We start from the raw sequence: 50,341 nt of genomic DNA on the forward strand, positions 1-50,341 counted from the left end.
CATTCGCGCGGCGCCCGGCCCAACGGCTGCTGCGGCATCTTTGATGCAGCTTCAGCGGGCGGGAGCGCTCCAAACAGAAACGGCGCGACCCTCAGGCCGCGCCGTTTCCGTCCGTCACATTATTCCGTCAGCCACGGGCGCGGACGGTTTCCATCAAGGCCAGCAGGGCCGACATGTCGGGGCCGCGTTCCATGCCGGTCACGGCCTTGCGGAGCGGCATGAACAGGCCTTTGCCCTTGCGGCCCGTTGCCTCTTTCACCGCAGCCGTCCATTTCCCCCAGCTGTCAGCGTCATAGGGGCCTTCCGGCAGCAGCGCCATCGCCTCGGCAATGAACGCCTTGTCCTCCTCTGCCACCAGCGGCTCGGCACCGTCGCGGCACAGCTCCCACCAGCCAGCAAGATCCTTGAGCGTGGTGATGTTTTCCTTGGCCACATCCCAGAATGCGGCCTGCTTTTCCGCCGGAATATCCAGCGCATCCACATGGGTCTGCACCGCATCCAGCGGCAGCGACTGCAGATAGCGGGCCGTCAGCGGATAGAGATCCTCAACATCGAATTTGGTCGGTGCAGCGCCAAAGCGGTTGATATCGAAGCCGTCAATCAGCTCCGCCATTTCGCTGCGCAGCTCCACCGGATCGGAGGACCCCAGACGTGCCATCAGCGACAGCAGCGCCATCGGCTGCACACCGGCCTCACGCAGGTCGCGCAGGGCAAGTGTGCCCAGACGTTTAGACAGCGCCTCGCCCTGCGGACCGGTCAGCAGCGAATGGTGGGCAAAAGAGGGCACAGTGCCGCCCAGCGCCTCGATGATCTGGATCTGAGTGGCGGTGTTGGTCACATGATCCGAGCCGCGCACCACATGTGTGACGCCCATTTCAGTGTCATCGACCACCGAGGCCAGCGTATAGAGAAACTGGCCGTCGCCGCGGATCAGCACCGGGTCGGAGACAGAGGCCGCATCAATCGAGATGTCGCCCAGAATGCCATCGCTCCATTCAATGCGCTGATGATCCAGCTTGAACCGCCAGACGCCATCTCCGCGTTCGGCGCGCAGGGCGGTCTTTTCATCTTCGGACAGAGCCAGGGCGGCACGGTCATAGACCGGCGGCTTGCCCATGTTCAGCTGTTTCTTGCGCTTCAGGTCCAGTTCGGTCGGGGTCTCAAACGCCTCGTAGAAGCGGCCGATTTCACGCAAGCGGTCAGCCGCGGCGACATAGCGGTCGAGCCGCTCGGACTGGCGCTCCACCTTGTCCCAGGTCAGTCCCAGCCACTCCAGGTCCTGTTTGATGGCATCGACATATTCTTCCTTGGACCGCTCCGGGTCGGTGTCATCGATGCGCAGGATGAAGGTGCCGCCGGCCTTGCGGGCGATCAGGTAGTTCATCAGCGCGGTGCGCAGGTTGCCGACGTGGATATAGCCGGTCGGCGACGGGGCAAAACGGGTGGTGGTCATCTCGGATCTCCTGTTGCCTTGCCCCTTGTCACATAGGCCGCGGTTTGTCCAGTTTCACGAGGGTTAACGCGCCACTGGCGCGGGCCTGGCCTGTTGGCGGCACGGCCGTCCGCCGGACGCCGGGATACGAGTATTTATGGAAAGATGAAGCCGGGGTATTCAGGCTGCCCATCATTCAGACTGCACTGGCCAGATTGCATTCAGGTCTTTGAGACCTGCGCGGATCAATTCGCCCAGCACTTCCAGGTCAATGTCAGCGAGTTTGTTCACATAGAGGCAGCTTTTGCCAAGGCGGTGCTTGCCCAGACGGGACAGGATGGCGCTGTAATCCTGATAGCCCGGCATGATGTAAATCGAATGGCGCGCCCGGCGCGGCGCAAATCCGGTGGCGAGAAACGCGCCTTCGCGGCCGCTCGCATAGCGGTAGTGATAGCGGCCGTAGCCAATGATGGACGTTCCCCAGATTTGCGGCTGGAAGCCAGTTACGCGCCGAAACAGCCGGTCCAGCTCCTGCGCTTCAACCGATTTGCGCTCGGGCTCCACGCCGTGCAGAAACTCCGCAACGCTTGCACCGGTCGGAACTGTCTTGTTGCCGTTCATCCGCCTACCCTCCTGCCGTAAAGGTAGCGCGGCACCAACAGTCTGACAGTCCCGCGCAGCTTGCAGACCGATGGATCAATAGCCGGTTTGCGGACCAAAGCCGCCGCCATCCGTGAAGCGCGACAGCCGGAATGCATGCGGGTCCACAATCGGGGGGCTGCCGGTCACCAGATCGGCAGTCAGCTGCCCGGCTGCGGGGCCAATGCCAAAGCCGTGGCCAGAGAAACCCGTGGCAATGAACAGCCCCGGCAGGTTGTCGACCTGGGAAATCACCGGGATTGCGTCCGGCGTCACATCCATCAGCCCGGCCCAGCTTTGCACCACATCCGCGCCCTTTAGCACCGGAAAGGCCCTTTGCGCCGCAGCCCAGCCGCTGCGCAACGCTTTCTGCGAAGGCGCCGGATCCAGAACCCGGCACTGTTCAAACGCTGTGGTGTCCTGCGGCTGCCAGCGGCGCGCCTGTGCCGCCTCTTCTGCCCAGCGGCCAGAGATTCGGAACTGCAGCGCCCGCCATTCCTGACGCAGGCTGGGCAGGTATTTATGCCCCAGGCGGAAACTGTCGGGGACGATGTCCACCACATTCACCATCGCATCCGAAACAGTATAGCCGCCGTCTGCGCGTTTACGCAGACCAAGGTTTCCGCTGCGCACCGAGGTGTCGGGGCCGCCGTACACAGGCGAGCTGCGCAGCACCGTGTTCAGCACCTTCAACTGCGGCAAGTTCACGCCTGCATTGCCCAGGAACAGCCGCGACCAGGCACCACCAGCGGCAACAACGGCTGAGCAGGCCACCCGGCCGCGCTCTGTCATCACGCCACTGATACGACCCGCAGACATTTCAACACTGCGCACGGCACAATCCGTCATCACCCTGGCCCCTGCGGCACGGGCGGCAGAGGCGATGGCATGGGTTGCCAGCTGGGGTTCTGCCCGCCCGTCCAAAGGCGTGTGCAGCGCCGCACGCGCCGCGGTCTGATGACCGGGCATCAGCTGCGCCAGCCGTTCACCGCGGACCATCCGCGCGCCCTGCTCCCAACCGTCAAGATTGCGCAGCCAGCGTTCCAGCTGCGCTTCACGCTTGGCTGTTTCAGCCGTGTAGAGAATGCCTGTGCGGGCAAAGCCGGTTTCATGTTCGGTCCGCTCTGCCAGCCGCTCCCACAGACGCAAAGAAGCCGCCATCAGCGGAATTTCCCGCGGGTCGCGGCAGGCGAGGCGCACCCATCCCCAGTTGCGCGAGCTTTGTTCTCCGGCGATCTGCCCCTTTTCGCAGAGCAGCACCGAATGGCCGCGTTCGGCCAGTTCCAGCGCTGTGCTGGCACCGATAATGCCGCCGCCGATCACCACGGCGTCGACGGCCTTGGGCAAGGCCAGGTCAGATTGGAAATGTGGCAGCTTCGGTCCGGGCATGCGGGCATCTATGCCTGCAGCGCCACCGCCGGTCCAGCAAGCATGCGACAGCTCTTGCGCCGCATTGCGCCATTGTGATTTTTCAGCCGCAGACCAGTGTATCACCCGCGCAGGCTCGACGAAAAACACCCCATATGAGACGCGGAAAACCCTGCATCATCAGAAGGTTATCCGGACATCAGGACGGGTCTCGCCAGCGGTTCACGATCGGATAGCGGCGGTCCAACCAGAAGGCGCGCCGGGTCAGGCGAGCACCGGGGGCGGACTGGAAGCGTTTGTATTCGCTGATATAAACCAGATGCTCCACCCGCTTGGCCACAGCCCGGTCAAAACCGGCTGCGACGCAATCCGCGATAGAGCCGTCCTGATCCACCAGAATATCCAGAATTGCATCCAACTCGGGGTAATCCGGCAGGCTGTCGCTGTCCTTCTGATCCTCGCGCAGTTCGGCACTGGGCGGTTTGTCGATCACATTGGGGCGGATCACCTCTCCCTCTGGCCCCTTCATCCAAGGGCGGTGGTTGGCGTTGCGCCAGCGGCAGGTTTCAAAGACGCGGGTCTTGTAGAGATCCTTGATCGGGTTGTAGCCGCCGTTCATGTCGCCATAGATGGTGGCATAGCCGACCGCGACCTCGGACTTGTTGCCGGTGGTCAGCAGCATTTCCCCGAACTTGTTGGACATCGCCATCAGCAGCAGGCCGCGCAGGCGGGACTGGATGTTTTCCTCTGTCAGGCCGGATTCCATGCCGGCAAACAGTGGCGCCAGCGTATTGGTGATGGCCGCGCGGCTTTCGGAAATCGGCACATAGTCATAATGCACAGCCAGCGCCTGGGCGACAGCTTCGGCATCGTCCAGCGATTCCTGGCTGGTGTATTCGGAAGGCAGCATCACACAGCGGACGTTTTCTGCGCCCAGCGCGTCCACCGCGATGGCGGCTACGATTGCCGAATCAACCCCGCCGGAGAGCCCCAGAAGCACCTTCTTGAAGCCGGTCTTGCCCATGTAGTCGCGCAAGGATTCCACCATCACCCGGTAGTCCTGTTCCCACGCATCGGGCAGAGGCGCCTTTTCACCTTCGATGGCACGCCAGCCGTCGTCGGTGCGCTCCAGATCCAGATGCGCATACGACTCGTCGAACACCGGCATCTGCAGCGCCAATGCGCCGCCGGGGTTCAGCACAAAGGAGCCGCCGTCAAAAACCTGATCATCCTGCCCGCCCACCATGTTCAGGTAAATCACCGGCAGATGGGTTTCGACAGAGCGCGCCACCATGTGGTTGAAGCGCACGTCTATCTTGTCGCGGAAATAGGGCGAACCATTGGGGATCAGCAGAAACTCGGCGCCGGTTTCAGCCAGGGTTTCAGCCACATCCTCGTGCCAGCCGTCCTCGCAGATGGGGGAGCCGATACGGGTGTTGCCAACCGCATAAGGCCCGCCCAGGGGGCCTGCGTCAAAGATGCGGACCTCGTCAAACACGGTTTCGTTCGGCAGATGATGCTTGAGGCTGCGCGAGGCAATCTTGCCGCCTTTCAAAATCAGGTAAGCATTATAAAGCCGCCCGCCCTCGACCCAGGGGCTGCCAATCGCCAGCGCCGGGCCATCAGCGCAGTCCGACGCCAGTTTCTCCACCTCGGCAATAGCGGCAGTGTGGAAGGCCGGCTTCATCACCAGATCCTGGGTGTTGTAGCCGGTAATGAACATTTCCGGCAGCGCCACCAGATCAGCGCCGGCCTTGCGGCCCTCTTCCCAGGCGGCCTTTGCTTTGGCAGCGTTGCCTGCCAGGTCGCCCACAGCGGGGTTCAGCTGCGCCAGTGTCACGCGGAATTGGTCTGCCATGCTGCTTAGGCCCTTTGCAAAATTCCTCCTTCAGCCATTTATCAGATTGACCGCCAAGGAAAAGGGCAAGGGGCATGCAGACGGGAAAAGACATTGCGGCCCGTGTTGCGGTAGCTTAGTTTCCGGGCGAGCAACCCCATATGGCAGCAGCTTCGCAATTCCTGTTCAAACAGAGGTTTTCAATGGCCCGTTTCGGTACCGCAGTCGCGCTTTCCACCATCCTGGCTTTTGCCGCACCCGCGCTGGCGCAGGACGGCGAAGTCATCACCACCCAGGATGAAATCGGCGGCGTCTATGAGGGCACCTTCAAAGGCGGATTGCAGCATGGCACCGGCACCTACAGGCTGCCAAACGGGTATGAATACACCGGAGACTGGATCGAAGGGGAAGTCCGCGGCCAGGGCGTGGCGCGTTTCCCGGACGGATCTGTCTATGAAGGTGAGTTTGCTCAGGGCAAACCACATGGCCTGGGCAAGCTGACCCGCGCGGATGGCAGCACCTACGAAGGCGGCTGGCAGGACGGGCAGATCCACGGCGATGGCACATCGGTCTACGCCAGCGGCGTGCGCTATCAGGGCAGTTTCGCCGACGGCAAGCGGCACGGGCGGGGGGTTATGTCTTCTCCGGACGGCTATTCCTATGATGGCGGCTGGGCCGAAGGCCGTCAGGAAGGGCAAGCCAAAATCGCCTATGCCGACGGCACGGTCTACGAAGGCCAGGTTGCAGATGGGCAGCTGCAAGGGCAAGGGCGGCTCGAAACACCGGACGGGCTGATCTACGAAGGTGAGTGGGTTGCCAGCCAGATGCAGGGAACCGGCCGCCAGGTGCACCCGAATGGAGATGTCTACGAAGGGGAATTGCAGAACACCCGCCGCCATGGCCACGGCAAGATGACATACGCCAATGGTGGCGTTTATGTCGGCACCTTTGCCAATGATCAGCGCCACGGCACCGGCACCATCACCGAACGGGACGGCTACAGCTACACCGGCGAATGGGCCGAGGGGCAGATTGCCGGCAAGGGAAAGATGACCTACGCCGACGGATCGGTTTATGAAGGCGAGTTCCGGGACGATCTTGCTGAGGGGCAAGGAAAGATCGCCTATGCCGATGGCTCCACATATGAAGGCGACTGGATTGCCGGTGTGATCGACGGTCAAGGCACCGCCACCTACCCCAGCGGCCTTGTCTATAAAGGCGCGTTCAAGAATGCCAAAAACCACGGTTTCGGTGTGATGACCTATGCCGATGGCTACCGCTACGAGGGCGGCTGGAAGGACGCCCAGCGCCACGGCGACGCCACCGCGACCTATGCGGACGGGTCAGTCTACACCGGCCAGTTCGCCAACAATCAGCGACACGGGCAAGGCCGGTTTGTGATGCCCGACGGCTTCACCTACGAGGGCGCATGGCAAGAAGGCAAGATTTTCGGCGAGGGTGTAGCGACCTATCCCAATGGCGATGTCTATACGGGCAGTTTCGTCAACGGCAAACGGCAGGGGCCCGGCATGATGAAATACGCCAGCGGCGAGCAGACGGACGGCACCTGGGAAAACGGCGCACTTGTCAGCAGTGGCACCGCAGGCGCAGGCCAGACCGAGTAGACCGGACACGCTCCCGGTACGCCGCTGCGGCGTGTTTTTGGGGTCCGGCCGATGTGGCCGTGGCGCAAGCCGCATAGTGTTTATATCACACCAAGCCAACAGCCCCTATTCTTGCCGCCATTGCCGGACCGGCGGCTTTGGTGTAGCGATTTTGGTCTTTTTGCCGGTTTAGAGCCGCATCACAGCGTCAAACCTGTTTCAGAAACGTTCAGGGCCACATTACAAAGCCGCACAGAGGCTCCCATCCGTTTCCGGGCGTGCAGTGTTTCACGTGTGGCAAGGTAGGACCGACAGAGGCTGCGCCACCGGACCGTACATTGACCCGGGTCTTCTGCCGTAGGCGCAGACCCGATTTCCGGACAGTGCTGGAATGCCGGGGCTGCCCTCCCCTTTCAAATCCAATCAAAAAGCCTCCCCGGAAGTCCGGAGAGGCCCTGTTTGCTGTGTCAGCCTTGATCGGGCATGACCTAGTCAGCCGATTTGGTCCGGCAGACCTGGTCAGCCGAACTTTTTGATCTCACCTGATTTCAGGCGTGCCATGTAGCTGTTCAGCTCTTTCTTGACGACCGGCATCAGGAAGTAGAGCGCGATGATGTTGACCACCGCCATGGCAAAGATTGCCGCGTCGGAGAAATCGATCACCGGGCCGAGGTTTGCGGCTGCGCCGATCACCACGAAGATGCAGAAGATCACCTTGAACACCAGTTCCGTTGTCTGCCCTTCGCCGAACAGGAAGGTCCAGGCCTTGAGCCCGTAGTAGGACCAGCTGATCATGGTGGAGAAGGCGAACAGGATCACTGCCAGCGCCAGCACATACTGGAACCAGCCGAACGCCGAGGAGAAGGCTGCCGACGTCAGTGCCACGCCTTTGTTGCCGTCAACGGTCTGGATGGTGCTTGCGCCTTCATCCAGCAGGTACAGGCCGGTGGCCGGGTCCTGGATCAGCTGACCGGTGATGATGATCACCAGCGCGGTCATGGTGCAGATCACCACTGTGTCGATGAAAGGTTCCAGCAGCGACACAAAACCTTCGGTGATCGGCTCTTTGGTTTTCACCGCAGAGTGCGCGATTGCAGCCGAGCCAACACCTGCTTCGTTCGAGAAGGCAGCCCGCTTGAAGCCCTGGATGAGCGCGCCGACCATACCGCCGGCAACACCTGCGCCGGTGAAGGCACCTTCGAAGATCTGGCCAAAGGCCCAGCCGATCTTGTCCGCATTCATCGCCAGGATAACCAGCGCTGCTGCAACATAGACAACCCCCATGAAGGGAACGACTTTCTCGGTCACGCGGGCAATGGACTTGAGACCGCCGACGATCACCGCGAAGACCACCGCTGCAAACACCACGCCGGTGATCCAGCCCGGATAGTCGCCCACGACGCCAGAAATCTGCGCATGCGCCTGGTTGGCCTGGAACATGTTGCCGCCGCCAAAGGCACCAAGGATACAGAACACCGAGAACAGAACCGCCAGGAATTTGCCCATCGGCAGACCGCGTTCGGCAAAGCCCTTGGTCATATAGTACATCGGCCCGCCAGAGACATGACCGTCTGCGAACTCATTGCGGTATTTCACACCCAGGGTGCATTCGGTGAATTTCGACGCCATGCCCATCAGGCCGGCCAGGATCATCCAGAAGGTCGCGCCGGGGCCGCCGATGCCGACAGCCACCGCAACGCCCGCAATGTTGCCAAGGCCGACAGTGCCCGACAGCGCGGTTGCCAGCGCCTGAAAATGGCTGACCTCACCCGCGTCATTGGGGTCGGAGTAGTCGCCTTTGACCAGTGAAATCGAATGCGGAAAGGCGCGGAACTGGATCAGGCCGAAATAAACGGTGAACACGGTTGCCGCGACCACCAGCCAGGCCACGATCCAGGGAAAGCTGGTGCCGGGGAACGGGCTGAAGATCAGGTTGACGAACCAGCCGGTGGAGCTGGCAAACAGCTCATTGACGCGTTCATCGATGGATTGCGCCATCGCCGGGGCAGTTGCCGCCAGCAACAGCGGCGCAGACAAAGCTGCCGCCTTGATTGATTTCCTCATGACTGTCCTCTGATTTTCTTATGGAACGATGGTGACCGGAACCGGCGCCGCCTGTGCCAGGCTGCCCGCAACAGAGCCGAACAGGCGCGACGACAGGGCCGAATGGCCGGTGCGCCCGATGATCACATGGCTGGCTCCGCTCTGCTTGATCACATCACACAGGGTTTCTGCGATATGGCCGTATTTGAGTTCGGTTGAAACAGTGAGACCGCTATCTTCAAGGCTTTTGCGGACCGGTGCCAGAACAGCCTCTTCGGCGCGCTTCAGCTCTTCTCCGCGGCGCTTGTGCCGCTCGCCGATTTCCTCCGGGGTGAGGAAGGAATAGGGCGACCACTCCAACACATGCGCAATCACCAATTCTGCCCCTTGCGCTTTGGCAAGGCCGACAGCAAAAGCAAGCGCCGTTTTGGCCGCTTCACTGTCATCGTATCCAAGAACAATTTTATTCGACACTGTATCCTCCTGTCGACGGCGCCTGCCTAAGGTGCCGGATTCGGGCCGCTGCCGCCGGAAAAAGCTTTCCGTACAAGCACTTGTCGCGCCCATCTCCAAAAAATTCACAATGGACAATCCGCCGCATTGAAACTAATCGCAGGCCTTACTTATATTATATGCCTTTTTCAACATTGTCTCGAATTAAACGAATACCATCGCATACAACTCTATCACCGCAATCCCAGGCGGCATCGGGATCAAAATCCCTCTTTCCATTCCGCGGCACCTCTGTATAAATCCCTGCCATGAGCATTCGCGCAGATATCACCTTTGCAGACACCGCTTCCCGCGGTGCGGCTCTGCGCGCCCTACTGATCCTAGCCCGCCTCTGAGTGTGCCCTTCCGGCGCGCCCGCTCAGAGGATTGCCGCACGCGCGCCATCAAAGGCTTATGATGCCCTGAAGGGCCTAGGACAGAGACAAGAGATACCGACATGACAAACGCATCCCCGATTTCCGGCGACACATCCCGTGTATTGATTTTCGATACCACCCTGCGCGACGGCGAACAGAGCCCCGGCGCCACCATGACCCATGACGAGAAGCTGGAGATTGCCGGGCTTCTGGACGAAATGGGCGTGGATATCATCGAGGCCGGCTTCCCGATTGCCTCCGAAGGCGACTTTGCCGCCGTGTCCGAAATTGCAGAACGCTCGAAGAACTCGATGATCTGCGGCTTGGCGCGCGCCAATTTCAAGGACATCGACCGCTGCGCCGAAGCGGTGCGCAAGGCCGCGCAGCCGCGCATCCACACCTTTATCGGCACCTCGCCGCTGCACCGCGCCATCCCGAACCTGTCAATGGACGAGATGGCGGACAAGATCCACGAGACCGTCACCCACGCCCGCAACCTGGTGGACAACGTGCAATGGTCGCCGATGGATGCGACCCGGACCGAGTGGGACTACCTGTGCCGGGTGATCGAGATTGCAATCAAGGCGGGTGCAACCACCATCAACATCCCCGATACCGTGGGTTACACCGCTCCGATGGAATCCGCCGATCTGATCAAGCGGTTGATCGAAACCGTGCCGGGCGCGGATGAGGTGGTTTTTGCCACCCATTGCCACAATGATCTGGGCATGGCGACCGCCAACGCGCTGGCTGCGGTTGCGGGCGGTGCGCGCCAGATCGAATGCACCATCAACGGCCTTGGCGAACGCGCAGGCAACACCGCGCTGGAAGAGGTGGTGATGGCGCTGAAGACGCGCAATGACATCATGCCCTGGCACACCGGCATCGACACCACCAAAATCATGCATATCTCGCGCCGTGTCTCGACCGTCTCTGGTTTTGTGGTGCAGCCGAACAAGGCAATTGTCGGCAAGAACGCCTTTGCCCATGAAAGCGGCATCCATCAGGATGGAATGCTGAAAAACCGCGAGAACTTCGAGATCATGCGGCCCGAGGACATCGGCCTCTCCGGCACCTCGCTGCCGCTTGGCAAACACTCTGGCCGCGCGGCGCTGCGCGACAAGCTGGAGCATCTTGGCTATGAGGTGGGCGACAACCAGCTGAAAGACGTCTTTGTCCGTTTCAAGGAACTGGCGGACCGCAAGAAAGAGGTATTCGACGACGACCTGATTGCGCTGATGCGCACCGGCGCGGACGCCGAGAACGATTTTCTCAAGATCGTATCGATGAAAGTGGTCTGCGGCACCGGCGGTCCGGCCGAATCCACCGTCGAGATGGAGATCGACGGCAAAGACGTGACTGAGACCGCCGAGGGCGACGGGCCGGTGGATGCGACCTTTAAGGCGATCCGCAAAATCTACCCGAACACCGCGCGCTTGCAGCTGTATCAGGTGCATGCGGTGACCGAAGGCACCGACGCCCAGGCAACGGTTTCTGTACGTCTGGAAGAGGGCGGCAACATCGCCACCGGCGAAAGCGCCAACACCGATACGGTTGTGGCCTCGGCCAAGGCGTATGTGAATGCACTGAACCGCCTGATCGTGCGCCGCGGCCGGGTGGGCGAAGGTGCCGATGCCAAGGAAGTCTCCTACAAAGACCTGGCCTGAGCCATCCGGGCAATTGCATGATTAAGCGCTTGCAGTCGCTGCTGCAGGCGCTTTTTTGCTGTCAACAACTCCAAGAGTGGCAAGGGGTAACCTTGCATCAACCTTTAGTAGGCATTTTCCGGAAGAAATGTTCAGCAACGAACCACTGGAGAATCTAGTGAAAACTCCCTTCCCGGCGCAGCCGCGAACTGTATCCCCCACGCCGTTGGAGCAGGCAGAGTTCCTGAGGCAAACAAGGCAGTTTGCCGAGGCACTGGCACTTCTGCATCAGCTAGTTCAGGAAGATCCTTCAAATCCTGCACTGCTCCATGCCCTAGCTGACTGCTACAGCGAGTCAGGCCAGATGGACGCCGCCTTGCCGGTGCTGGATGAGATTTGCACCTCCTGGCCGGAGGATCTGAATGCTCGGGGCAAGGCCGGAATGATCAGGCTGTCGATGGGCGATACAGCGGCGGCCGCTGCAGCCTTCCGCAAGGTGCTGGAGCTGTCACCGATGTCTGCGGCTGCTTTGGTCGCCCTGAATCTCATTGAAATTTTTCCGGCTTCCAGCCCGGAGGCCCGCAAGCTCCAAGACCTTGCAAAAGCGCCGTCGCTTTCCCCGGGTGAAAAGGCCGCGATCTGCAACGCGCTCGGACAAATTGAGGATGCGAGCGGCAAGCCTGCAACCGCCATGCAGTATTTCGCCGAGGCCAAAGCCGCCACGCCGGGCGACTATCCGCAGGCCGAATATGACAAGATGCTGGCTGAGCAACGGCAAGCCTTCCACCCGGGCAGCACTGCCGAAGCCCGTATGGATGACGGCGCTCACCGTTTTGCCTTTGTCACTGGCCTCCCCCGCTCCGGCACCACACTGCTGGAGGCGATGCTCGGGCGGCATCCCGGCATCGGCAGCATCGGCGAAAACCCCGGCATCGGCCAAGCGGTGATCACCGCACGCCAATTGGTGCAGGACACCGTGCCGCTGACCAGCCACTGGAAATGGACCTGGCAAGCAAGCTCAGAGGAACTGACGGCATTGCGCAAGATGTTCCTGGAAACCAGTGTGCCGGAAAGCCTGCAGGACCACGCTGTTATCATCGACAAACAGCCGCAAAATTCCTTTAACCTGGGGTTTGCCAGAATAATGCTGCCGGACGCGAAGTTCATTTTCATGATGCGGCATCCACTGGACGTGGGGCTGTCGCTGTTTTCCAAGGATTTTGCAGAAGGCCAGGTGTTCTCGAAACGGCTGGAATGGATAGGCCACCAGATCCGCACTGTCTATGCGTCCATTGATGACTATCTGCCTAAGCTGGGAAGCCGTCTGCGGCTGCAGTCCTACCGGGCGCTGGTCGAACAGCCCGAACAGCAATTACGGGAAATCCTCGGCCATCTCGGCTTGGACTGGCACCCAGACTGCCTGAGCCCGGAACACTACACCGGCGCGGTGAACACCGCCTCCTTGGTGCAGGTTCGAAAAGGCATCAATACCAAGGGGCTCGGCAAGTGGAAACCTTACGAAGCCGAACTTGCGCCGCTCATTGACGCCTTAGGGGGCTGGAGCTGGATCCGCGAGTGGGAAGAGCGTGATGCCGCCCTGTCCTCGCCAGTTCAAGCAAGCGTTCTGAAGACCCTTGACAGGTCCGCTGCCTCAACCTCCATGCCGAAAGGCGCATTGACAATGAACATGCCTGATCCAACCATCCGGTGGGTCTCGCGGGCCGGCGGGAACAGCACTTCGCTGCTCAATACGCCTGGCAATTCAAGCGCTTCCAATGCACTCAGCATCGGCAAGTGAGCACCGTCCTTCAGGATCGGATACCATAGCGCGATGATACCCACGTTCCATTTCTTGTGCAGCTGACCGATGATGCCGGAAAGGCGGGCATAGTCTGTCTTGATTTCATAACTTGGGTCAATCAGCAGCAGGCCCCGGCGGGGCGTCGGCGGCGCCAGGGACATGGCCAGTTCGAACCCGTCCTGCTGATGCACCTTGGCTTTCCATGGCCGCAGCGCGGACCGCAAGGCCGCGTTTTCCTGCGGATGCAATTCGGCAAAGTGCAGGCTGTCCCCCGCCCGCAACAAGGACGCGGCAATCAGGGGGGAGCCGGGATAGGCCGCCGCCCCGTGCTGCCTGCGTGTTTCCGACAGCGCATGGTGCAGCGGATGATCCGCCGCCAGCCCCTGCCCTGCCAGCACCTTGGTGATGCCCTGCTCTGCCTCGCCGGTCTTTACAGCCTCGGGCGCATCGAGCTGATAAAGACCGCGGCCGGCGTGGGTCTCGATATAGCTGAGCGGTTTGTCCTTGCGCGTCAGATAGGCCAGCATCCAGGCCAGCAGTGCGTGCTTCTGAACGTCGGCCAGATTTCCGGCGTGATAGATGTGCTGATACGAGAGCATGCGCCCCCTCTAGCGGCTATTTTCAAAGGGCGGAAGGGGCAGCGTGCGGCGAATAAACGGAATCTCAATCCCGTTGCGCCACACTCTGCCATGACAAGATACCGCAGAATGCAGGTTCCTATGCCCTTCAGAATGAGCGCCTTTGCCCTGATCGTGACGTTTCTGGCTTTGCTGCTGTGCACGGCCGCCGCCGTCAGTGCGCAAGGCTATTCGCTGGTTGGCAACCAGTTCTTCCTGCAAAATGCCTCTGCCCCGATGCCAGGGTCTGCACTCGCCGCAGGCGCGGCTCCGCAGGCTGTTGCCAGCCAGCTGCCGGACACCTTGCCGGACGCCGATCAGGGCCGCGGTGCGGTGTCGCTCAACCCTGGTGCGGCCAGCCTGTTCAGGGGCCGCAGTGGCGGCGGCTTGTTTGCCCCGATCCTGACCGCCCCGCCCAGCGTCAAACGGCTGCTGGATCTGATCGCCAGCGCTGAGGCCGGGAAGGCCCAGTATGATGCCGTGCAATACGGGGCCACCCGCAAACCGCCGAAAAAGCCGACAAGCATGACAATCGCCGAGATCAACGCCTGGATTGACGCCACACCTGGCCAGCCCCATGCCATCGGCCGCTATCAGTTCATCCCCGCTACGCTGCGTCGGCTGGTCCGGCATCAGGGTGTGAAACCGCAGGCCCGCTTTACGCCGGAGCTGCAGGATCAGCTGGCGCATCAGCTGATTGAGGAAGCCGGCTATAGCGCCTTCCTGGCCAAAGAAATGCCGCGCAAGACCTTTATGCGCAACCTGGCCAAGATCTGGGCCGGGCTGCCGGTCTCAACCGGGAAATCCTATTACGAGGGTTATGCCGGCAACAGCGCAAGCCTGACCTGGGCACATTTCAAGGCCGAGATGCAGCGGATTTTCCCGGCCTGACCGGTGTTTTTTCGGCCCCTCGGGCAAACCGGACAGCTTGGTCGACAGCCCTGCACCGGAACAGCGCGTGAACGCGGCAGACTGACACCGCTGAATACTGGGCGGAAAGGCGCTGTTTCACCATAATACGCTCTTTCGCGGCCCTTCCGGGCCGCTTATAAGGTTGAGGACGGCGGCTCCTGCTGGGAGTCGCCCAAGGTATAATGGCAGCACTCACAGGATCCCTTCTATATGGCGTTTTTCGGAAACTTGGGCGGTCTGTTCTCCTCGGACATGGCCATCGACCTCGGCACTGCCAACACATTGGTTTATGTCAAGGGCCGCGGGGTGATCCTGTCCGAACCGTCCGTTGTCGCCTACCACGTCAAGGATGGCGTCAAGAAAGTTCTGGCCGTGGGGGAAGACGCCAAGCTGATGCTGGGCCGCACGCCCGGATCGATCGAGGCGATCCGCCCGATGCGCGAAGGGGTGATCGCCGACTTCGACACCGCCGAAGAGATGATCAAGCACTTCATCCGCAAAGTGCACAAACGTTCAACCTTCTCCAAGCCGAAGATCATCGTCTGTGTGCCCCATGGCGCCACGCCGGTTGAAAAACGTGCGATCCGCCAGTCGGTTCTGTCGGCAGGCGCCCGCCGCGCCGGGCTGATCGCGGAACCCATTGCAGCCGCAATCGGGGCAGGCATGCCGATCACCGACCCCACCGGCAACATGGTTGTCGACATCGGCGGCGGTACCACAGAAGTCGCGGTCCTGTCGCTGGGCGACATCGTCTACGCCCGCTCTGTCCGGGTTGGCGGCGACCGCATGGATGAGGCGATCATCAGCTACTTGCGCCGCCAGCAGAACCTTCTGGTGGGTGAAGCCACCGCCGAGCGTATCAAGACCTCCATCGGCACCGCCCGCATGCCCGACGACGGGCGCGGCCAGTCGATGCAGATCCGTGGCCGCGATCTGCTGAACGGCGTGCCGAAGGAAATCGAGATTTCCCAGGCCCAGGTGGCCGAGGCGCTGGCCGAACCGGTGCAGCAGATCTGCGAAGCGGTGATGACCGCACTGGAAACAACCCCGCCGGATCTGGCCGCCGATATCGTGGACCGTGGCGTCATGCTGACGGGCGGCGGCGCGCTGCTGGGCGATCTGGATCTTGCCCTGCGCGAGCAGACCGGCCTGGCTGTTTCCATCGCGGACGAGAGCCTGAACTGCGTGGCGCTTGGCACTGGCAAGGCGCTGGAATTCGAGAAACAGCTGGCCCACGCCATCGACTACGACAGCTAACAGCCCCTGCCCGCCAGAACGGCGCCGGCTGACAGGCTGGAGTGGCGGCTGGAAGGAGAGACGTGGCAAAGGACAAGTCACAGCGCGATGATTACACGGCCCCGCTGCGGCGCCTGCTGACAGCGGTGCTGTGCCTGTGTCTTGCTGCAATCTTTATCGTCTGGCGGATTGACAGCCCGCGGGTGGAGCGGTTCCGGGCTCAGGTGGTTGACGCTGTTGTCCCCAGCATGGACTGGGCGATGGTGCCGGTCACCGCAACAATCAACCTGTTTCGGGATTTCCAGAGCTATCAGCGGCTGGCAGAACAGAACCGCGAATTGCGCAGTGAACTGCGGCAGATGCGCGCCTGGAAAGAGGCGGCGCTGCAGCTGGAACAGGAAAACGCCCGCCTTCTGGATCTCAACAATGTGCGGCTGGATCCGCAGCTCACCTATATCACCGGGGTGGTAATGGCTGACAGCGGCTCGCCTTTTCGCCAGTCGGTGCTGCTGAACGTGGGCAGCCGCGACGGGGTGCATGACGGCTGGGCCGCCATGGACGGGATCGGACTGGTGGGGCGGATTTCCGGCACCGGCCACAACACAGCGCGGGTGATTCTGCTGACCGATGCCGCCAGCGCGGTGCCTGCCACCATCCAGCCCTCTGGCCAGACTGCGCTTGTGACCGGCGACAACAGCGCTGCACCGGTGTTGAGTTTTCTGGAGAATGCCGACCAGATCCGCCCCGGAGATCGGGTGATTTCTTCGGGCGATGGCTCGGTCTTTCCAGCAGGCCTGCTGATCGGACAGGTGGCCAAGGACCGGTCGGGCCGTATGCGCGTGCGACTGTCTGCGGACTATGGGCGGCTGGAATACCTGCGCGTGCTGCGCCATCATGGCACCGAGGTGATCCAGAACCCGGGCGGGCTGGTTGGCGCCGCCCCTGGCGATCCGCTGCCGCAGCCGCGCCCTGAAACCCTGGGCGAGGACAGCGCCGAAAGCACGGTCGAGGCGGGCAATGGCTAGCACCTCATCCGCCCGGATCTGGACCATGCGGGCTGCGTTTGCGGCCCTGGCGCTTGTGATCATGTTTTTCCACCTGCTGCCACTAGAGACTGAGCCACGATTCTGGGCGCCGCCTGACCTGTTGCTGGCGCTGGTCATGGCCTGGTCGCTGCGCCGCCCCGATTATATCCCGGCCTTGTCCATCGGGCTGGTGATGCTGCTGGCGGATCTGCTGTTTCATCGGCCACCGGGACTGCTGGCACTGCTGACAGTTCTGGGCTGCGCTTTCCTGAAAAACCGCGCAGCCCCCCACCGTGAGAACACCTTTGCCAGCGAATGGCTGGCCGTTGCCCTGGTGCTGACTGGCATTGCCACACTGAACCGGCTGGTCCTGACGCTGTTCGGAGTAGAGCAGGCGCAACTGAGCCTGACCGTGATCCAAATTGTGATGACCATTGCCGTCTATCCGCTGGCGGTTTGGGCCAGCCAGTCTATTCTTGGGGTGCGCAAATTGTCCCCTGCCGAGGCCGAAACCCTGGTGAGCCGCTGATGAAACGCAATACCAAGGATCTGGATGCCGCCCATGGCAAAATGACTCGCCGGGCCCTGTTCCTGGGCGGGCTGCAGCTGGCCTTTGCAGGCGGGCTGGCCGCACGGATGCGGTTTCTGCAGGTGGATCAGGCCGATGAATTCCGCCTGCTGGCAGAGGAAAACCGGATCAACATCCGATTGCTGCCGCCCGCGCGCGGACAGATTTTTGACCGCAACGGTCTGATCATTGCGCAGAACTCTCCCTCTTACCGGATCACGGTGGTGCCAGAGGACGCCGGCGATGTGGAAGCGGTCATTGCCAAGCTTTCAAACCTGGTGCCGCTGGACCCGGAGGATCTGGAGCGCGCCCGTGCCGAGATGCGCCGCTCCCCGCCGTTTCTGCCGATTACCCTGGCTGACCGGATCGGCTGGGAGGATATCTCCAAAGTGGCGGTGAATGCCCCTGCCCTGCCGGGTGTTACCCCCGAAGTCGGGCTGACGCGGATCTACCCGCAGCTTGGCGATTTTGCCCATGTCATCGGTTATGTCGGCCCTGTATCCGACTATGACCTGAGCAAAATGGCCGACCCGGAGCCAGTATTGATGATTCCGCGCTTTCAGATCGGCAAGGTCGGCTTTGAAGCCAAGCGCGAGGACGTATTGCGCGGCAAGGCAGGCGCCAAGCGGGTAGAGGTCAACGCCACTGGACGGGTGATGCGCGAGCTGGACCGACGCGAAGGGATTTCCGGCGCGGATATGCAGCTGACCATCGACTCCGGTCTGCAGAACTATGTTCAGGCCCGGCTGGGCAACGAAAGCGCCGCCGCGGTGGTGATCGACTGCGAGGACGGCGACATACGCGCGATCTGCTCCTCGCCCAGCTTTGATCCCAACCTGTTCGTGCGCGGTATCTCAGTGGCCGACTACCGCATGCTGACTGAGGACAAATTCCGCCCGCTGTCCAATAAGACGGTCCAGGGTACTTACCCGCCCGGCTCCACCTTCAAGATGATCACGGCGCTGGCGGCGCTGGAAAGCGGCGTGATCGGGCCGCAGGAAACCGTCTGGTGCCCCGGTCACCTGAAGGTCGGGGGACGGCGCTTTCACTGCTGGAAGCGTGCAGGCCACGGCCACGTGGATCTGAACACCTCGCTGAAACGGTCCTGCGACGTCTATTATTATGATGTGGCCATCAAGACCGGTATCGACAAGATTTCGGAAATGGCCAACCGGTTCGGGCTGGGAATCCGCCATGACTTGCCGATGTCCGCAGTGGCGCAGGGCATTACGCCGACCAAGGCTTGGAAAGCCAGCTCTTATGGCAAGGACTGGCTGATCGGCGACACCGCAAACTCCTCCATTGGTCAGGGCTATTTGCTGGCCTCCCCGCTACAGCTGGCGGTCATGACCGCACGGCTTGCCACCGGCCGCAGTGTGACTCCGCGACTGCTGAAATCTCTGGATGGTGCAGAACAGCCCAGCGGTGCCGGCGAACCGCTGGAGGTCAGCGAAAACAATCTCCGGATGGTGCGCAAGGGAATGTATTCGGTCAGCAACGACCGCCGCGGCACCGCCTACCGGTCCCGCATCATCGGCGACGGCATGCGGATGGCAGGCAAGACCGGCACTAGCCAGGTGCGCAACATCACAGCCGCAGAGCGCGCCGCAGGGGTGATCCGCAACGAGGACCTGCCCTGGGAGCGCCGCGACCACGCGCTGTTTGTCTGCTACGCGCCCTATGACAAGCCTAAATACGCGGTGGCAGTTGTGGTCGAACACGGCGGCGGCGGCTCCAAAGCGGCAGCGCCGGTGGCGCGTGACGTGCTTTTGCAAGCACTTTACGACGGCACCCCGCCGCTGGAAGCCTACCCCAAGGCCGACCGCAGCCGCATTAAGGCGCAGCAGGAACGGTTGGAGCGAGAGCGCGTCAAGCGTCCGCTGGGCAGCAGGAGCAGCCGGGCATGAGCTATCTTGAGTACCACGCGAAATCGACGCCCTCCGGCCTTGGCAAGGTGTTACACCTGAACTGGGGGCTGACACTGCTCCTGATAACCGTCTCCAGCGTCGGTTTCTTGATGCTTTATTCGGTTGCTGGCGGCTCTTTCAGCCCCTGGGTGGAACCGCAGGTCAAACGCTTTGCTTTGGGGCTGGGCGTGATGTTCGTGGTGGCCATGATCCCGATCTGGTTCTGGCGCAATGTCTCTGTGCTGGCCTATCTGGGATCGCTGGCCCTGCTTGTCGCCGTGGAACTGTTCGGCACCGTCGGCATGGGAGCGCAGCGCTGGATCGACATTGGCTTCATGCGGCTTCAGCCATCGGAAGTCACCAAGATCGCCCTGGTCATGCTGCTGGCAGCCTATTACGACTGGCTGCCGCCTGAAAAAATCTCGCGCCCCTTGTGGGTGCTGCTTCCAGTGGCATTGATCCTGATCCCCACCGCATTGGTTCTGAAACAGCCGGACCTAGGCACCTCGATCCTGCTGATGGCTGCTGGCGGCGGCGTGATGTTCCTGGCCGGCGTTCACTGGGCCTATTTCGTGGCAGTGATCGCAGCCGGCGTCGGACTGGTCAGCGCAGTATTCCAAAGCCGCGGCACCGACTGGCAGCTCTTGAAGGATTACCAGTTCCGCCGCATCGACACCTTTCTGGACCCGTCGCAGGACCCGCTTGGCGCAGGCTATCACATCACCCAGTCCAAGATCGCGCTCGGCTCTGGCGGCTGGTCCGGACGTGGTTTCATGCAAGGTACGCAATCGCGGCTGAACTTCCTGCCCGAAAAACACACCGACTTTATCTTTACCACTCTGGCCGAAGAATTCGGGTTTATCGGCGGGATTACCCTGTTGTTGATCTATATGCTGATCATCCTGTTCTGCATCGCCTCAGCGATTGCCGCTAAGGACCGGTTCTCTTCGCTGGTGATCATGGGCATTGCCATCACCTTCTTCCTGTTCTTTGCGGTGAATATGTCAATGGTAATGGGGCTGGCCCCGGTGGTGGGCGTGCCGCTGCCGATGGTGTCTTATGGCGGTTCCGCCATGCTGGTCCTGCTGGGGGCTTTCGGGATTGTGCAAAGTGCCCATATTCACCGCCCGCGCCAAGTCTCACGCTAGACCATCAGGGAGTTTCCATGACCGCCAATGTCCTGTTTGCAGGCCGCCCCGAAAGCTGGCCCCTCTATGCACCGCTGTTGAAGGCAGAGTTTGCCCGGCTGGGTGTGGACGCCAGTGTGCACACAGAAATTGCGCCGGCAAAGGTGGACTATATCGTCTATGCGCCCAGCGGACCGATCAGCGATTTCAGCCCCTTCACCCGGCTGAAGGCAGTGCTGAGCATGTGGGCAGGGGTCGAAAAGATCGTGCCGGCTGTACCTGCCGCAATACCGCTCACCCGGATGGTGGACAGCGGGCTGGAGCAGGGCATGACAGAATGGGTTGCTGGCCACACGCTGCGGTATCACCTGGGAATGGATGCCCATATCCTGGGGCAGAACGGGCACTGGGACCCCAAGGCGCCACCGCTGGCAAAGGATCGCTGCGTGACCGTGCTGGGCCTCGGTGCGCTTGGCACGGCCGCGGCCAAAACCCTGGCCGCGCTTGGCTTCCAGGTGGCCGGCTGGAGCCGGACACGGAAACACATTGATGGGGTCATCTGCCACTCCGGCGGGGACGGGCTGAAATCTGCTTTGGCACAGGCAGAGATCGTCATTCTGCTGCTGCCGGACACGCCTGCCACCGAAAACACCCTGAACGCTGAAACCCTGGCGATGTTGCCAAGGGGGGCCAGAATCATCAACCCGGGCCGGGGCCCGTTGATAGATGACGACGCGCTGCTTTCCGCCCTGAACAGCGGCCAGATCGGCCACGCAACGCTGGACGTGTTCCGGATCGAGCCGCTGCCGCCCGGACATCCCTATTGGACGCATCCAAATGTGACCGTGACACCTCACATCGCCTCGGAAACCCGCGAAAGCACGGCCGCCCAAGTGATTGCAGAAAACATCCGGCGCAGCGAGGCCGGTGAGCCGCTGTTACATCTCGTCGACCGAAGCCTCGGATACTAGGGGCTTCGCCCCTCGCGCCTGCGGCGCTCACCCCAGGGTATTGCCGACCAGAAAGAAGCGAAACGCATACTGCTTCTTTCTGGTCTGAAATACCCAATTCTGCGGTATCGCCTTGCGGCGTGTTTTCTATTTCGCGGCCAAGCCGCGGCCTTTCAACAAAGCCTCCACACCAGGCAGCCGCCCACGGAACGCTTTGTACAGCTCTGCCGGATCGGCGGAACCGCCGGTTGAGAGGATATGTGCCTCCAGTGCATTGGCGCGTTCAACGTCAAACGCACCGCCAGCCTCCTCAAAGGCGGCAAAGGCATCTGCATCCATTACCTCCGACCACATGTAGCTGTAATAGCCCGAGGAATAGCCGTCGCCGGCAAAGACATGGGCAAAATGCGGTGTCGCGTGGCGCATGATAATGGCCCGCGGCATGCCGATTGCCGAAAGCACTTCCGCCTGTTTAATCATCGGATCTGCCGGTGCCGCGCCATCGTGGAAGGCGAGATCCACAAGGGCCGAGGCAACATACTCTACAGTCTGGAAACCCATGTCAAAATTGGCCGCCCCCAGCACCTTCTTCAGCATCTCCTGCGGCATCGCTTCACCGGTTTCCGCATGAGTGGCAAATTCCTGCAGCACCTCTGGTACTTCCAGCCAGTGTTCATAAAGCTGGCTGGGCAGTTCCACAAAATCCCGCGCAACCGAGGTGCCGGAGATGCTATCATAGGTCACATTGGACAGCATCTGGTGCAGCGCGTGGCCGAATTCGTGGAACAGGGTGCGGGCGTCATCCCAGGACAGAAGCGCCGGTTCACCCTTGGCGAAATTGCAGACATTGATCACCACCGGCGCCTGCACGTCCGGAAACTTCGCCTGCTGCCGCATGGCCGAACACCAGGCGCCGGACCGTTTGGAGCCGCGGGCAAAGTAATCGCCGATGAAGACCGCCACATGGCTCCCGTTCCGGGTCACTTCCCAGGCGCGGCAATCAGGATGATATAGAGGCACATCCAGCGGTGCGAACTCCAGCCCGAACAGCCGGTTTGCACAGGCAAAACTCGCCTCGATCATCCGGTCCAGCTGCAGGTAGGGCTTCAGCGCGGCCTCATCCAGATCGTGTTCCGCCTTGCGGCGTTTTTCCGCATAGTAGCGCCAGTCCCAAGGTTCCAGATCACCATTGACGCCATCGTCCTGCATCATCGCGGTCAGTACAGCTGAGTCTTCACTGGCCCGGGATTTGGCGGCCTCCCAAACTTCCATCAGCAGCCCACGCACCGCTTCTGGAGTCTTGGCCATTTCTGTTTCCAGTTTGTAAGCGGCAAAGTTTTCATACCCCAGCAGCTGCGCGCGCTCTTCGCGCAGTTTCAGGATTTCTGCAGCGATGCCGCGGTTGTCGGTCGCACCGCCGTTAGCCCCGCGGGCGGCCCAGGCATGAAAGGCTTTTTCGCGCAAATCGCGGCGTGGCGAGAACTGCAGGAACGGTGTGATCAGCGAGCGGGACAGTGTGACCACCGGCCCCTCTTGCCCCTTTTCTTCCCCAGCTGCGCGAGCTGCATTGACCACAAACTCCGGCAAGCCTTCCAGATCTTGCTCGGAAAGCTCCATGAACCATTCCCGTTCATCCGCCAGCAGATTCTGGGTGAACTCTGTTCCCAAAGTGGCCAGACGGCCCTTGATCTCCTGCATGCGCGTATCGGCGTCACCTTCCAGCGCGGCACCGCCGCGAACAAAGCCGCGATGGGTCAGCATCAGCACTCGCTGCTGTTCCTCCGTCAGCTCAAGCACCTGCCGCTGTTCCCACACCGCCTTGATGCGGGCATAAAGCGCTTTGTTCGCTGTGATGGCGGAAAAATGCGCGGCCAGCTTCGGCGAGAACGCCCGCTGCAGCTCTTCCCGCTTGGGATTGCTGTCAGCCCCGGCCACGGTGAAGAACACGCCCAGAACCTGCTCCAGCTCGCGGCAGGGCGTTTCCAAGGCTTCGATCACATTGGCAAAGCTTGGCGGCTCAGCACTGCCGGCAATAGCATCAATCTGCGCGGTATGCGCCGCCAGCGCCTGTTCCAGTGCAGGCGCAAAATCATCATCGGAAATGCTGTTGAACGGGGCAATTTCAAACGGCGTATCCCAGTGGGACAAAAGCGGATTGGGCATATGCATGGTCTCCTTTGCATGTGACGCTAGCGGCAAAGAGAGGGGGCTGCAATTGGCCTTTCCCGGCGCCGGGACAACGGCTCAACCGCCTGCACCCTCGCCCACGGTCAACTCCGCCGGAATGATGCGGATGGGTACATCCGCCACATTGGCTGCCCGCGCAATGCGCCATTCGAAACGGCCCATCTTGCCGTCTGTATCGATCAACACCACCACCGGTTCCTTGCCAGTCACTTCTGCCGCAAACAGCGCCTGCTGGATGCTGTCCAGGCTGCTGCGCTTGTCCAGCCCGAACTCGATGACGCGGAGCGCATTCTCGCAGTCGGTGCGGATAGAGGCTGCGCCACCGGGATAAGTGAACACATGCACCTGTTCCGGCTGGCCGCCGAACAGGGCACCGCAAAGGAGCGCGATGTAGTAGGCTTCGTTCACCGGCGGAGGTCAGTTTTCTGCCGTGCCGCCGCAAACCGGGCAATCCTGGCGCCGGGACAAACGGATCTTGCGGGTTTCGCCGTAAAGCCCGTCATAGATCAGCATCTCTGCGCGCAGCACCGCACCAGCGCCGGTGATCTGCTTGACCGCCTCCACCGCCATCATTGACCCAACCACTCCGGGCAGCGGGCCGATCACTCCGGCCTCGGAACAGCTGGGCGCAAGACCAGTAGCGGGGGCCTCGGGGAAAATACACTGATAACATGGGCCACTCTCTGCCGGATGGAACACGCTCAGCTGGCCTTCCCACTGCGACAACGCGCCGGAGATCAACGGCTTGCCCTGCGCCACCGCAGTGCGGTTCGCCAGGTAACGGGTTTCGAAATTGTCGGAGCCGTCAAGGATCAGGTCATATTCCGCAAACAGCTCAGCTGCGGCCTCCTCCGTCAGGCGGCGGTTATAGGGGCGCACCTCTGCATAGGGGTTTTGCGCCTGCATGGCCGCCTGGGCCGAAAACACCTTGGGCTTGCCGATATCCTGGTCCCGGTGAATGACCTGGCGCTGCAGGTTGGCGTTGTCCACCGTATCATCGTCAATCACCCCGATGGTGCCTATGCCGGCGGCCGCCAGATACTGCAGGGCTGGGGCGCCAAGCCCGCCGGCTCCGATCACCAGCACCTTGGCCTTTTTCAGCTTCTTCTGCCCCGGCCCGCCCAGTTCCCGCAGAACGATATGGCGGGCATAGCGGTCAAGCTCGCTTTCTGTAAAGGTGCTGGCGGGCTGGCTCATTTCGGTTTCCTGGGGCTGGGCGCGGGACTTCAAGGCAGCCACGATACGCGCATAAAACCCGGCCACAAGGGCAAAGCCCGCAAGCATCAGCCAGGGCGCAACTGAACCGCCGGTGCCTTCGCGCAGCGGATGCCCGTCCGGCAAGGTCAGCTGCACCGCCAAAACAGCGGCAATCAAAACAGCCAGCAGAACAATACGCAAATTACGCGGCAGGCCCAGAAAACGACCACCCCACCAGATCAACGCGCCCAGAACCAGAACCCGCAGCATCAGCCCCGTCCGGTAGAGCCGAAACCACCGCCGCCGCGGCCGGTCTCGGTCAGCGCATCAGCAAGTTCAAAGCGGGCTTGCAGCACCGGGGCTGCCACCATCTGGGCAATGCGGTCACCATGACGGATCTCAAAGGGGTCGCTCCCGGCATTCAGCAGGATCACCCCCAAAGGCCCGCGGTAATCGCTGTCGATGGTTCCAGGCGTATTGGGCAGGGTGATCCCGTGTTTCAACGCCAGTCCGGACCGCGGGCGGATCTGCACTTCATATCCTGCTGGGATCTCTATGCGCAGGCCCGTCGGTACCAGCTTGCGCTCTCCCGGCTGCAGTACCAGCTGCCCACGATCCGGCAGATTGGCGCGTACATCCGCCCCAGCTGCACCGGCCGTTTCATAAGACGGCAGCGGCACATCCCGGTCCGCCCCCTCCTCATGGATCACACGGATCATGACCATCCCTGCCCCCCTTTCATCTTTCCCAAAATACTCAAATTCACCCGGCCAGCGCCGCTGCGATCCGATCTGCCAGTTTGCGGGCAACTTCATCCTTGCCCATCCGCGGCCATGCCTCGGCCCCTTCGGCGGAAATCAGCACGACTGCGTTCTCGCTGCCGCCCATGATCCCGGTTTCAGGCGAGACATCATTGGCGACAATCCAGTCGCAGCCCTTGCGCTTGCGCTTGGCCGTGGCGTTTTCCACCACGTCATTGGTTTCCGCCGCAAACCCCACCACCAGCCCCGGACGGCCGTCTGTCATCTGCGAGACAGTTTTCAGAATGTCCGGATTTTCGGCGAACTCCAGTGTCGGCAGCCCGTCCTTGGATTTCTTCAACTTCCGGTCAGAGGCGCCGACCACGCGCCAATCCGCCACCGCCGCCGCAAAAACGCCGACATCGGCAGGCAGGGCAGCCTGCACCGCGGCTTCCATTTCACGGGCGCTTTCCACCGGCACCGCTTGAACGCCCTCAGGTGGGCGCACCGCTGCCGGGCCCGTGATGAACACCACCTCAGCACCCAAATCGCGCAGAGCACGGGCCACTGCTGCTCCCTGCGCCCCGGAAGAACGGTTGGCGATGTAGCGCACCGGGTCAATCGGCTCATGCGTCGGACCGGAGGTCACCAGGATGCGTTTTCCCTGCAAAGGGCCTTGCGCAAGCTTGGCCGCAATCGCTGCCAGAATCTCCTCCGGTTCCGCCATCCGGCCGGGCCCGAACTCGCCGCAGGCCATGCTGCCCTCGTTGGGGCCGATGAAAGACACGCCATCCGCCTTCAGGGTTTCAAGATTGCGCCGGGTTGCCGGGTGCTCCCACATGCGAACGTTCATCGCCGGCGCCAGCAGCACCGGCGTATCGGTGGCCAGCAGCAGGGTCGAAGCCAGATCATTTGCCTGGCCATGCGTCATCTTTGCCATCAGATCCGCCGTGGCAGGCGCCACCACCACAAGGTCAGCGCTGCGCGACAGCTGGATGTGCCCCATCTCAGCCTCTGCCGTCAGGTCAAACAGCTCCTGATGCACTGCCGCCCCAGCCAGAGCCGAGACCGACAAGGGGGTCACAAACTCAGCACCCGCCTTGGTCAGAACCGGTGACACCCTTGCCCCCTGATCCTGCAGGCGGCGGATCAGTTCCAGCGACTTATAGGCTGCAATGCCGCCGCCGATGATCAGTAGAATATGTTTGCCAGCCAGCATTTTGCGCATCCTCGTCCGGTTTCCCGCGACCTTACTGCGGCACGGCAAAAGTGTGAAGCAGTCAGCCGTCCTTGCGAAAGGCGAGGCAGGGGTCACCGCGTTCGACCTCAGGGGCATCCAGTACCAGGTCAAATTGCCCGTTGATCAATCCCTGTTCGGATTGGCCCAGGCTTCGAATTTCGGCTTCCGGCCGGGCCTGCGCCAGATAGACTGCCAGCCCCCGGTCCATTCGGGCATGACCGTTGCCGGTGATGACAGCAACCGGGCCGCCGGTCTCTGCCAGGGCCTGGTCCGCAGCCGCCGCCAGTGCCGCATCGCGCAGCCGCTGGAAGTCCACAAGCAGCGGCAGCATTTCCTTTGGCATGGCATCGCAATGACTGACCTGCTGATCTGCCTCCCTTGCGCCCTGTTCTGCTGTCGGCAACGGCTGATCCAGGCCAAAACGGGCAGAGACATCTGCGCCGAAGTACGCAACTGACCCGTTGCTCATGATTTCAGGCGCTTCGCTGCGCGGCACCCGCGCGCCGTACTGGCGGGCATCCCTGGCCGCCGCAAAGACCGGAGCATACAGGCTGAACGGCGGCCAGCCGCTTGTTGCCCAGTTCAGCATCTCGGCCGTCTGCAGCGCATCATCAGGAATACCGGATTCCAGCCTTTTCGCCTGCTCTACCGTGAGCATTTCCCAGACTACGGCCTTGGGTTTCAGGGCAACCAGCAGCTCAGCCTGCCGCTGATGGTGCACGGGGTTGTCGTGCATCTCACCCAGGATCACCACATCCGCAGTCCGCAGAATTTCCGCCGCACTTGACAGCCCGTCGGCGTTGGCCTCAGACACGCAAAGCGCCGCCAAAACGGCGGCGCTTGCAATCATTTTCAGGTCACGCGCAAGCTTTCTCATGAAAGCAGTTTGTGCACCTCGCGCGATTGGCCTTCAAGGCATTTTCGCATTTTCTGGAATGCCCCGGATTCGAGCTGTCGCACCCGCTCTTTGGACAGGCCAAGTTCTGTTCCCAGGCTTTCCAGCGTGCGCGGCTGATCGCGCAGCTTGCGCTCAGTAATGATGAAACGTTCACGCTCATTCAGCGCCTGCAATGCCCCCACCAGCCATTTGCGCAACTGGCGGCGGTCGTGCCGCTCCTGCACCAGCTCCTCGGCCTGTGAGGCATCATCTTCCAGCGCATCAATCCATTCGCGGCCTTCTTCGTCCGCAGATTGGATCGCATTGAGCGAGAAATCGGTGCCGGACAGGCGTCCTTCCATCATTTCGACGTCCCGCAGCGGCACACCGATTTCGGTGGCGATCTTCTGATGCAGCTGATGCCGGTCCAGCCTCAGCCCCGATACACGGGCCTCACGTTCAAACTGTGCCTGCACCCGACGCATATTGAAGAACAGCGATTTTTGCGATGAGGTTGAGCCGGTGCGCACCATCGACCAGTTGCGCATCACGTAGTCCTGGATCGACGCTTTGATCCACCAGACCGCGTAGGTCGAGAAGCGCACCCCACGGTCCGGATCGAATTTGTCCGCTGCTTTCATAAGCCCCAGACCTGCCTCCTGGATCAGATCGTTCATCGGCGCCCCATATCGCTTGAATTTGGCCGCCATGGAAATTGCCAGACGCATATAGGCGTTGATGAGCCGGTGCAGCGATTGCACGTCACGGTCATCCCGCCAAGCATAGGCCAAGCGCCGCTCGGTCTCTGCATCCAGCAGTTCTGCTTTCATTGCCTGTCTCGGCAATGGGTTTTCGGCTGTTTGATCAAGTGCCATTGTGATTTCCCCCCGGAAACTAATTAACAAACTGCCGCCTGTCGGCGTGCATGGAACAATCGGAGGCCCGGTAATAGGCCAGCAGCAACAGCGCACTGGATGCGTCTTTCGGCTCATCCTGAGGCCAAAACGGAAAAGTGAAATTTTTGGCCCCTGCACAGCCTATCCCGGCCTTAAATGTGGAACCCCGGGACGCTGCGGTCTCTTGTCTTCACCGGGCCCTGCAGTTACCCACAGGAACGGCTTCGGACTCATAGGTTAGCAAAAAATGCCGTTAAATGTAACTTTTATTCTTGGCGGCGCGGCCTCTGGAAAGTCGGCATTTGCCGAGAGCCTGTGCGCAAGCACTGGAAAAGATAAAGTTTATTGGGCCACAGCACAGGTTTTTGACGCTGAAATGCGCGAAAAAGTGTCCCGGCACCTGACGCAAAGAGGCGAAAACTGGACCACTATTGAGGAGCCGGAAACAGCTGCAGCAGTCTTGGATCCTCTGACAATCGACCAGATTTGCCTGGTGGACTGCGCCACAATGTGGCTGACCAACCATCTGCTGGCGGATCACGACCTGGTCGCAGCCACCGACGAACTGCTGTCCGCCATCAGCCGCTGCCAAGCTGATTTGGTGATCGTTTCCAATGAAACCGGGTTGGGCATTGTGCCGGAAAACAAGCTTGCCCGCCGGTTTCGCGAAGCCCAGGGGCGACTCAACATCGCGTTGGCTGCGCGGGCGGACACGGTGGTGCAGGTGACGGCCGGTCTTCCTTTGGTTTTGAAGGGCGCGCTATGACCACCCGGCTGTTTCTGGTGCGGCACGGGCCGACCCACGCAAAATGCATGGTCGGCTGGTCCGACCTGCCGGCGGATCTGTCTGACACAGCGGCCCTTTCCCGCCTGTCGAGCTACCTGCCTGCAGAAGCACTGGTTGTATCTTCCGACCTGTCCCGTGCGGCTGAAACGGCCAATGCCATCCAAGGCAGCCGGGTCCGGCTGCCGCATGACACTGCCCTGCGCGAGATTCATTTCGGCGCCTGGGAACTGCGCAGCTGGGCAGAAGTGGATGCCGAGGATCCAGAACGCATCCGCGCCTATTGGGAGACGCCGGGTGATGTCACCCCGCCAGGCGGCGAAAGCTGGCATCAAGTCTGCAACCGGGTGAACACGGCGATTGACCGGCTGATCGCGGCCAACCGGGGCCGCGATCTGATCGTGGTCGGCCACTTCGGCCAGATTCTGACCCAGATCCAACGGGCAGAGATGCTGACAGCAGAAGAGGCCTTTGCCCATCGGATCGACAACCTGTCAGTCAGCGAAGTGTTCTTTGGCCCTGACGGCTGGCAAACCGGCGCGATCAATCACCTGCCGTGATCACGCCCATCACAATCATTAGATTTCCTAATGCTCAAGGCCGCGTTAACGTCCTGCTATGGCTTATGAAATCTATATTGGCGACCGCATGTTCTCCAGCTGGTCCTTGCGCGGCTGGCTCATGCTCGAAAAATTCTCCCTGCCCCATACTGTGCAAATGGTGGGGCTTTACTCCGGAACCATGGCGGATGACATGGCGCATCTGGCGCCGGCTCGGCTGGTGCCCGCACTGCGCACGCCGGAAGGCACCGTGATCGGCGAAAGCCTGGCCATTGCCGAAACCCTGGCCGAAAGGCATCCCGAAGCCGGGTTATGGCCCGCTGATCCGGCCCAGCGCGCCACTGCCCGCTGGCTGGCGGCGGAGATGGTCGGCGGTTTCTCTGCCCTGCGCGGCGAATGCCCGATGCAGCTGGCCCATATGTACGAAGGCTTCGGGGTCTCTGGCGCAGTAAAGGCGGATCTGGACCGGATCGAAACGCTGTTTGCCCATGCCCGCAAGGTTTCCGGCCATGGCACCGGCTACCTGTTCGGGAACTATTCGCTGGCGGATGTGTTTTATACACCGGTCGCGGCCAGGATCATGGGATACGGCCTGCCAGTGTCTGAGGCGACACGCGCCTATTGCAAACTGTTGCTGTCGGACCCGGCAGTCCTGCAATGGCAGGAACAGGCGCATGAGGTCAGTTACGACCCGGAACCCTATGCTCTGGACTTGCCGCGGCAGCCCTGGTCGCTGGGCTAATACGGCGGCCAGCGCGAAACCTTCGTGAATTCACCGCTGGCCTCCCTTCCTGTTAACCTTTCGGAAACCACGATTGCCAAGCATCTCTCCCTAAGCATTCAGATGGCAGGGAGAGATGACAGCAAGGTCTTACACGGTTGCGTTCCAGGGTGTTGAGGCCCGTCCGGTCGAGGTGCAATGCGCCATTGCCCCCGGCTTGCCCGCCTTCTCGGTTGTCGGCTTGCCCGACAAGGCCGTTCAGGAAGCGCGCGAACGGGTGCGGGCAGCCTTTGCTGCCATGTCCATCGCCCTGCCCTCGCGCCGGATCACCGTGAACCTGTCGCCTGCAGGCCTGCCCAAGGAAGGCAGCCATTTCGACCTGCCTATTGCGCTGGCGCTGCTGGCCGCCATTGGCATTATCCCAGCAGAAAAGGCGGAAGAAACCATTTCACTGGGAGAGCTGTCTCTGGACGGCCAGCTGATGCCGGTGGTCGGCGCCTTGCCTGCGGCTGTTACAGCCGCAGAGGAAGGCCGGATGCTGCTGTGCCCCAAACCTTCCGGGCCGGAGGCCGCCTGGGTCGATGCCGCCCAGGTGATCGGTGCCGCAACGCTGACAGAGGCGGTACAGCATTTCACCGGCCAACGGCGCATTGAACCCTCTGTGCCGGGCGAGGCTGTTCATGGATTGGGTGGCAAGGATCTCCGCGATGTAAAGGGGCAGGAGTTTGCCAAACGCGCGCTGGAAATCGCAGCCGCAGGGCGCCACCACATGCTGATGGTCGGCCCGCCGGGGTCCGGCAAATCTATGCTTGCGGCGCGCCTGCCCTCGATCCTGCCGCCGCTTACGCCTGCTGAGGCGCTGGAAACCTCAATGATCCATTCGTTATGCGGGCTGATTGACGAAGGTGGCATCAGCCGCGCCCGCCCGTTCCGGGAACCGCACCACACGGCGTCGATGGCGGCGATTGCGGGCGGCGGGCGACGGGCGCAGCCGGGGGAGATCAGCCTGGCCCATAATGGTGTTCTGTTTTTGGACGAGCTACCGGAGTTTGGCCGCCCGGTGCTGGAAACCCTGCGCCAGCCGCTTGAAACCGGAGAGGTCATGGTGGCGCGCGCCAATGCCCATGTGAAATATCCCAGCCGGTTCATGCTGGTGGCTGCCGCCAACCCCTGCAAATGCGGCTACCTGGCCGATGCCAACCGGGCCTGTTCCCGCGCCCCCTTGTGTGGGGCTGACTATCTAGGCCGGATTTCCGGCCCGCTGCTGGACCGGTTTGATCTGCATCTGGATGTACCGCCTGTGGATGTGGCCGATCTGGAGCTGCCGCCCAGCGCCGAGGGTTCTGCCGAGGTCGCCCAGCGGGTCGCAGGTGCACAGGAAATACAGGCCGACCGGTTCCGCGGCCACTCCGGCCTGCGCCAGAACGCCGATGCCGAGGGCACATTGCTGGAGGAAATCGCCGCCCCGGACGCAGACAGCCGCGATCTGCTGGTCCGTGCTGCCGAACGCTTTGGGCTCAGCGCGCGCGGCTACCATCGGGTGTTGCGGGTCGCTCGCACCATTGCGGACCTCGCCTGCGAGGAAAAAGTTCAACGCCAGCACTTTGCCGAGGCCCTAAGCTTCCGCCTGCCCTCAACGCGCTGAACTGCTGCCAAAAACTGAGTTCACAAAGCCTGCGGCCTCTTCCAGCGCGGCTTGCCCTTCCGGCAGATGACCGGCCATGAACTGCCAGACATGCGGAACATTACGCCAGATATTCAAGGAAACTGTACCGCCTGCCTCCTGCAACCGCTCTGCCATGCGCTGCGCATCTGACAGCAGCACCTCGGTGCTGCCTGCCTGGATCAATACCGGCGGCGGGTTACGAAAATCTGCAAACAACGGCGACGCGCGCCCGTCCGCCGGATCAGCGCCTGCCAGATACTGCTCAACAGCCTCCTGCATCCGCGCCGCCGGGATAATCACGTCTCGGTCCCGGTTGGATTGGAGGCTGGCCCCGCCCAGCGTGAGATCGCACCAGGGGGAAAAGGCAACAAGACCCGCAGGGCGCTCGCCTTTGGCAAGAAGACCTGCCAGCAGGGCCAGCGCCAGCCCGCCACCGGCGCTGTCACCGGCCAGCAGAATGTCCTGTGCCGCATATCCGGTGTCCCGCAAGTACTGCCAAGCGGCCATGCCGTCCTCATAGGGGGCCGGAAACGGCGCATCCTGCATCAGCCGGTAGTCCGGCACTGCGATTTCCAGCCCCGCCGCCAGCGAAAGACGCGACAGCATCCCCTGATACGCCCGGGCGCTGCCGGCCAGGTAGGCGCCGCCATGCAGGAACAGGATGACATTCCCCAGCCGCGGCCTGCCTGCCGACACGATCGTCAGCGGCACAGGTGCGGGTCGCGGCAGCAGCCGAGTGAATGGCAGTGCCGGGTAAAAACGCGGCGCCATCGCCTCAAAGAACCGCCGGGCCACGTCCGGACTGCCGGTGCGCTGCAGCACCGGCTTCATGCCATAGCGCATCCACCCGTTTTTGGCCCGGCGCTGCCAGCTCATCAGGTGAATTTGGCTTCGATCGCCTGCCACACCTTTTCAGCGATGTTTACCCCGTCAAATCGCTCCAGCTCCTGAATGCCGGTAGGAGAGGTCACGTTGATCTCGGTCAGGTAGTCGCCGATCACGTCGATGCCGACAAAGACCTGCCCTTTTTCGCGCAACAGCGGGCCGATCGCGGCACAGATTTCCAGATCGCGGTCGCTTAGTCCGATCTTCTCGGGTCGTCCGCCCACATGCATGTTCGAACGGGTCTCGCCCGCCGCAGGCACCCGATTGATGGCGCCAACCGGCTCGCCGTCGACCAGGATCACCCGTTTGTCGCCATTGCTGACATCAGGCAGGAACTTCTGCACGATCAGCGGTTCGCGGCTGAAACCGGTGAACAATTCATGCAACGAGGTGAGGTTGCGGTCATTGGCATCCAGCCGGAACACCCCTGCACCGCCGTTGCCGTAAAGCGGTTTGAGAATCACATCGCCATGCTTTTCCTTGAACGCCTTGATGGTCTGCAGATCGCGGGCAATTGTGGTCGGCGGGGTCAGCTCCGGGAAGTTCAAGACCAGCAGTTTTTCCGGGTAGTTGCGTACCCAGAAGGGGTCATTCACCACCAGCGCCTGGCCTTTTAGCATGTCCAAGAGATGGGTCGAGGTGATATAGTGCATATCAAACGGCGGATCTTGGCGCAGCCAGACCACGTCGAAATCCGCCAGATCCACTTCGCGCTCTTCGCCCAGAACCGCTGGCGCGTCGGCCACCCGCTGCACGGTCATGTCCTGACCGCGGGCCGTGATGCGGCCCTCTTGATAGGCCAGTTGGTCAGGACTGTAGAAAAACAGCTCATGCCCGCGCGCCTGGGCTTCCTCGGCCAGGCGGAAGCTGCTGTCCGCGTTGATGTCCACGCCCATGACCGGGTCCATCTGAAAGGCGATTTTCATGGCAGTATCCCTTGTAAACTGGCCAGATACATGGCCCACCGTGCGCCCAGGTTCAATGGGGCGGCAGCGGATCAGTCCAGGCCTATGGCGTTTTCGATGATCTCAACCGCGCCGGTGCCGTCCACCAGCGCGGCGTCGAACCGGACAGGGGTCAGCTGTCCCTGCGGTTCGTTTTCCAGATATTGCCCAGCGCTGGCATAAATCCGTTCTGCCTGCCGAAGGGTGATGCGCAGGGCGGCAGCGGCGCTGGTGGCGCTGTGTTTCACCTCGACGAACACCAGCTCCTCTGGGCCGCGCAGGATCAGATCGATCTCGCCGCCCGGGCCACGCCAGCGGCGTTCCGCAACCGTGTAGCCGCGGTTTTCGTAGTGACGTGCAACGATCTCTTCCGCGGCCTCACCGGCCAGATGGGCGCGGGCACCCCGATGCTGGCGGGGGTGGGTCATGGCTCAGCCGCCTTTGGCCAGCTGCAGCGCCAGCTGATAGATCTTGCGCCGCGGTAACCCGTGCATCTCAGCCACGATCCCTGCGGCGTCTTTGACCGAATTGCCCTGCAGCGCGGCCAGCAGATCGCTTTCCAGGTCGCCCTCGCTCACCTCTGCTTCCTGTGCACGGTCGACCAGCAGCACAATCTCTCCCTTCACGGGTTTTTCCTCCAGCCCCACGGCCAGTTCGGTCAGCGGCGCCCGGCGGACTTCTTCGAATTTCTTGGTCAGTTCCCGGGCCAGTGCCGCCGGACGGTTGCCCAGCACCGCAGCCATATCCGCAACCGAGGCCGCAACACGTTTCGGAGATTCATAGAAGATCAGCGTGCCGGGGATTTCCCGCAGCTCTTCCAGCCGTTTGCGCCGGGCACCTGATGCATTGGGCAGAAAGCCCGCAAAGAAAAACGCATCTGTCGGCAGCCCGGCCAGCGTCAGCGCCGTGACCGCCGCCGAAGCACCGGGCGCGCAGGTGACCGCATGCCCCGCCTCTGCCGCTGCACGGCTGAGATCATAGCCCGGATCGGCGATCAGCGGCATGCCGGCCTCGGATGCATAGGCAACGGATTTGCCCTCGGCCACCGCCTCCAGCAGTTTGGCCCGCGCCCCGGCACCGCTGTGATCGTGATAAGCAATGATCCGCCGTCCGCCCAGGGGCACGCCGTGAATCTCCATCAGCTTGCGCAGCGAGCGTGTATCCTCGGCGGCAAGCACATCGGCAGAGGCCAGAACATCCAATGCCCGCAGGGTGATGTCGCGGGCCGTGCCGATGGGCGTGGCAACAAAGTACAGCCCGGGGGACAATATGACATTCTGGTGATTCAAAGCTGGACCCGCCTTTTTGGTCGTTTATTATCCGCCTTTAAATCCACACGGCACAGAGCCGCCGGGAGAACGGAGTTTCAAGTCCATTATGTTTGCTGTTTTCAAACGCGCCCGCAAGGCAGCACTTGCAGCCGCCGCGGCTGTTTCCGCTATTGCTTTGACCGCCTGCGATCCGATCGCGATTGGCACCGGCCCGACCATCAACACTTCCAAACCCGTTCCTGTTGCGCTGCTGGTGCCGCGCGGCTCTGCCCAGCAGGGCGACAGCGTTCTGGCCAAGAGCCTGGAAAACGCGGCCCGCATGGCAATTGCCGACCTCGAAGGCGTGCAGATCGATCTGCGCGTCTATGATACCGCAGGCAGCCCCGAAGTCGCATCCAGCGCCGCGCAGCAGGCACTTAAAGATGGCGCTCGTGTCATTCTGGGCCCGGTCTATGCAGAGGCTGCGAATGCCGCAGGCATTGCAGCCCGCCAGCGTGGCGTCAATGTTCTGGCATTTTCCAACAACCCCGCCATTGCCGGCGGCAATGTCTTTATTCTGGGGCCAACATTCGGCAACACCGCGCGCCGCCTGACCAGCTTTGCCGCCCGCAATGGCAAGCGCAACATTCTGATTGTCGGCGGCAATGATGCCGCTGGCGTCGCAGGCCGCAATGCCATTCAGCAGGCCGCCAGCCAAGGCGGCACCAGCATTGCAGGCAGTGTTGGCTATGAGCTGTCGCAGCAGGGCGTGATCAACGCTATCCCCACCATCCGGTCCCAGGCTTCTGGTGCCGATGCCGTCTTTCTGACCTCGACAACCGCAGGCGCACTGCCGCTGTTGGCCCAGCTTCTGCCCGAAGCCGGCGTCGATCCCGCCCAAAAACAGTACATCGGCCTGACACGCTGGGATATTCCGCCGCAAACCCTGGCTCTGCCCGGTGTGCAGGGTGGCTGGTTCGCCATGCCTGACCAGGGCAAAGTACAGCAGTTCAGCGCCCGCTATCAGGCCAGTTACGGCGCAGCGCCCCATTCCATCGGCAGCCTCGCCTATGACGGCATCGCCGCCATCGGCGCGCTGGTTGCGGCTGGCAAATCCGACGCGCTGACCGCAGGCGCGCTGACGCAGGGTGCAGGCTTCCAAGGCGCCGGTGGCATCTTCCGTCTGCGGCCCGACGGCACCAATGAACGCGGCCTGGCGGTTGCCACCATCCAAGAGCAAAAGGTCGTCATCATTGACCCAGCCCCAAGCAGCTTCGCAGGCGCCGGGTTCTGAACCCGCCGCTGCCACGGCGCAGCCCTCTGCCAACGGTTATCCGGAACCGCTGGGCCCGCTGATCTGCGGCCCGGCGGATATTTTCGACGTCGGCAGCATCCGCGCGCAGATCACTGCATTGGCACAAGATACCGATGCTGCGACCCTGCGCAGGGAAACGGTGAATATCCTGAAAGCCGCAAACAAGGCCGGACGGGCTGCAATCGCCACGGCGTTTTCGGAACAACCGTTTTCCGCGCGTCAACTGACCCGCTCTTACACTTTTCTGACCGACGGGCTGGTAACAACCGCGCTGTTTGTGGCCAGTGAACTGCTGCACCCGCTGGCAACCCCGACCCAGGGCGAGCGGATTGCTGTGATGGCCGTTGGCGGATACGGCCGGGGTGAAATGGCGCCGGCCTCTGACGTCGACCTCTTGTTCATCACCCCCTACAAGATCACCGCCTGGGCGGAGAGCGTGATTGAATCCATGCTTTACATCCTGTGGGACCTGCGGCTGAAGGTCGGCCACGCCAGCCGCACCATTAAGGATTGCATCCGGCTGGGCGGCGAAGACTACACTATCCGCACGGCAATGCTGGAGCACCGCTTCCTGGCAGGCCATGTGCCGCTGGCGGATGAACTGGACAGGCGCCTGAAAACAGACTTGTTTTCCAAAGACACCCGTGAATTCATCGAAGCCAAGCTGGGAGAGCGAGACGCCCGCCACCTGAAGCAGGGCCAACGCTATATGGTCGAACCCAATGTCAAAGAGGGCAAGGGCGGCCTACGGGATCTGCAATCGCTCTACTGGATTGCGAAATATCTGTACCATGTTCAGGACGCTGCCGAACTGGTGCCGCTGGGCCTGTTCCGTCCGGAAGAACTGGAACTGTTTTCCAAGGCCGAGACCTTTTTGTGGGCGGTCCGGTCGCATCTGCATCTGGCGACAGGACGCGCAACGGAACAGCTCACCTTCGACTTGCAGGTCGAAGTTGCAAGCCGCATGGGATACCAGGACAAATCCGGCCGCCGGGCAGTTGAAGTCTTCATGCAGGAATATTTCCGCCACGCCACCCGCGTGGGCGACCTGACCCGGATTTTCCTGACCAAGCTGGAAGCCAGCCAGGAAAAGGACGCGCCGCTTCTGAAACGGATTTTCCGCCGTCGTCGGAAGATCAAGACCGGTTACAAAGTGGTGCACAACCGCTTGGATGTGCTCAACCCGGAAAAATTCCTGGCCGACCGGATGAACCTGCTGCGGATCTTTGAGGAGGCCCTGCGCACCGGGCTGCTGATCCACCCGGATGCCATGCGGCTTGTCACTGCCAATCTGCACCTGATCGACGACGGCATGCGCAACGACCCCGAGGCGCAGCGGATTTTCCTGGACCTGCTTCTCAAGCACGGCAACTCCGAACGCGCCCTCAGGCGTATGAACGAACTGGGGGTGCTGGCCGCATTCCTGCCGGAGTTCGAACCCATCGTGGCGATGATGCAGTTCAACATGTATCACTCCTACACCGTGGATGAGCATACCATTCAGGTGATCTCCAATTTTGCGGCCATCGAACGCGGCGAGCTGGAGGATGAACTGCCGCTCTCCTCTTCGATCCTGCGCAAGGGGCTTAGCCGCAAGGTTCTGATGGTGGCCATGCTGCTGCATGACATCGGCAAGGGGCGCGAGCAGGACCATTCGATCCTCGGCGCCCAGATCGCCCGCAAGGTGGCGCCGCGCCTGGGGTTGAAGCAGGCCGAATGCGAAACCGTGGAATGGCTGGTGCGCTATCACCTGCTGATGTCGGACATGGCACAGAAACGCGATATCGCTGACCCCCGAACGGTCCGGGACTTTGCCAAGGCGGTGCAAACGGTCAAGCGGCTCGACCTGCTTTTGCTGCTCACGGTCTGCGATATCCGCGGCGTCGGCCCCGGCACCTGGAACAACTGGAAAGCCGCCTTGCTGCGCGCGCTTTACAAACATACCCGCGCCGCACTGGAGGGCGGCATGGAGGCGCTGAACCGCGAACAGCGGGGCACGGCCGCCAAAAAGGCCCTGCGTGAGGCACTGCCGGACTGGTCCAAGGGGGCGCTGAAGACCGAAACCGCCCGTCATTACCCGCCCTACTGGCACGGGCTGCATGTGACCGCCCATGTGGATTTTGCCGAGATGCTGCGCGAATACACCAGCAAGGGTGACGCAGGCGAAGTGATGATCCGGCTTTATCCGGACGAGGACCGGGACGCCACTCGCGCCACCTTTGTAATGGAAGATCACCCCGGCATCTTTGCCCGCATTGCCGGCGCCCTGGCCCTGGTCGGCGCCAATGTGGTCGATGCACGGTCTTACACAACCAAGGACGGCTATGTGACCGATGCCTTCTGGATTCAGGACGCGGATGGGCATCCCTTTGATCCTCTGCGCCTGCACCGGCTCAAACAGATGATCGAGAAGACCCTGAAGGGCGAGGTGATCACCCGTGACGCCCTGAAATCGCGCGACAAGATCAAGAAGCGCGAGAAAGCCTTCAGGGTGCCGACCCATATCACCTTCGACAATGACGGCTCAGAGATCTATACCATCATCGAGGTCGACACCCGCGACCGTCCTGGGCTGCTTTATGATCTGGCGCGCGCTCTGGCCGCTGCCAACGTCTATATCGCCAATGCAGTCATTGCGACCTATGGCGAACAGGTGGTGGACACCTTCTATGTCAAGGACATGTTCGGCCTGAAATACTATGCCGAGTCCAAACAGCGGATGCTGGAAAAGAAACTGCGCGAGGCGATTGCCGAAGGCGCGAAACGGGCGAATACATGAAACCGATCAAACTGCTGTCGGGTTTCCTGACCGTCGGGTTCTGGACACTGGCCAGCCGCGTGCTGGGCTTTGCCCGCGAGATCCTGATTGCCGCCTTCATCGGTCCGGGACCGGTGCTGGACGCCTTTATCGTGGCCTTCCGCCTGCCCAATATGTTTCGCCGGTTCTTTGCCGAAGGCGCCTTCAATGCGGCATTTGTACCTGCCTTCTCCAAACGCTATGAGGCCGGGGAAGACGCGCGAACCTATGCTCAGCAGGCTTTCAACCTGCTGGCTGCAGCGGTGCTGACACTGGTGGGGCTGGGCATGGTGTTCATGCCGGGGCTGGTGTGGCTGACTGCCGGCGGCTTTGTCGGCGACGGGCGTTTCGACATGGCTGTTGGATACGGCTACATTGTCTTCCCCTACATCCTGTTCATGTCGCTGGCCGCATTGTTTTCCGGCGTTCTGAATGCCACCGGGCGCTTTGCCGCTGCCGCTGCCGCGCCCGTGCTGCTCAATATCTTTGCCTGCGCCGCCATGGCTGTCGGTGCCCTGCTGGGCGGTGACGTGATTGTCTGGCTGGTCTGGACCATCCCAGTGGCAGGCGTGGCCCAGCTGGCACTGGTCTGGGTTGCCGCCGCCCGCGCAGGCATTTGCCTCGCCCCCGGCCTGCCGCGCTGGAATGCCGAGATGTCCAGCCTGGTGCGCGTTGCCGTGCCAGCGGCGCTGGCCATGGGCGTCACCCAGATCAACCTTGTTGTCGGCCAGTATGTGGCCTCTGATATCGAAAAAGCCGCCAGCTGGCTGTTCATCGCCGACCGGCTCTATCAGCTGCCGCTGGGCGTGGTTGGCATCGCCGTCGGCATCGTGCTGCTGCCCGCCCTGTCCCGCCGCCTGCGGGCCGGCGACAGCGCAGGCGCGCAGGATGCCCTGTCCCGCGCCGGTGAATTTTCCCTGCTGCTCGCGGTTCCTTCAGCGGTTGCCTTCATGACCGTTCCGGTCCCGCTGGTCTCCGTGCTCTACGAACGCGGCGCCACCGGGCCAGAGGATGTGGCAGCCATCGCCATCGCCGTCGCCATCTACGGTGCGGGCCTGCCAGCCTTCATGCTGCAAAAAGTACTGCAGCCGCTCTATTTCGCCCGTGAGGACACCAGGACCCCGTTCCGCTACGCGCTGGTGGCCATGGTTGTGAATGCAGCTCTGGCTTTCGGGCTGAAACCGACGCTGGGCTGGATCGCCCCGGCAATCGCCGCCTCTGCCGCCGGCTGGGCGATGGTGGCGCTGCTGGCGCTTGGCGCCCGCCGCTGGGGAGAGGAGACCCGCTTTGACTCCCGTTTTCGCAGCCGCGCCTGGCGCATCCTGGCCGCCTCGACTGTCATGGGGGCTGTGCTTTACCTCATCACTCAGGCGGCGGGCTGGCTCTTCACCCTGGACTACTGGCGCTATCTCTCGCTGCTGGGCCTCGTGGTTTTGGGCGGCGCGGTCTACTTCGCCGCAGGCCAGGCCCTTGGCGCCTTCCGCCTGTCAGAGTTCCGCACCGCCCTCAGCCGCCGCAGACAGGCCTAAAGACCGCTGCGCTGCAAACTCCACCGCCGCAGCGCGCTTGGCGCGCTGCCCGGCCCAACGGCTGGAAATGCCCTGCAGGGGCTATGACAGCGGGCGGGAGCGCCCGGCTGTTCAATCGTGACGGACCCGGTCGCGGATGCGCGCCCAGCCGCCCGGCGCCAGGAAAAACGACAGGCCAAACCCGGTGGCAAACCCAACCAGATCCGCGACCCAATCCTTCTGGCCGCCGAACAAAAGCCCGAACAGCAGCTGCGCCCCCATCAAGAAGGCAATCAGCGAAAACGCCCGGCTCTGCTGCGCCCCGACCAGTGCCAGTGACCGCCACAGCAGAAAGGTAAACGCCCCGATCAGCCCGTAAACCGCTGGAAACCCGCCGATCAGCGGCTGGCCGTCCGCTATCAGCAGCGCGTACCCCAGGGCGCCGCCGGCACCGGACAGCAGGAAGATGATGACCATCGCCAGATCCCCCATCACCTCGCCCACCATCTTGCCCATTGCCAGCACGAAGACGCAGACAAACAGCGCATGGGTAAAGCTGCCATGCACAAAGACATAGCTGGCAAACCGCTTCAGATGCTCCAGCGGCCAGCGCCCGGTTTCCTGCATCCACCAGAAGATCTCGCTGGAAAACGCATAGGACTGGATCGCCTCCAGCCGCCAGCCGATCGCTTCAGGCCCGCCAGCTATGCCGCGCGTTCCAAGCGAAAACATGGCCTCTACCCCCATGATCACAAGCACCAGCGCCACCACGGCAGCAGGCAAGGGGTTCACTGGGGCGTTATGGGGCTCACTGCTCATCCGGGCTCCTTGCGGCACAGAATCCTCTGTGCCTGTTGACCTATCCTGGCCCCATGGGTAAGCCACCGGGGTTGCTATTTCCAGACGGGAGTTCCGCCCAAATGAGCGAAACCACATTCACCCCGCGTGTGTTCTCGGGCATCCAGCCCACGGGCAACCTGCATTTGGGCAATTACCTGGGCGCGATGAAGCGCTTTGTCGACATGCAAAACGCCGATTTCGAGACCGTCTATTGCATGGTCGACCTGCATGCCATCACAGCGTGGCAGGACCCCAAGGACCTGATGAAATCCACCCGCGAGCTGTGTGCCGGTTTCATCGCGGCAGGCATCGATCCTGAAAAATCAATCCTGATCAACCAGTCTCAGGTGCCTGAGCACGCGCAGCTTGGCTGGATCTTCAACTGTGTCGCCCGCATGGGCTGGATGCAGCGGATGACCCAGTTCAAGGACAAGGCCGGCAAGAATGCACAGAACGCATCGCTTGGCTTGTTTGCCTATCCGGCCCTGATGGCAGCGGATATTTTGATCTACCATGCCACCCATGTGCCGGTCGGCGAGGATCAGAAACAGCACCTGGAACTGACCCGCGACATCGCCACCAAATTCAACCACGACTACGGTGTCGATTTCTTCCCGATAACCGAGCCGGTCATCGAAGGCGCGGCCACCCGCGTGATGAGCTTTCGCGACGGCTCCAAGAAAATGTCAAAATCCGACCCGTCGGATGCCAGCCGCATCAATATGACCGATGATGCCGACACCATTGCCAAGAAGATCCGCAAGGCCAAGACCGACCCCGAGGGGCTGCCGTCCGAAGCCGAAGGGCTGGAAGAGCGTCCCGAAGCGCGCAATCTGGTCAACATCTATGCGGCGCTGAATGACCAGAGCGTTGATCAGGTGCTGGCAGATATGGGCGGCAAGCAGTTCTCCGAATTCAAACCGATGCTGGCAGAGCTGGCGGTATCGAAACTGGCGCCCATCTCGACCGAGATGGCCCGGTTGATGGACAACCAGGATGAAATCGACCGCATCCTGGCCCGCGGTTCGCAGCGCGCGCGTGAAATCACTGCGCCGATCCTGCGCAAGACCTATGATATTGTCGGCATGGTGCCGCCAGTGCAGCTGTAGCCGGACCAAAGCGCGTCAGCGGGCCGCTGAGGCTGGCTGACGCGGTCCGTTACTCCGCGTCCGGTGCAGGATGGCGGCGCGAAATCAGCCCGTATTTGAGCGCAAAGGCACGCAGCGAAAACCGGCTCCCAAAAGATTTCCTCACGGCGCGCCCGGACAGGCGGTCAAACTCGTGATTGTCGATCACCCGCTCTGCGCAGCCGCAGCCCTCACCCAATCCGACTTTCTTGAAGTAGAATTTTTCGAAGCTTTCGGAATTTGCCATCTTGCCCTCCCTTTCGGGACAGAAGGCTAATGCAGCGCCCCGCAAACGCAAAACAAACTCTGCTGCGGATTCGCCTCAAGTTTTCGGGCACGGCGCTGAAAGCTGCTAAAGCCCTCTGACACCGTTCAAAACCAGATCAGCAGCGAGCTGCGCATAATCCTCGCGTGCCTGTGCGCCAGCGCCGGAATTCCACATATAGTACCAGTTCAGCATGCCGAATACCGACATGGTCGCGCCGCGCAGCTTGGCTGAGTCGCCACTGAACACATCCGGAGCCACCGCAACCAAAGCATCACTCACAAACTGCACCATCTCGCGCTGATAGGCGCGCAGCAGCTTCTGCTGTTCCTCCGGCAGCGCGCCCATGGCCCCGATCTGCACCTGGTGTTCGTGATCTGCGCCCTGATAGGCCAGCATGATCTCACCCACGATACGACGCACCCGATCTTCCGGGCCAAGGCCCTCCAGCTCTACGCCGCAGACCCGGTCGCGCAGCTCACAAAGATACGTATCCAGCAGACCGAAAAGCACGGCATCCTTGCTGTCATAGTAGTGGTAGATGTTTGCCTTGGAGATTCCGCATTCGCGCGCCAGCTGCGTCATAGATGCGCGGTCATAGCCTGCTTCCGCAAACACCTTGGCTGCGGATTTCAGGATCTGCTCGCGCTTGAAGTCATGATCTTTTGCGATGGTGCGGGCCAAGGCTCACTCTCCTGTTCAGGTCTTGCCGCGATTATCGACGACGCGCTTGGCCTTGCCCTGGCTGCGCTCGACGGAACCGGGGTCGCCTACAATGATCTCGGTCGAAACGCCAACCATATCCTTGATCCGCTTGGTCAGCATCCGCGCCGCTGCGGTCCGGCTCAGCTCATCCGCGGTGTTTGGACCCGCCTCCACGAACACCCGCATCGCGTCCATGCGGCCGGATTTATACAGCTCAATCTGGTAGTAGGGCGCCAGCCCGCCGGTCGCCAGCAGCTGTTCCTCCACCTGGCTGGGAAAGACATTGACGCCGCGCAGGATGATCATGTCGTCACTGCGGCCGGTGATCTTCTCCATCCGCCGCATAGACCGCGCAGTGCCCGGCAAGAGGCGGGTCAGGTCACGGGTGCGGTACCGCACCATCGGCAGGCCTTCCTTGGTGAGCGTGGTGAACACCAGCTCTCCCAGTTCCCCATCCGGCAGCACCTCGCCGGTCTGCGGGTCGATGATCTCCGGCAGGAAATGATCCTCCCAGATTACCGGGCCGTCTTTGGTCTCGACACATTCGTTGGCCACGCCCGGCCCCATGATTTCGCTGAGGCCATAGATATCGACCGCATGCATGTCAAAGGCCTCCTCGACCTCCTTGCGCATCGCGTCGGTCCAGGGTTCGGCGCCAAAGATACCGACTTTCAGGGAACTTGAGCGCGGGTCTATGCCGACCTTGTGGAACTGCTCCAGGATGTTGAGCATGTAGGAGGGCGTCACCATGATGCCGTCGGGTTTGAAATCGGTGATCAGGCCAACCTGTTTTTCGGTCTGTCCGCCCGACATCGGCACAACGGTGGCGCCCAGCCGTTCGATCCCGTAATGCGCACCCAGCCCGCCGGTGAACAGCCCGTAACCATAGGCGTTATGCACCATATCACCCTTGCGCAGGCCCGAGGCGCGCAAGGATCGCGCCACCAGATCCGCCCAGTTGCTGATATCATTCGCCGTATAGCCCACCACGGTCGGCTTGCCGGTGGTGCCAGAGGACGCATGCAGGCGGATGATGTCACTGCGCGGCACCGCAAACAGGCCAAAGGGATAGTTGCCCCGCAGGTCGTCCTTGTTGGTAAAGGGGAACTTGGCCAGGTCCTTTAGCTCCTGCAGGTCTTCGGGATGCACGCCCGCCGCGTCGAACCGCTGCTTGTACATCGGCACGTTGTCATAGGCCTGGCGCAGCGACCACTGCAGCCGCGTGAGCTGCAGTGCGCGGATTTCATCGATCGAGGCGATCTCGATCGGGTCCAGTTCCCCTTTTTGGGGGCTCAGATCTTCCATAGCGTCCTCCACACCTTATTCGTCAAACAACCGGCCTTTGACCGTCCGGGAAAGGCCCCGGAACTCGGCGATCTGCTGGCCGTCCTGATTGGTCACTGTCACGTCATAGATACCGCTGCGTCCGGTCAGGGAAATCTCGCGCGCCGTAGCAATCAGCCTGTCGCCCAGCCGCCCGGGCGCCGTGAAACTGATCACGTTGTGCTGCGCCACGGCCGCCTGATTGCGGCTGTTGCAAGCAAAGGCAAAGGCACTGTCGGCCAGCATGAAAGTCACGCCGCCGTGGCAGATGCCATGCCCGTTGCAATGGTGCTGCGCAACAGTCAGTTCCAGCGTCGCCTTGCCCTCGTCTACCTGGGTGATCTCCATCCCTGCCCATTTGGACGCATGGTCTTTGGCCCACATGGCGGCGGCGGATTTCTTGGCGCGTTCCGTCGGGATCATGGTCATTTGCCTTTGAACTCCGGCGCGCGTTTTTCCAGGAAGCTGGCGACGCCTTCCGCGTAGTCCGCGCTTTCGCCACAGGTCTTCATGGCGTCCGCCTCGATCTCCAGCTGATCCGACAGCGTGGTGACCGCAGCCGCCTGAATGCACTGCTTGGTCAGCCCCAGACCCAGCGTCGGCCCGTTTGCAAACCTCTCCGTCATTGCGCGGGCTTCTGCCATCAGTTCGCCATCCGGCAGCACCTTCCAGATCAGGCCCCAGTCCTCAGCCTTCTTTGCAGGCAGCGGTTCAGCCGTCAGCGCCAGCCCCTTGGCCCGCGCTTCGCCCAAGAGCCGCGGCAGATGCCAGCTGCCACCAGTGTCCGGGATCAGGCCAACCTTGGAGAACGACTGGATGAACTTGGCGCTTTCAGCAGCCAGTACCATGTCGCAGGCCAGTGCCAGATTGGCGCCTGCGCCCGCAGCGACGCCGTTCACCGCGCAGACCACCGGAAAGTTCATCTCGCGGATCAGCCGCACCAGCGGCGCATAGAATTTGCGCACGGTCTGGCTCAGATCCGGCGGGCCGTCCAGCTTGCGCGGGTCGCGGTCGCCCAGATCCTGACCGGCGCAAAAGCCCCGTCCGGCGCCCGTCAGCAGCACCGCACGGGCGCCGCCATCGCGGGCACCTTCCAGCGCCCGACGCAAGGCATTGTGCATTTCTTCGTTGAAACTGTTCAGCCGGTCCGGGCGGTTCAGGGTGATCTCCACCCAGAGACCGTGGTCCTGCGTCAAAATCGTATCGCTCATCATCTCCCTCACGCTCGCCAACGGTGCCTTTGACAAATCCCTTGCATAAACCGACCGGACGGTCAATATATCTCCACATCAGATTCCAGCCAGCCGGTCCCCGCCGGCCTGACGAAAAGGACAGCATGATGAGCTTTCTTGAAGTTCCCAGCTTTGCCGCCGGCCAGTGGGTCGCGCCGGGTGCTGGCGCGCGCAGTATCGCCAGCGCTATCACCGGCGAAGTGATCGCCAGCGCCGGCAACGAGGCGCTGGACGTGCAAGCCATGCTCGATTACGCTCGCACCGTGGGCGGCGCCAACCTGCGTCGGCTGACCTTCCACGACCGTGCCCGGATGCTGAAGGCGCTGGCTGGCCATCTGAACCGGCACAAGCAGGCGCTTTACGATCTGTCCTTCAACACCGGCGCCACTCAGTCTGACCACATGATCGACATCGACGGCGGTATTGGCACCATGTTTGTCTTTGCCTCCAAGGGCCGCCGCGAAATGCCGGACGGCCATGTCTATCTGGATGGCGATGTCGAGCAGCTTTCCCGCAACAGCACTTTTCTGGGCCAACACATCTGCACCCCGCTGCGCGGCGTCGCGGTGCATATCAACGCCTTCAACTTCCCGGTCTGGGGCATGCTGGAAAAGCTCGCCCCCACCCTGCTGGCCGGTGTTCCCGCCATCGTGAAACCTGCCACCAGCAGCTGCTATGTGACCGAACTGGCGGTGAGGCTGATGCTGGAGTCGGGCATCCTGCCCGAAGGCGCGCTACAGCTGGTCTCCGGCGGCCTCGGCGACATGCTGGACCATCTGACCATGCAGGACGTGGTCAGCTTTACCGGCTCTGCCAATACCGCGCTGAAACTGCGCGCCACCCCGGTGATCCTGGAAAACTCGGTCCGGTTCGTCGCCGAACAGGACAGCCTCAACGCGTCCATCCTGGGCCCCGATGCGCAGCCCGGGACGCCGGAATTTGACCTGTTCATCAAGGAAGTCAGCCGCGAGATGACCACCAAGGCGGGCCAGAAATGCACCGCCATCCGCCGCATCATTGCGCCGCTAGCGCAGGTGGATGCAGTGATCGAGGCGCTCTCTGCCCGCCTGTCGCAAACCCGGATCGGCGATCCGCGCCTGGAAACCACCCGCATGGGTGCGCTGGTCTCCACCAGCCAGCAGCGCGACGTGCTGGAGAAAGCCGCGATCATCAGCCAGGAGGCTGAACGCGTCTTTGGCGACCCAGAGAACTTCTCCGTTGATGGCGCCGACGCGGACAAAGGCGCCTTTGTGCCGCCGATGCTGTTCCACTGCGCCGCCCCGGACAACGCCAGCCGCGTGCACGACACCGAAGCCTTTGGCCCCGTCTCCACCATCATGGGCTATCTCGACCTGGATCACGCCATTGATCTGGCAAACCGCGGACAAGGCTCGCTGGTGGCCTCGGTCATCACCCGTGACGCCAGCATAGCCCGCGAGATTGCCATCGGTGCGGGCGCCTATCACGGTCGCCTCTACTTCAACAATCGCGATTCGATGAAGGAATCTACCGGTCATGGCGCCCCCCTGCCCCATATGGTGCACGGTGGCCCCGGCCGTGCCGGCGGCGGCGAGGAGATGGGCGGCGTGCGCGGCGTCAAACACTACATGCAGCGCACCGCCATTCAGGGCTCACCCGACATCCTGTCGGCGATTGGCGAGAAATGGGTGCCCGGCAGCACCGAAATCACAGGTCCGGCCCACCCCTTCACCCGGAAATTCGGCGCACTGGCGATTGGCGAGACTCTGCACACCGCACCACGCACCGTGACGCTGGAGGATATCGAGACCTTTGCCCATTTCACTGGCGACACCTTCTATGCCCATATGGACGACGCTGCCGCCAGGCGGAACCCATTCTTCCCAGGCCGCGTTGCCCATGGTTACCTCCTCCTGTCCTTTGCTGCCGGCCTGTTCGTGCAGCCAGACGAGGGCCCGGTACTGGCCAACACCGGTCTCGACAATCTGCGCTTTCTGAAACCGATTGAGGCCGGCGAAAGCATCAAGGTCCGCCTGACCGTCAAAAACAAGACCCCCCGCAACGAGGAATACGGCGAAGTGCGCTGGCACGTCACCCTGACCAACCAGAAGGATGAGGTTGCGGCAGAGTATGAACTGCTGACCATGAACGCCTTCTGAACCGGCGCAAATGCGGCAGGCTGCCCCCGCATTTGACGCGCCCGGACTGGCCTAACCGGTTCGGGCGAACTATGTTTATCCTCATGAACGAACAGCATAACCCCTGGTTTAACGCCGCCGTCCAGCAGCTGCACGACCCGCAAAACCAGCGGGTCTGGTCGTTGATCGTGTCGCTGTTTGGTGACCTTGCGCAAGCCCAGGGCGCCCAGATCAGCGGCAGCGCCCTGACCCGCATCATCACTCCGATGGGGATCAAGCCCGAGGCCATCCGCGTGGCCCTGCACCGGCTGCGCAAGGATGGCTGGATCGAAAGCGAACGCGCGGGCCGCGCTTCGGTGCACTTTCTGACCCAATACGGCCGCAGCCAATCCGCCGCGGTCACCCCGCGCATCTACGGGCGGACCGGCGCGGCACCTGACGACTGGCGTCTGCTGATCGCCGAGGACGGGTCCGGCCAGGCAACCCTGGACGACGTGCTGCTGCTGCCCGGCTATATCGCCGTCAATCGCACAACCGCGCTTGGCCATGGCCCGACACCGCAAAGCCTGGATGATCTGCTGGTGGCTGAAGTCAGCTCAATGTCGGTACCAAACTGGCTGAAAACCCGTTTGTTCCCGGACCATCTGCGCGCGGCTTGCACAGCTCTGCACCACGATCTGGCGCAAATCTCTGTACCGCCGGCCGGGCTGTCACCGATACAGGCCGGCACTTTGCGCACCCTGATTGTGCACCGCTGGCGCCGCGTGGTTCTGCGCCACCCGGACCTGCCCTCCGGTTTCCACCCCGCGGACTGGACCGGCGAGTCCTGCCGCGCCCTGGTGTTCACCCTGCTGGACCAGCTGCCGCGCCCGGATCTCGCCGCCCTCGACAGCCTCTCCGAATAAGCACCGCCGCCATCTGCCCATCCGTGCTGCTACGGCTGCCCTGATTAATCGCACCCGGCCCTAGCTGCAATCAACCCGCTGAAAAATATATTAAAATCCCATCACTGCTAAAAATCTCGGAAGAATCGGGAATTCTTCCGTTTTTCTGCTTGACCCGGCTGGCGGCATTCCGTAAATCGCCCCCACACAGAGCGGCGGAGTAGCTCAGTTGGTTAGAGCAGCGGAATCATAATCCGCGTGTCGGGGGTTCAAGTCCCTCCTCCGCTACCACCCTCCCCCTAAAGCGTTGTTATTGCTGGAAAGCCTTACTTTCAAAGGGCTTTTCATTGAGCAGTGGTACACAACGGTGGTACACATTGGGCATGACAGACATGCCTAAGCAGCAGTATCTCAGCAAAGAGGCGTTGTTGCGCAACTCGTTTTGAGGACGAGCTTCCCCTTTCCGCGGCGGATTCATCCATCACACACGATCTCGGCGGTGCCGAGGGCCGAGAATCGGTTCATGAGAGCGATGCGGATGTGGATTTCGGCGGTTTGTCTGTCTGGGTCCCTCGCCATGATGCGTTCGCCGAATGCCTTGAGGCATAGCATTTTGGCCTCCACGCGACTTCGGATGTGATAACCACTCCATCGTTTCCACAGCGCCCTGCCGAAGCGTTGCGAAGCGCGCAGTATCTCG

43 protein-coding genes, 1 tRNA gene and 2 pseudogenes are annotated in these 50,341 nt (G+C 61.9%); 21 read left to right on the plus strand and 25 right to left on the minus strand.

The genetic code is table 11. The features are described from left to right. Window positions 1-127: 127 nt before the first annotated feature. The 4 genes from gltX to ACP151_RS13025 form a co-directional block, all read right to left on the minus strand. Window positions 128-1,453, minus strand: coding sequence for a glutamate--tRNA ligase (gene gltX, locus ACP151_RS13010; RefSeq protein ID WP_424979330.1), 1,326 nt, complete (start codon window positions 1,451-1,453; stop codon window positions 128-130). Window positions 1,454-1,624: 171 nt separating this feature from the next. After that, window positions 1,625-2,053 carry a DUF1801 domain-containing protein gene (locus ACP151_RS13015; protein ID WP_424979331.1) on the minus strand — a complete coding sequence of 143 codons (429 nt, stop codon included), beginning with the start codon at window positions 2,051-2,053 and terminating at the stop codon, window positions 1,625-1,627. A gap of 75 nt (window positions 2,054-2,128) precedes the next feature. Then, window positions 2,129-3,460, minus strand: a complete 1,332-nt coding sequence (locus tag ACP151_RS13020; protein ID WP_424979332.1) for an NAD(P)/FAD-dependent oxidoreductase — start codon at window positions 3,458-3,460, stop codon at window positions 2,129-2,131. A gap of 178 nt (window positions 3,461-3,638) precedes the next feature. Then, complete coding sequence (locus ACP151_RS13025) at window positions 3,639-5,297, minus strand: NAD+ synthase (RefSeq protein ID WP_424979333.1); 1,659 nt, start codon at window positions 5,295-5,297, stop codon at window positions 3,639-3,641. Between the two features lie 182 nt (window positions 5,298-5,479). Between ACP151_RS13025 and ACP151_RS13030 the strand changes: the two genes are divergently transcribed. Beyond that, window positions 5,480-6,901 (plus strand): MORN repeat-containing protein, encoded by a 1,422-nt coding sequence (locus ACP151_RS13030; RefSeq protein ID WP_424979334.1) that lies wholly within the window; start codon window positions 5,480-5,482, stop codon window positions 6,899-6,901. A gap of 498 nt (window positions 6,902-7,399) precedes the next feature. Here the strand turns inward: ACP151_RS13030 and ACP151_RS13035 are convergent, their stop codons facing one another. After that, entirely contained in the window at window positions 7,400-8,944 is a 1,545-nt protein-coding gene (locus ACP151_RS13035) for an alanine/glycine:cation symporter family protein (RefSeq protein WP_424979335.1), read from the minus strand. 18 nt (window positions 8,945-8,962) lie between these two features. Then, entirely contained in the window at window positions 8,963-9,397 is a 435-nt protein-coding gene (locus ACP151_RS13040; RefSeq protein ID WP_424979336.1) for a universal stress protein, read from the minus strand. A gap of 475 nt (window positions 9,398-9,872) precedes the next feature. Between ACP151_RS13040 and ACP151_RS13045 the strand changes: the two genes are divergently transcribed. Together ACP151_RS13045 and ACP151_RS13050 are read left to right on the plus strand one after the other, a co-directional pair. Continuing rightward, window positions 9,873-11,459: a 2-isopropylmalate synthase gene (locus tag ACP151_RS13045; RefSeq protein ID WP_424979337.1), complete on the plus strand. Its 1,587-nt coding sequence runs from the start codon at window positions 9,873-9,875 to the stop codon at window positions 11,457-11,459. 127 nt (window positions 11,460-11,586) lie between these two features. Continuing rightward, a pseudogene (locus tag ACP151_RS13050) lies at window positions 11,587-12,840 on the plus strand (tetratricopeptide repeat-containing sulfotransferase family protein); the annotation flags it as partial. Between the two features lie 209 nt (window positions 12,841-13,049). Here ACP151_RS13050 and ACP151_RS13055 read toward each other — a convergent pair. Next, entirely contained in the window at window positions 13,050-13,838 is a 789-nt protein-coding gene (locus tag ACP151_RS13055; RefSeq protein ID WP_424979338.1) for a 23S rRNA (adenine(2030)-N(6))-methyltransferase RlmJ, read from the minus strand. A 132-nt stretch (window positions 13,839-13,970) separates the two neighbouring features. Here ACP151_RS13055 and ACP151_RS13060 point away from each other — a divergent pair, with 132 nt between their 5' ends. The 7 genes from ACP151_RS13060 (at window position 13,971) to ACP151_RS13090 (ending at window position 21,602) form a co-directional block, all read left to right on the plus strand. Further along, on the plus strand, window positions 13,971-14,747 hold the full coding sequence (locus tag ACP151_RS13060; protein ID WP_424979339.1) for a hypothetical protein: 777 nt from the start codon (window positions 13,971-13,973) through the stop codon (window positions 14,745-14,747). Window positions 14,748-14,978: 231 nt separating this feature from the next. Then, window positions 14,979-16,025, plus strand: coding sequence for a rod shape-determining protein (locus tag ACP151_RS13065; RefSeq protein WP_424979340.1), 1,047 nt, complete (start codon window positions 14,979-14,981; stop codon window positions 16,023-16,025). Window positions 16,026-16,087: 62 nt separating this feature from the next. After that, on the plus strand, window positions 16,088-17,029 hold the full coding sequence (gene mreC / locus ACP151_RS13070) for a rod shape-determining protein MreC (RefSeq protein WP_424979341.1): 942 nt from the start codon (window positions 16,088-16,090) through the stop codon (window positions 17,027-17,029). Then, the gene (locus ACP151_RS13075; protein WP_424979342.1) at window positions 17,022-17,558 is read left to right on the plus strand and encodes a rod shape-determining protein MreD; all 537 of its coding nucleotides are present in this window, start codon (window positions 17,022-17,024) and stop codon (window positions 17,556-17,558) included. Before mreC ends, ACP151_RS13075 begins: the two co-directional genes overlap by 8 nt. Next, window positions 17,558-19,504 (plus strand): penicillin-binding protein 2, encoded by a 1,947-nt coding sequence (mrdA, locus tag ACP151_RS13080; RefSeq protein WP_424979343.1) that lies wholly within the window; start codon window positions 17,558-17,560, stop codon window positions 19,502-19,504. The genes ACP151_RS13075 and mrdA overlap by 1 nt, the downstream gene beginning before the upstream one ends. After that, window positions 19,501-20,652: a rod shape-determining protein RodA gene (rodA, locus tag ACP151_RS13085; protein ID WP_424979344.1), complete on the plus strand. Its 1,152-nt coding sequence runs from the start codon at window positions 19,501-19,503 to the stop codon at window positions 20,650-20,652. Before mrdA ends, rodA begins: the two co-directional genes overlap by 4 nt. Window positions 20,653-20,669: 17 nt before the next feature. Next, entirely contained in the window at window positions 20,670-21,602 is a 933-nt protein-coding gene (locus ACP151_RS13090) for a 2-hydroxyacid dehydrogenase (RefSeq protein WP_424979345.1), read from the plus strand. Between the two features lie 126 nt (window positions 21,603-21,728). Here the strand turns inward: ACP151_RS13090 and ACP151_RS13095 are convergent, their stop codons facing one another. The 7 genes from ACP151_RS13095 to ACP151_RS13125 all read right to left on the minus strand — a co-directional run bounded on the left by ACP151_RS13095 (window position 21,729) and on the right by ACP151_RS13125 (window position 28,697). Then, on the minus strand, window positions 21,729-23,744 hold the full coding sequence (locus tag ACP151_RS13095) for a M3 family metallopeptidase (RefSeq protein WP_424979346.1): 2,016 nt from the start codon (window positions 23,742-23,744) through the stop codon (window positions 21,729-21,731). A gap of 81 nt (window positions 23,745-23,825) precedes the next feature. Then, a complete protein-coding gene (locus tag ACP151_RS13100; protein WP_424979347.1) occupies window positions 23,826-24,176 on the minus strand; it encodes a hypothetical protein in 351 nt (116 codons plus the stop codon). A 9-nt stretch (window positions 24,177-24,185) separates the two neighbouring features. Beyond that, entirely contained in the window at window positions 24,186-25,235 is a 1,050-nt protein-coding gene (locus tag ACP151_RS13105; RefSeq protein ID WP_424979348.1) for a HesA/MoeB/ThiF family protein, read from the minus strand. Then, the gene (gene dut / locus ACP151_RS13110) at window positions 25,235-25,690 is read right to left on the minus strand and encodes a dUTP diphosphatase (RefSeq protein WP_424979349.1); all 456 of its coding nucleotides are present in this window, start codon (window positions 25,688-25,690) and stop codon (window positions 25,235-25,237) included. Before dut ends, ACP151_RS13105 begins: the two co-directional genes overlap by 1 nt. A gap of 37 nt (window positions 25,691-25,727) precedes the next feature. Further along, a complete protein-coding gene (gene coaBC / locus ACP151_RS13115; RefSeq protein WP_424979350.1) occupies window positions 25,728-26,924 on the minus strand; it encodes a bifunctional phosphopantothenoylcysteine decarboxylase/phosphopantothenate--cysteine ligase CoaBC in 1,197 nt (398 codons plus the stop codon). 61 nt (window positions 26,925-26,985) lie between these two features. Further along, complete coding sequence (locus ACP151_RS13120) at window positions 26,986-27,795, minus strand: ChaN family lipoprotein (protein WP_424979351.1); 810 nt, start codon at window positions 27,793-27,795, stop codon at window positions 26,986-26,988. A gap of 23 nt (window positions 27,796-27,818) precedes the next feature. Next, window positions 27,819-28,697 carry an RNA polymerase factor sigma-32 gene (locus ACP151_RS13125; RefSeq protein WP_424979352.1) on the minus strand — a complete coding sequence of 293 codons (879 nt, stop codon included), beginning with the start codon at window positions 28,695-28,697 and terminating at the stop codon, window positions 27,819-27,821. Between the two features lie 268 nt (window positions 28,698-28,965). Here ACP151_RS13125 and cobU point away from each other — a divergent pair, with 268 nt between their 5' ends. The 4 genes from cobU (at window position 28,966) to ACP151_RS13145 (ending at window position 32,428) form a co-directional block, all read left to right on the plus strand. Continuing rightward, window positions 28,966-29,484, plus strand: a complete 519-nt coding sequence (gene cobU / locus ACP151_RS13130) for a bifunctional adenosylcobinamide kinase/adenosylcobinamide-phosphate guanylyltransferase (protein ID WP_424979353.1) — start codon at window positions 28,966-28,968, stop codon at window positions 29,482-29,484. Then, on the plus strand, window positions 29,481-30,062 hold the full coding sequence (locus ACP151_RS13135; protein WP_424979354.1) for a histidine phosphatase family protein: 582 nt from the start codon (window positions 29,481-29,483) through the stop codon (window positions 30,060-30,062). Before cobU ends, ACP151_RS13135 begins: the two co-directional genes overlap by 4 nt. Window positions 30,063-30,120: 58 nt before the next feature. Further along, a complete protein-coding gene (locus tag ACP151_RS13140; protein ID WP_424979355.1) occupies window positions 30,121-30,804 on the plus strand; it encodes a glutathione S-transferase in 684 nt (227 codons plus the stop codon). Between the two features lie 115 nt (window positions 30,805-30,919). After that, window positions 30,920-32,428, plus strand: coding sequence for a YifB family Mg chelatase-like AAA ATPase (locus ACP151_RS13145; RefSeq protein WP_424979356.1), 1,509 nt, complete (start codon window positions 30,920-30,922; stop codon window positions 32,426-32,428). Here the strand turns inward: ACP151_RS13145 and ACP151_RS13150 are convergent. The 4 genes from ACP151_RS13150 to rsmI form a co-directional block, all read right to left on the minus strand. Further along, window positions 32,417-33,325, minus strand: a complete 909-nt coding sequence (locus ACP151_RS13150) for an alpha/beta hydrolase fold domain-containing protein (protein ID WP_424979357.1) — start codon at window positions 33,323-33,325, stop codon at window positions 32,417-32,419. The genes ACP151_RS13145 and ACP151_RS13150 overlap by 12 nt on opposite strands. Next, the gene (gene gshB / locus ACP151_RS13155; protein ID WP_424979358.1) at window positions 33,325-34,260 is read right to left on the minus strand and encodes a glutathione synthase; all 936 of its coding nucleotides are present in this window, start codon (window positions 34,258-34,260) and stop codon (window positions 33,325-33,327) included. The genes ACP151_RS13150 and gshB overlap by 1 nt, the downstream gene beginning before the upstream one ends. 71 nt (window positions 34,261-34,331) lie before the next feature. Further along, the gene (locus tag ACP151_RS13160; RefSeq protein ID WP_424979359.1) at window positions 34,332-34,706 is read right to left on the minus strand and encodes a YraN family protein; all 375 of its coding nucleotides are present in this window, start codon (window positions 34,704-34,706) and stop codon (window positions 34,332-34,334) included. A 3-nt stretch (window positions 34,707-34,709) separates the two neighbouring features. Further along, on the minus strand, window positions 34,710-35,567 hold the full coding sequence (rsmI, locus tag ACP151_RS13165; RefSeq protein WP_424979360.1) for a 16S rRNA (cytidine(1402)-2'-O)-methyltransferase: 858 nt from the start codon (window positions 35,565-35,567) through the stop codon (window positions 34,710-34,712). Between the two features lie 88 nt (window positions 35,568-35,655). On the opposite strand from rsmI, the gene ACP151_RS13170 reads away from it, so the two are divergent. The 3 genes from ACP151_RS13170 to murJ are packed head-to-tail and all read left to right on the plus strand — an operon-like array spanning window position 35,656 to window position 41,169. After that, window positions 35,656-36,822 carry a penicillin-binding protein activator gene (locus tag ACP151_RS13170; RefSeq protein WP_424979361.1) on the plus strand — a complete coding sequence of 389 codons (1,167 nt, stop codon included), beginning with the start codon at window positions 35,656-35,658 and terminating at the stop codon, window positions 36,820-36,822. After that, window positions 36,782-39,622: a [protein-PII] uridylyltransferase gene (locus ACP151_RS13175; RefSeq protein ID WP_424979362.1), complete on the plus strand. Its 2,841-nt coding sequence runs from the start codon at window positions 36,782-36,784 to the stop codon at window positions 39,620-39,622. The genes ACP151_RS13170 and ACP151_RS13175 overlap by 41 nt, the downstream gene beginning before the upstream one ends. Further along, the gene (gene murJ, locus ACP151_RS13180) at window positions 39,619-41,169 is read left to right on the plus strand and encodes a murein biosynthesis integral membrane protein MurJ (RefSeq protein ID WP_424979363.1); all 1,551 of its coding nucleotides are present in this window, start codon (window positions 39,619-39,621) and stop codon (window positions 41,167-41,169) included. The genes ACP151_RS13175 and murJ overlap by 4 nt, the downstream gene beginning before the upstream one ends. 111 nt (window positions 41,170-41,280) lie before the next feature. Here murJ and ACP151_RS13185 read toward each other — a convergent pair whose 3' ends face one another. Beyond that, entirely contained in the window at window positions 41,281-41,967 is a 687-nt protein-coding gene (locus ACP151_RS13185; RefSeq protein WP_424979364.1) for a rhomboid family intramembrane serine protease, read from the minus strand. Window positions 41,968-42,068: 101 nt separating this feature from the next. Between ACP151_RS13185 and trpS the strand changes: the two genes are divergently transcribed. Continuing rightward, window positions 42,069-43,097 (plus strand): tryptophan--tRNA ligase, encoded by a 1,029-nt coding sequence (gene trpS / locus ACP151_RS13190; protein WP_424979365.1) that lies wholly within the window; start codon window positions 42,069-42,071, stop codon window positions 43,095-43,097. 49 nt (window positions 43,098-43,146) lie between these two features. Here trpS and ACP151_RS13195 read toward each other — a convergent pair whose 3' ends face one another. From ACP151_RS13195 to paaG, 5 genes are all read right to left on the minus strand, one after another. Further along, window positions 43,147-43,362, minus strand: coding sequence for a hypothetical protein (locus ACP151_RS13195; RefSeq protein ID WP_424979366.1), 216 nt, complete (start codon window positions 43,360-43,362; stop codon window positions 43,147-43,149). Between the two features lie 105 nt (window positions 43,363-43,467). Then, window positions 43,468-44,064 carry a TetR/AcrR family transcriptional regulator gene (locus tag ACP151_RS13200; protein ID WP_424979367.1) on the minus strand — a complete coding sequence of 199 codons (597 nt, stop codon included), beginning with the start codon at window positions 44,062-44,064 and terminating at the stop codon, window positions 43,468-43,470. Window positions 44,065-44,079: 15 nt separating this feature from the next. Beyond that, a complete protein-coding gene (gene paaK / locus ACP151_RS13205; protein ID WP_424979368.1) occupies window positions 44,080-45,390 on the minus strand; it encodes a phenylacetate--CoA ligase PaaK in 1,311 nt (436 codons plus the stop codon). A gap of 15 nt (window positions 45,391-45,405) precedes the next feature. Then, window positions 45,406-45,831 (minus strand): hydroxyphenylacetyl-CoA thioesterase PaaI, encoded by a 426-nt coding sequence (gene paaI / locus ACP151_RS13210; protein ID WP_424979374.1) that lies wholly within the window; start codon window positions 45,829-45,831, stop codon window positions 45,406-45,408. 2 nt (window positions 45,832-45,833) lie between these two features. After that, window positions 45,834-46,619 carry a 2-(1,2-epoxy-1,2-dihydrophenyl)acetyl-CoA isomerase PaaG gene (gene paaG, locus ACP151_RS13215; RefSeq protein WP_424979369.1) on the minus strand — a complete coding sequence of 262 codons (786 nt, stop codon included), beginning with the start codon at window positions 46,617-46,619 and terminating at the stop codon, window positions 45,834-45,836. Window positions 46,620-46,747: 128 nt separating this feature from the next. Between paaG and paaZ the strand changes: the two genes are divergently transcribed. From paaZ to ACP151_RS13230, 3 genes are all read left to right on the plus strand, one after another. Further along, the gene (gene paaZ / locus ACP151_RS13220) at window positions 46,748-48,778 is read left to right on the plus strand and encodes a phenylacetic acid degradation bifunctional protein PaaZ (RefSeq protein ID WP_424979370.1); all 2,031 of its coding nucleotides are present in this window, start codon (window positions 46,748-46,750) and stop codon (window positions 48,776-48,778) included. Between the two features lie 83 nt (window positions 48,779-48,861). After that, a complete protein-coding gene (locus ACP151_RS13225; RefSeq protein WP_424979371.1) occupies window positions 48,862-49,662 on the plus strand; it encodes a PaaX family transcriptional regulator C-terminal domain-containing protein in 801 nt (266 codons plus the stop codon). Between the two features lie 193 nt (window positions 49,663-49,855). Next, a tRNA-Met gene (locus tag ACP151_RS13230) sits at window positions 49,856-49,932 on the plus strand. A 183-nt stretch (window positions 49,933-50,115) separates the two neighbouring features. Here ACP151_RS13230 and ACP151_RS13235 read toward each other — a convergent pair. Beyond that, window positions 50,116-50,341 (minus strand): annotated as a pseudogene (locus ACP151_RS13235) (IS5/IS1182 family transposase); the annotation flags it as partial.

This window comes from Leisingera sp. S232 (assembly GCF_049800895.1).
Classification (GTDB): Bacteria; Pseudomonadota; Alphaproteobacteria; order Rhodobacterales; family Rhodobacteraceae; genus Leisingera.

Bases quoted from the DNA above. Each gene is read 5' to 3' on its own strand.
- gltX (WP_424979330.1), bottom strand. From the start codon at position 1,453: ATGACCACCACCCGTTTTGCCCCGTCGCCGACCGGCTATATCCACGTC.
- ACP151_RS13015 (WP_424979331.1), bottom strand. From the start codon at position 2,053: ATGAACGGCAACAAGACAGTTCCGACCGGTGCAAGCGTTGCGGAGTTT.
- ACP151_RS13020 (WP_424979332.1), bottom strand. From the start codon at position 3,460: ATGCCCGGACCGAAGCTGCCACATTTCCAATCTGACCTGGCCTTGCCC.
- ACP151_RS13025 (WP_424979333.1), bottom strand. From the start codon at position 5,297: ATGGCAGACCAATTCCGCGTGACACTGGCGCAGCTGAACCCCGCTGTG.
- ACP151_RS13030 (WP_424979334.1), top strand. From the start codon at position 5,480: ATGGCCCGTTTCGGTACCGCAGTCGCGCTTTCCACCATCCTGGCTTTT.
- ACP151_RS13035 (WP_424979335.1), bottom strand. From the start codon at position 8,944: ATGAGGAAATCAATCAAGGCGGCAGCTTTGTCTGCGCCGCTGTTGCTG.
- ACP151_RS13045 (WP_424979337.1), top strand. From the start codon at position 9,873: ATGACAAACGCATCCCCGATTTCCGGCGACACATCCCGTGTATTGATT.
- ACP151_RS13055 (WP_424979338.1), bottom strand. From the start codon at position 13,838: ATGCTCTCGTATCAGCACATCTATCACGCCGGAAATCTGGCCGACGTT.
- ACP151_RS13060 (WP_424979339.1), top strand. From the start codon at position 13,971: ATGAGCGCCTTTGCCCTGATCGTGACGTTTCTGGCTTTGCTGCTGTGC.
- ACP151_RS13065 (WP_424979340.1), top strand. From the start codon at position 14,979: ATGGCGTTTTTCGGAAACTTGGGCGGTCTGTTCTCCTCGGACATGGCC.
- ACP151_RS13075 (WP_424979342.1), top strand. From the start codon at position 17,022: ATGGCTAGCACCTCATCCGCCCGGATCTGGACCATGCGGGCTGCGTTT.
- mrdA (WP_424979343.1), top strand. From the start codon at position 17,558: ATGAAACGCAATACCAAGGATCTGGATGCCGCCCATGGCAAAATGACT.
- rodA (WP_424979344.1), top strand. From the start codon at position 19,501: ATGAGCTATCTTGAGTACCACGCGAAATCGACGCCCTCCGGCCTTGGC.
- ACP151_RS13090 (WP_424979345.1), top strand. From the start codon at position 20,670: ATGACCGCCAATGTCCTGTTTGCAGGCCGCCCCGAAAGCTGGCCCCTC.
- ACP151_RS13095 (WP_424979346.1), bottom strand. From the start codon at position 23,744: ATGCCCAATCCGCTTTTGTCCCACTGGGATACGCCGTTTGAAATTGCC.
- ACP151_RS13105 (WP_424979348.1), bottom strand. From the start codon at position 25,235: ATGCTGCGGGTTCTGGTTCTGGGCGCGTTGATCTGGTGGGGTGGTCGT.
- dut (WP_424979349.1), bottom strand. From the start codon at position 25,690: ATGGTCATGATCCGTGTGATCCATGAGGAGGGGGCGGACCGGGATGTG.
- coaBC (WP_424979350.1), bottom strand. From the start codon at position 26,924: ATGCTGGCTGGCAAACATATTCTACTGATCATCGGCGGCGGCATTGCA.
- ACP151_RS13120 (WP_424979351.1), bottom strand. From the start codon at position 27,795: ATGATTGCAAGCGCCGCCGTTTTGGCGGCGCTTTGCGTGTCTGAGGCC.
- ACP151_RS13125 (WP_424979352.1), bottom strand. From the start codon at position 28,697: ATGGCACTTGATCAAACAGCCGAAAACCCATTGCCGAGACAGGCAATG.
- cobU (WP_424979353.1), top strand. From the start codon at position 28,966: ATGCCGTTAAATGTAACTTTTATTCTTGGCGGCGCGGCCTCTGGAAAG.
- ACP151_RS13135 (WP_424979354.1), top strand. From the start codon at position 29,481: ATGACCACCCGGCTGTTTCTGGTGCGGCACGGGCCGACCCACGCAAAA.
- ACP151_RS13140 (WP_424979355.1), top strand. From the start codon at position 30,121: ATGGCTTATGAAATCTATATTGGCGACCGCATGTTCTCCAGCTGGTCC.
- ACP151_RS13145 (WP_424979356.1), top strand. From the start codon at position 30,920: ATGACAGCAAGGTCTTACACGGTTGCGTTCCAGGGTGTTGAGGCCCGT.
- ACP151_RS13150 (WP_424979357.1), bottom strand. From the start codon at position 33,325: ATGAGCTGGCAGCGCCGGGCCAAAAACGGGTGGATGCGCTATGGCATG.
- gshB (WP_424979358.1), bottom strand. From the start codon at position 34,260: ATGAAAATCGCCTTTCAGATGGACCCGGTCATGGGCGTGGACATCAAC.
- ACP151_RS13160 (WP_424979359.1), bottom strand. From the start codon at position 34,706: ATGACCCACCCCCGCCAGCATCGGGGTGCCCGCGCCCATCTGGCCGGT.
- ACP151_RS13170 (WP_424979361.1), top strand. From the start codon at position 35,656: ATGTTTGCTGTTTTCAAACGCGCCCGCAAGGCAGCACTTGCAGCCGCC.
- murJ (WP_424979363.1), top strand. From the start codon at position 39,619: ATGAAACCGATCAAACTGCTGTCGGGTTTCCTGACCGTCGGGTTCTGG.
- ACP151_RS13185 (WP_424979364.1), bottom strand. From the start codon at position 41,967: ATGAGCAGTGAGCCCCATAACGCCCCAGTGAACCCCTTGCCTGCTGCC.
- trpS (WP_424979365.1), top strand. From the start codon at position 42,069: ATGAGCGAAACCACATTCACCCCGCGTGTGTTCTCGGGCATCCAGCCC.
- ACP151_RS13195 (WP_424979366.1), bottom strand. From the start codon at position 43,362: ATGGCAAATTCCGAAAGCTTCGAAAAATTCTACTTCAAGAAAGTCGGA.
- paaK (WP_424979368.1), bottom strand. From the start codon at position 45,390: ATGGAAGATCTGAGCCCCCAAAAAGGGGAACTGGACCCGATCGAGATC.
- paaI (WP_424979374.1), bottom strand. From the start codon at position 45,831: ATGATCCCGACGGAACGCGCCAAGAAATCCGCCGCCGCCATGTGGGCC.
- paaG (WP_424979369.1), bottom strand. From the start codon at position 46,619: ATGAGCGATACGATTTTGACGCAGGACCACGGTCTCTGGGTGGAGATC.
- paaZ (WP_424979370.1), top strand. From the start codon at position 46,748: ATGAGCTTTCTTGAAGTTCCCAGCTTTGCCGCCGGCCAGTGGGTCGCG.
- ACP151_RS13225 (WP_424979371.1), top strand. From the start codon at position 48,862: ATGAACGAACAGCATAACCCCTGGTTTAACGCCGCCGTCCAGCAGCTG.